This is a genomic window from Thermococcus gammatolerans EJ3 (genome assembly GCF_000022365.1).
Lineage (GTDB): Archaea > Methanobacteriota_B > Thermococci > Thermococcales > Thermococcaceae > Thermococcus > Thermococcus gammatolerans.
The window spans coordinates 1,984,711-2,040,444 of sequence record NC_012804.1 but is presented as its reverse complement, the minus strand read 5'-3'; the positions used below and the strand labels follow the sequence as shown (position 1 = coordinate 2,040,444).

The window sequence follows — 55,734 nt, the reverse complement described above, 5'->3', positions numbered from 1 at the left end:
AGTTCCTCTCCCTCTTCTTTATGTTGCTCAGGTAGTATTCGAGCTTCTCCCCTTTCTCACCGCTTACGATCCCCCTAAGCTTCTCCAGGTTCTCCGGCCCGAAAATGCGCAGTATATGGACGTTTCCATTCCTCTTGTATGAAGGGACTATGCCAAGGTTCTGGAGCATAAGGAAAAGCTGCTGTGCTAGCTTATTGCTCGCCGTTGCGACCTCAACGCTTGCGCTTATCTTTTCCGTGATGTATTCCCTGCCGTTCTTTTTCGTTCTGTGCTTTCCTTCGTATACTGAAACGCTCCCGTCGCCGTTTATTATCCCCCTGAGAACTGCCCTCTGGAGGGCCTTGCTGTAGAGGATGAACCCCGGAACCTTGGCGTCGTAGGAGTTAACCCCGGTTCCGAGGAACCTGAGGAGCTCGCCAAAAGCCCTTGATGACACCTTGATGTGGTGAACGCTCCCCTGGACGTATTCGGAGTGGCGGATGCCGATATTTTCAAGGATGCCCCTCACTTCTCCTATGTAGTCGGTCTCCCTGATATTGAAGGAGAACCTCGTTCTCAGAGATGAATCTTCTGTTATGCACCCCTCCGAGATGTAGTATCCCAGTAGAGTTGCGAACTCTTCGTTAACATGTATCTCCGGCGGAAATTCCAAATAGCTCGGCCCCCTTCCGGTGGCGATAGCTTGAGGCCTCGGTAGCAGGTTTTTAAATTCAGAGTAGTACTCTAGGGGAATGTAGTTGCCCTTCGTGTAGTCATACGACTTTGGGGCCAGCTTGGCGTGGAGGGCGGCTCTGGATTCGGCTGGTATCCCTTGGAATTTTATTCTGTACCCCTGAGGATCCCTGGAGAGAATTGAAATAACGTCTATGACCTCCGGTGTCTCCTTTGACGGCAATTCTGTTAGAATCGTCATCATGTCGCCCGGGGTGAGATCCTTTGCGAGCTTTTCTACGAAGGCTCCGTCTTTGTAAACCCACACTATATGGTTCTCCGTCAGTTTAACACTCCTTCCGGTTTTCGTTTTTATCTCAAGTACCTTTTCTCTTGGTTTAAGCCTCCTCTTCGTGGCGAGGGTTACCCTACCAAAAACCGGCCTCCTTGAGACGGGATCAAAGGACAGTATGCGGTATTCTTCATTCGGGTGTTTCACTAGCACCCCGTCTATCTCCTCGGTCTTCCCCTCAATGAGCTCGAAGAGCTCCTCAACGCTCAATGGTTCAATACCACCCTCCTCAAGGAACACGAACTCGTCCTTGGCAAAGCAGTGCCCACCAACCCCGGCTCCCGGCATGTGGAGGTGGCAGTAGGGCTGCGTGTTGGCCGCCTGGAAGACCTCTAGAGCGTCCAGCCCGTGCTCCTCGCACCACATCGCCAGCTCGTTGGCGAGGGCGATGTTGACATCGCGGTAAACGCCTTCGAAGACTTTAACTGCTTCAGCCGCCTTTATTGAGCTCATCGGAATAACGCCCTTCCTGTTTATGGTCTCATATATTCCGATAACGGCCTCGAGGGTTTTCTCATCGCTTGCCCCAACTATCTTGGGATACTGTCCCGTGATGTCCCTAATGGCGGTTCCCGTCATCGTTCTCTCCGGAGCATGAGCCAATCCGAACTCGCCGAGCTTTAGGCCTGATTTTTCGAGGATGGGGATCAGGCTCTCGGTGGTGCCGGGCGGCATCGTGGCCTCGGTTATCACGATGTCTCCCCTCTCAAGCCCCTGGGAGATTTTCTCGGCCACATCATAGACGGGGCCGAGCTTTAAATTGCCCCTCTCGTCAGTGAGGGTCGGAACGAGAATGACCATAACGTCTGCCTGTTTTGCGGCCCAGACGCCATCGGTGGTCGCCTTTAGTCTTCCAGCCTCGACGTTCCTCCTCACCAGCTCATCGAGGCCGGGCTCCTCCTTAACGTGGTTCTCGCCCCGGTTTATCATTTCGACGACTTTTTCGTTTATGTCCACTCCGATGACGTTGGCCCCGTGGTCGGCAAAGACCGCCGCGAGGGGAAGGCCCATCTTGCCGAGGCCGTAAACCGCGATGGTAACCTTCCCTTCTTTGAGAACTCTCTTGACCTCCTCCTTATTTAGCCCGATCAGCTTCATTCTCTCACCTCCATGACCTTTCCCGTTCTAGCGCTCTTCTGGGCCAAGAGCGCAACGCGAAGCGCATGAAGGCCCGCTCTCCCATCGACTATCGGCTTCTTACCTGCTTTAACGCATTCAATGAAGTGCTCCAACTCGTTTCTCAGCGGCTCCCGTTTTTGTATCTTAGCCTCTTTGATCCAGTCACTGTTGTAGAGCTTGAGGCTCTGCTCTATGTAGTTGAGATATGCTATTCCCCCCGTTCCGACCACGGTGAGCGTTCTCGTCTTGTGGGGCGTGAGCCAGTTGGTTTCCACGATTCCAGTCCCATCCTCAAAACCGAGGGTTATCAGCGCGTGATCCTCGACTCCAGCGGGATGAACGACGTTCCCGGCCCTCGCGTAGACCGTCTTGATGGGCTCGCCGAAGAGATAGCTGATAACATCAATGTCGTGAACCCCGAGGTCAACTATGATCCCCACGTCCCTTATTCTGGTGGCCATGGGCCCGACTCTCTTGGCGCTGATTGTTACCAGCTTGCCCAGCTCCCCCTCTGATATTAAATCCTTAAGCCTCAGCACGGCGGGATTGAAGCGTTCTATGTGACCCACCATGAGAGTAACACCTGCCTCTTCGGCCGCCTGTATTATCGCCCGAGCGTTTTCAATCGTGTCCGCTATGGGCTTCTCCACCAGAACGCTCGTTCCATGGCTTATGAACTCCAGTGCAACGTCTTTGTGGAGCGAAGTTGGCACGGCTACATCAACGGCGTCGAGGTTCTCCTTTGCCAGTTCCCTGTAATCCCCATAAGGAACGGTCCCGTATTTTTTGGCCAGTTCCTTTGCCCTCTCAAAGTTCGCATCGGCAATTCCAACGAGCTCAACCTTCCCCTCTCTGGCCAGCTCGGAGTAGACCCTGACGTGGTGCTGGCCCATCATTCCGACACCGACGACTCCAACGCGGAGCATTGTCCTCACCTGATAATATTGGAAATTCAAGAAGAAAGCTCTTCAAGAGTTCTCACGATGTACTCGATGTCCTCATCGCTCACGGCGGGGTGAACCGGCAGGCTGAGGACTTTCCTGCTCGCCTCGATAGCGTTCGGACAGCAGTCTTTCTCATAGCCGAGCTTCTGGAAGAGGGGCTGGTGGTGGACCGGCATCGGATAGTGAACGGCGGTGCCTATGCCCCTCTCGCGGAGCTTCGCCATAAGCTCGTCCCTGCCGAGCGGGAAGTCCTCCTCAACCCTGATGACGTACTGGTGGAAGACGTGGTAGACCCTCGGGTCGACGTAGGGCGGGGTAAGTCCAGGGATTTTTTCAATGCCCTCGCTCAGCTTCCTCGCGTTCTCGTTCCGGATCTCGTTCCATCTATCGAGCTTTCTGAGCTGGACCCTACCAAGGGCCCCGCCGATGTTGGTCATCCTCAGGTTGTAGCCGAGCTCTATGTGGAGGTACTTCTCGGCCTGTCCGTGGCTCCTGATAAGCTTTGCCCTCCTCGCGAGCTCGTCGTCGTTGGTAACGACCATTCCACCCTCGCCCGTCGTCATGTTCTTGGTGGGGTAGAAGCTGAACGCGGCGATGTGGCCGAAGGTGCCGACCTTCTGGCCTTCAAACTGGGCACCGTGAGCCTGGGCGCAGTCCTCGATGAGGTAGAGGTTGTGATCCTCTGCTATCTCTTTGAAGGCCTTCATATCCGCAGGCTGGCCGTAGAGGTGGACGACGAGTATTGCTCTGGTCTTGTCCGTTATCTTTTCGAGAACCTCGTTCGGGTCGAGGTTGTAGGTTTTGGGGTCGATGTCGGCGAAAACCGGTTTTGCCCTCTGGAAGAGGATTGAGGTAGCGGAGGCTATGAACGTGAACGGGGTCGTTATGACCTCATCGCCCTCCCCTATTTTGAGGGCCTTGAGGGCGACGTCCAAAGCTGCGGTTCCGTTGGCGACGGCTACGCCGTGTTTGGCGCCGAGGTACTCGGCAAACTCTCTCTCGAAGGCCTCGACCTCCTTTCCGTGGGCGAGCATTCCGCTCTTCAGGACATCAACAACAGCTTTTATTTCCTCATCCCCTATAAGGGGCTTGGCTATTGGTACCTTCCTCATTTTCACCGCCTCACAGGTCTTTTTCCTTAAGGTAGCGTTCGTAGTCTTTCTTCCTGATTTTAACCTCCCTTCCGCAGTGGGAGCACTTGAATATTATGTGTTCATCATCTTCGCCGATTTTTTCCTTCAGCTTCCTCCCGCAGTAGCAGACGAATCCCTTCAGCCGGGCGGGGTTTCCGTAGACGAGCCCGAAGGGTGGGACGTCCTTTGTAACGACGGCTCCGGCCCCAACCATAGCGTATTCCCCGATTGTCACGCCGCAGACTATCGTCGCGTGGGCCCCTATGCTAGCGCCCTTTTTGACGAGGGTTGGAACAACTTCCCAGTCGTCGTTGAAGGCCCTTGGGTAGAGGTCGTTGGTGAAGGTCATGTGCGGGCCGAGAAAAACGTCGTCTTCGACTTTAACCCCGTGATAAACGCTCACACCGTTCTGGATTTTTACGTTGTTGCCTATCTCGACGTCAACGTCGATGTAAACGTCCTTTCCGATGTTGCAGTTCTTTCCTATTTTTGCTCCCTTTCTTACGTGTGCGAAGTGCCATATCCTCGTTCCCTCGCCGATCTCGGCCCCCTCCTCGACAACCGCGAGGGGGTGAACGAAATATTTTTTAGCCTCCTCTGACATTGAGACCAACCTCCACTAAGCCTTGAAGTTGGATTAATATAAGAATTGCTATCCTTTATGCACATCTTCCCCCGAGATTATTTTTCGAATGTATTCTAAAGCGCGGGAATCCAGCGCAAGCTTTAGTAGAGTCTGGTAATTTTCTATGTTGAAGGGTGCCATCCCAATGGAATACATGAGGTATCGAAGTCCCTTCTCGGGCTCGCCACTTAAGAGGAGCAACAGTCCCATTTGGCTCAGGTGAATGCTCAAAATCCTCGGATTTTTCCAGATGTCAAGATGCTTTCGAATGAAGCGTTCCCTTCCGGGGATGTACTTCTTCATGTTGAACGAAATCTGCCTGCCGTGAACGTAGTACTTTGCAACTATTTCATCTACGTAGTCAAATTTGTAGTGCCTTGCTATCCTCAGCCACATGTCCCAGTCCTGAGAACTTGAGAGGTTCGGATCAAAAAGCCCCGCCCTCTTGAAGCACTCCCTCCTTATCAGCAGTGTTGGACTGCCAATGAAATTCTCCCTGAGGAGTTTATCGTACACATTTCCCTTATACGCAGGTAGTCTCTTTCCGAGTATCCTACCATCCTGTTGGGATACGTAGTAGAATCCTCCGTATACGACTCCAATGTTCTGTTCTAAAGTCTCGAACTTCCTGACTTGGGTCTCAAGCCTGTGGGGGAGCCACTCGTCATCGTCGTCCAGGAGGGCTATGAACTTTCCTCTGGCTTTTTTTATTCCTGTGTTCCTGGCAACCGGGCCGCCAGAGTTCTTTTTGAGGCGCACATACCGGATTCTTCCATCGTTTATGCTCTCAACGACTTCCGGTGTGTTGTCTGGAGATGCATCGTCGACCACTATCAGTTCGAAATCCCTGAATGTCTGATTGAGAACGCTGGTTATAGCCCTTCTGAGCAGGTTTGCCCTGTTGTACGTTGGTATGATGACAGAGACCGTTGGCCTACTCATCTGAGACCTCCCTTAGGAGATTTTTGAGGAAGGTTAGCAACTCCTCTCTCAGTTCCCCTCTCTTTAGGCTCAGTTCAATGTTCGCTATGACGAACCCAAGCTTACTTCCAACGTCATATCTCTCGCCTTTTATCTCCTTAGCGAAGATGTTCTGGCTAGATAGAAGTTCCTGGAGGGCGTCCGTGAGCTGTAACTCGCCACCCCTCCCCGGAGGAGTTTCTCTCAGGGCGTCGAATACCTCAGGTGTCAGGACGTACCTCCCGATTATTGCAACGTTGCTCGGGGCCTCTTGGGGGGAGGGCTTCTCCACGAGGTGTTTCACTTGGTAAACTCCATCGCCCAAGGGTTCCCCGTCCACGATTCCGTACCGGCTTACAAGTTCCCAGGGAACGCGCTCCACTCCTATTACTGGAGCTTCTCTCCGCTCGGCTATCTCGATGAGCTGCTTTATCCCGGGCTTTTCGCTTACTATGATGTCGTCTCCAAGGAGGACAGCAAAGGGCTCTCCGTTCACGTGTTTTTCTGCGTGGAGTATCGCATCACCAAGACCTAGGGGCTTCTTCTGGCGGACGTAGTAGATATCAACCATCTCGCCAATTTCCTCTATCTGCTTCAGCTCTTCGAACTTTCCCTTTTCCCGGAGATAGAACTCCAGCTCGAAGCTTCTGTCGAAGTAGTCCTCTATGGCACGCTTTCCCTTTCCGGTTATGATGAGAATGTCGTCGATTCCGGCTTTGATTGCCTCTTCAACAACGTAGTGGATGACAGGTTTGTCAACTATCGGCAGCATTTCCTTGGGCATCGACTTGGTTATGGGTAGCATTCTCGTACCGAGGCCAGCTGCTGGTATTACTGCCTTCCTAACCCTCACCAGCACACCCCCTCGTAGATCTCGGCGGTTTCCTCGGCCTTTCTCACGCGCCTGCCGTCAATCACGATTTTTCCAGAGTAATCCAGCTCCTCAAACTCGGGCCACTCCGTTACGATAAGAACTGCATCGCTTCTTCCGAGAACCTCCTTTCCAGAGCTCGCGTACTCTATCTGCTCTCCAACGTCAGGATAAAATCGTCTGAAGTTCTCCATCGCCTTCGGGTCGTAGGCGAGAACCTTCGCTCCCTCCTCAAGCAGTTTTTTGACTATGATGTACGCCCTCGTCTCCCTGACATCATCCGTATTCGGCTTGAACGCCAGCCCGAGGACCCCAATCCTTTTATCCCTAAGCTCCGGGACGTGCTTTTTAAGGAGCTCGATCAGCTTCAGCGGCTGTTTCTCGTTGACTTCAACAACGGCCTTGAGAATAATCGGGTCTTCTCCGATTTCTTCCGCCTTCCTGATGAGTGCTTTAACGTCCTTCGGGAAGCAGGAGCCGCCCCATCCAATGCCCGTCCTGAAAAAGTGCGGACTAATTCTGTGGTCTAGGCCAACCCCCTCAAATACCTTCCACGAGTCAATGCCGAGCTTCTTGCAAATGTTCCCGATCTCGTTGGCAAAGCTGATTTTTGTCGCGAGAAAGGCATTGGAAGCGTACTTAATCATTTCAGCAGTTTTAATGTCCGTGAAAAGCTTGGGGGCATCGATGGGCTTGTATAGCTCTTCTAGAACCTTCTTTGTTCTCTCATCCCGAACTCCAATTACAATCCTGTCCGGATTCAGAAAGTCATTTAAAGCAACTCCCTCGCGCAGGAACTCCGGGTTCATTGCGAGCCCAAAATCCTTGAATGCCTTTTTACCTGACTCTTCCTCGATTATAGGCTTGACGACGTTCTCGGTTGTCCCGGGGAGAACAGTACTCTTGACGACTACAACATGATAGTCTTTCTTCTCGCGGAGGACTTTTCCAATTTCCCTCGAAGCCTGCTCGACGTAGGTTAAATCAATAGATCCGTCTTCTCTCGATGGCGTTCCAACGGCGATGAACGTAACCTCTGAGTTCAGAATTGCATTGCGGTAATCCTTGGTTGCGCGGTACTTTCCTTTGAATTCCCTCATAAGTTCCTCGAGGCCTTCCTCATAAATTGGTGGTTGGGCATTGTTTATCATCTTGATTTTTCTCTCATCAACGTCCACGAAGATAACTTCATTCCCCAGCTTGACAAAGCCCATCCCAGTTACGAGGCCGACGTAGCCTGAACCGATGACCGAAACCTTCATTATACCCCCTCCATTACGGTAGATGAGGGGCGTTCAATAAAAAGGTGATGGTAATGGATGGGAAAAAAGTGTTCATGTTGCTTACGAACCCTTTTAAGCCTGATCCTCGCGTTTACAAAGAAGCCAAGACTCTAATCGAGCTGGGTTTTGATGTGACAGTTGTAGCGTGGGACAGGGAGAGAAATCATAAACTTTTCGAGATTGTGGAGGGGGTGAGGGTTTGCAGAATCCCGATCGCATCCAAATATGCGTCCTTTTTTGACTTTTTCATTAAGCTTCCCTTGTTTTATCTAAAAGCCGTGTTGTACGTGGTAAAAAATAAGGATGGACTTTATGCTATACATGCGAACGATTTTGATACCGCACCGCTGGCCTTCTTTTTGTCCCGTCTTCTTGGAGTAAAGTTCATTTATGACATCCACGATCTGTATCATTCTAGGATTTCATTGCTTAGGGAAAAGAAAACCTTGAACTTCTTGCAGAGGTTAATCCTTTCGCTTGAGATCATCCACGCTAAGCTGGCCGATTCTGTGATAACGGTAACCAGATCCTTAGGGGGACGTCATAAGGGTGTTAAAGAGTTCCTTGTAAACAGGGGAGTTGTGCCTGACAAAGTTTATGTGGTCTGGAACACTCCTGAGCTTGAATTCTTTCCTCTGATTAAACGGGAACGTGGAGAAAAGTTTACAGTGGGATACATTGGGACAATACGAAGTGTTTCAAGCTTTATTCCGCTCTTTGAGGTTGCTCGGAGGGACAGAAGATTGAAATTGCTCTTTGTTGGCTCGGGGGCTTCCAAGGGTAAGATTGCTAACCTTCTAACTGAGAGGTATCCCAACGTTGATGTTGAGTTCATCGATGAGGTTCCCTATCATAATGTCTTCAAGTATTACACCCTCTGCGATGCTGTCTATTCAATGTACCCTCCTACGGATAACATCAAGCGGGCGCTCGCGGTCAAGATGTTTGAGAGCATTGTGATGGGGATTCCTGTGATAGTGAATCGGGACACCTTGATGGAGGATTTCGTAGTTTTGTACCGGTGTGGGGTTTCATCTAATCTCTCAACGGAAGATATGGCGAATGCTTTGGAGAAAATAATAAAAGTAAAGCCACCATCACGTCTTAGGGATAAGTGGAATTGGGATAGGAACAGAAGCACATTGAGGAGGGTCTATTGTGAGTGATCTTGAGGATACAAATAACAAAAACGATGAGTTCCGAGAAGGCTTCGAGGATAAAAATCTCCTAATCCTGACAAATTCGTATCCCGATGAGGACAACCGGCACTACGGCGGGATTTTTGTTAAGAAGCAGGTCAGATATCTTGCCAGGTATTTTAATGAGATCTATGTAATCTCCCCCCAACCTTATGGCTCTAACAGGAACCTCCGTGATTATGAGCACGACAACGTTAGAGTTTACTACCCGAGGTTCTTCCACCTGCCCGTTGAGTTCTTCAGAAAACGCCTCGGTGACAATTTAACTTGCCTTGCTGTATATCTCTGGCAGTATCAATACGAGAAAAAACTTAAAACGTTTGTATCAAACCTTAAAAGAGACTGTTGCGTTGGGAAGATTGTTACCTACCAAGGGGGGATAAACAGTGGATGATGTTAAAATTTTTTTGAGGTATAATTATGGATTTAGATGGTATAATAAAAATGGTGTTTATGTTAAGGGGTATTTAATTTTTGGAAACGAAGTTTATGAAGGTAAAAATCTAATTGAACTTATTATGGGCATCAATGACTATACTGAACTTGTTGAGTTATTGAAAAATGCGTTTGGGGTATTCTCAATGATTATTACACTTGAAGATGGTGTTCTTCTAGCAGGTGACATTACAAGAACCTTTCCAATTTTTTACCATGTTTCAGATAAAAGTGGGATTGTTGTGTCAGATGATGCATTTTACTTGAGAGATATCTTGCAACTAACTCCGAGATATGATTCGGTTATTGAGTTTTTAAGGGGTTTGTATGTTACGGGGAGAGATACGCTTTTAGATGGTCTGTACCAAGTTCAGGCAGGTGAGATAGTTTATATAACCTTAGATGGACACGTCAAGTCCCAATTTTATCATCTTTATACTGTATCCTCAGGGGACATCTTTCAAGAGGATTACCAGACCTTAAAGAGTAACTTGAGGAAAGTTTTGAATAATATTATTGACAGGCTTTTATTGTTTGTGGGAGACCGATCGGTTGTTGTTCCTCTTAGTGGCGGCTATGATTCTAGGTTCATTGTCACATCGCTTAAACAAAGAGGAGTTGATGTTATATGTTACACATATGGAAGAAGAGATAGTCCCGAAGTTAGTGTTGCTAAAGAAGTTTCTAAGAAATTGGGATGTGAATGGCATTTTGTGGAGTACAACAATGCTATAATTGATGAAAGTGTTCTCAGAAGTCGTGAATTTGAAGAATTTTTTAAATATGCTTTCAATTTTGTGTCCACGATTCATCTTCAGGATTTCTTTGCAATTAAATATCTTAGCGAAAACAAAGCAATACCTAGGGATTCAGTGATAGTACCCGGGCATAGTGGAGATTTCCTTGGAGGAAGCCATTTAAGAAAACTGCCAATTCCCAAAACAGTGAAGGATGTTGTTGATATAATCTTTGTTAAACATTATGAACACAATTCATATCTTGATCAAAATGATGTCATTGTAAAAAAGCTACAGAAGTACACCAACATGTTTAAAGGCAAAAAGATACTACCATATTCTTTAGATGACAATTGGAATATGAAAGAGAGGCAATCAAAGTATATCGTGAATTCAAATCGTGTGTATGAATTTTTCGGATACAAGCATGCAATTCCTTTATGGGACAGAGAATTGGTTGAATTTTTTAGACGAGTTCCTTTAAAATATAAAACTAACAAGATTCTGTATGATGACATATTGTTAAGTGATATATTCAGACCATTGGGTGTTGATTTTATAACACATGGAGAATATAAACCCTACATATCTAAAATTAGGTACTTCGCAAAGAAATACCTTCCATATAAAATACAAGATTTCATAGCAAGAAGGAGATGGAAAGACATAAACAATTACTGTTTGATTGTCGAGCCATTAGCTCAAGAACTCGGGGAGCACTGTAATGTGTCAAATGCCTTGGGTTTACTTGCAAGATGGTGTCTCTACAAGGCAAGAATTAATGAGAGGGATAAACTATGAAATTGCTGGTGTTAGTTCCAACATTCCCAGACGAGACTAATAGATATATTGGGAACATATTTGTAAAGGAGCAAGTTAAAGCCCTCTCAAAGTATCTAGATGAAATTTACGTGATTTCTCCGGTCTCCGTGTGGAGACGATTGAGAAGTAATGTGAACTTTAAAGATTATAGTATTGGGGATAATGTAAAAGTATACTTCCCAACTTATGTTAATTTTCCACCTAAGGGCTTTTTGAGATACTTATGGATAAAGTCTGAGGTAAAGTCGATATTAAGGGTCATTGAGAAAGAGGGTTTGGAGTTTGATGTGATTCATGCTCATTATTCTTGGCCTTCTGGAGCTGTTGCCGTTAAGTTGAAAGAGAAGTTTGGTGTTCCTGTGGTTATTACTGAACATACTTCTCAAACTTTGAGAAAATACCTCGAAAAAAGAGATAGCTTTATATTCAATGTATGGCAGAAAGCTGATGCAATAATCCGAGTTAGAAAGGGAGATATTGGGCTAATTTCTCAGGCTGCCAATGGAAAAACTCCTGTTTTTTACATCCCCAATGGATTTAATGGAGAAAACTTTAGACTTATGTCCAAGAACGCTGCCCGTGAGATCCTTGGCTTACCGAAAGGCAAGAAGATTATCTTAAATGTGGCTCAGATGTACTCTCCTGTCAAGGGGCATGAATTCTTAATAAAAGCCTTTTCAAAGGTCTTGCAAAAGCGGAATGATGTACTTCTTGTGTTAGTTGGTGATGGTAAGCTGAAGCCGAAAATAGAGAGCCTAATTCACGAGTTAAATGTTCAAGATTATGTAGTTCTTGCTGGGACCAGACCCCACAACGAAATACCCCTCTGGATGAATGCCGCTGATTTATTTGTATTGCCAAGCCTTAGTGAGGGTAATCCCACAGTAATGTTTGAAGCCCTTGGGGTTGGTTTGCCATTCATTGGCACTACTGTTGGAGGAGTACCAGAGATAATAATATCGGATGACTATGGCTTGCTCTGCCCACCAAAAGATCCAGAGTGCTTAGCAGAAAAAATTTTAATAACCCTCGATAAGGAGTGGGACAGAGAAAAGATAAGGAAGTATGCGGAGCAGTTTATGTGGGAGAACATATCTAAGAAAATTTTAGGGGTGTACAGAGAATATGTCTTCTAAGGAAGTGTCCGTGGTGATACCCACGTATAAAAGATATGAAGATATAATTAAAACTTTGGAGTCCTTAAATAACCAGACTCTCCCTCCAGATGAAGTCATAATTTTTGATGAATCTCCCACAGATGAACTTCGCAGGATAATAAAAGCTCAGAGATTTTGTTATCCTGTAAAGTATATCCGGAGCCCCTCCAAGTTTCGATCTCTCGCAAGATCAAGAAACAAAGCAAAGAAATTAGTTAAGGGCAGAACAGTTGTCTTCTTGGATGATGATGTTATTCTCAGCCCCGATTATCTGGAGAGGATAGTTAAGTTCTTTAGTGATAATTCCCACGTGAAGGGAGTCACTGGCTTAATAATCAATCAAACTAAACTTTCAAAGATCTATCAGCTAATGAACATGGTATTCCTGCGACCCCATAAAACTGAAGTGCCAGCGGTACAGAGATCGTTTGTTCCGACTTATCCTGAACCTTCTATGTTCAAGAGTGCTCCTGCCCAGTGGCTTTCAGGTTGTAACATGGCCTATCGCCGGGAGGTTCTTGAGAGCATGGATTTTGACTGGAGATTGCTGAAATACAGCTATTCTGAGGATGTTGACTTCTCCTTCCGAGTTTACAAAAAATATGGGGAAGGTTCCCTTTGGCTTTTGCCTGATGCAAAACTCATCCATAATCAGTCTCCTTCGGGGAGGCTTTTAGGGTTTAATCTGGAGGCCCATAGGAGGGTTGTTAACCTCTATATGCTGTACAAACACTTTGGCGATACAAGACTGAATATCTTAGTTTTCCTATGGTGGAACATCGGGGAAATCCTGGAGCAGGTTTTGGGTGGGATACTCCATGGAGAGCTCAGAGATAGGATCAAGAACGTAAAAGTAATATTAAAGGCCATGAAATTCACCTTTGAGAACTTTGGAAGAATCAAGAAGGGTGATATTATCCAATTACAACTCTAAGGGGGCGTTTAAATGAACTTATCAAATTTCTTGTATAAGGTTGCTCTCTCCATCATAGACATGGAAAATATGCCGCTTAGAACTTTTGGAAGTGAGTTTAGGGAATTCCTAAGGGAGTATGAGGGCTCAAAAGCCTTATTGATTCAGCCAGGTGGAAACAATGGAGATAAACTTATATATATGGGTATGAGAAAGCTCCTTGAAGATTTATCTATTCGTTATTTGGAAGTGTCTCCAGCGGATTTTCCTATAAGGATATATTCGAGATCACTAATATTTCCAAGGGGATACAAAAAATATTATCTACCCTTTGAGCCTATCCGTGTTCCAAAAGATATTGAGTTAATAATTATTCATGGAGGTGCGAATTTTAATGATATTTGGTTTAGATCCATTCGAATTGTTAAGCATTTAATTAGAACTCAGAGAGTTCCAATAGTAGTTGCTCCTCAAACCTACTATTTTTACAGAACTTACCCCCCCGACATTTTCTTTAAATCACAGACAAAGGTTTATCTTTTCGCGAGAGAAATGTTTAGTTACAAACATCTCCGTAGATTTAATCTTCCTGAGTTCGTTCACGTGGCACATAGTGATGACACTGCGTTTTACTTAACAGCTCAAGACTTTGGTGGTCCTCTCAATAGAGAACATATATTATTAGCATTCAGAACTGATAAAGAACAATTAACTAATACTCGGGAGGATTTAGCAAGGGAACTTTCTAGAATGTTTAGTGAGATAGGATATCCAACTGTTGTTTCGGATGTCTCAGTTAATGAAACTTTTTCACATTTTGTTGATCTTATTTCAAATGCATCACTTGTAATCACAGATAGGTTACATGTAGGCATACTAGGTTCTATATTAAAGAAACCAGTAATACTTCTTTCTGGTTCTTATTTCAAAAATTTTGCAATATATCAATATAGCCTTAAATATTTCACAGCTACCAAGTTTATCAACAAATAAATAGTGTCAGCATAACGAATAGCTAGTTGGAATAGCCAAGTCTTTCTAATATCAAGCGTATCAACTTTAGATTTACCCCAAACTTCCTCTCAACTGCAAGTATGAGATCGATGTCTTCCTTTTCAATTACCCTGAACACCAACAGCAAGATGGCATAAAGTCCTGCTGAAATCCCCAGAAGGACTACCATACCCCAAACATTGTCCATTTTTAGCATGACCACCAGGACCTTGAGAAGGGCTATCAACCCAGCTCCGAGTATGAGGCTCTTCGTATATGCTCTACTGAACGGGTGAATGCCTGTTTCACTGTAAAGTTTACATGATTTAGCTATATTTGCAACCAGATACGCCGTCGCGGTGGCAACCGCCGCCCCTTCTATTCCCCACCTTGGTATCAAGAGTATGTTGAGGAGAAAATCACTTATCACCGCGAGGACATTTGAAACAGTTAAAAAGCCGGTGTTCCCTATCACTGTGAGCGTTAGACCGTTAGGGCCGAGTGCCGAGTGAAACATGAACCCTATGGCGAGGATCTGGAGAGTTAGGGAGGCGGTTAAATATTTTGAGCCGAACACCAACCATAAACTCGTCTCCGGAAAGACGAAGAGAACTGCAAAAAACGGCAGAGTGCCGAGCAGGATCCACTTCGTGACGACTTGGTAAAGCCTCGTGAGTTCTTCCATGCTACCCCTTGCGAAGAGGGGAGTCGCCATAGGGACGTAGAGGGTTTCTATGGCAGCTAATCCCAAGGATAACAGATTTGCAAGGGGTACCGCTGCATTATATAGGCCGACTTCACTCGAGGGAAGGTAATGCCCGACCATCAGGGTGTCCATCTTCGTCATGAACGTCCACAGGATCCCCGAAAGCATGAGGGGAATTGAGAAGAGGATGAGTTCCTTGGCAACCTCCGGATTAATGGAGGGCTGTATTTTGATTATCCCCAGTCTCCTAACGTCGATAAACAGGATAAAAAACGTGATCACGCTTGAAACAACCCACAGGTACAGCAGGGAAGTTAGTGTAAACCCGACGAGGTACAGAATGCTGACTCCAACGAGCCATAAGCCCGGTCTGAGGATCTGCTGGTAGTAGAATCTCTCCCTCACTCTTCCAAGCCCTAGAGTGGAGCTGATGAGGTAAGACGTGAGGAGCGTGAATGGGGCAGATGCGGCGATTATCTTTAAAGTCCACGAGACCCCAGGGTCAGTAAATACTTTTGAAATAACCCCAGAAAAGATGAACAGGATTCCTGCAGTTAGAAGACCGCTCATCAGGACGATAGACATAGCCGTGGAGATAAGATCGTGGAATTTCTCCCTCTTTTTGGTGAGGTAATAAGGGATCTGTCTTGGCATTGCGTTCGGGATCCCCAATGCGGCAACGGTGAGGGTAAGTGTGAGGATTGTGATCGTTAGATTGAAGAGCCCGTAGTCTGAAAGACTAACTCCTCTCGCTATCAATGCCCTGGAAACAAATCCCATAACCAGCGAGAGTGCAGTACCGGTGATTGTTATCCCCGCCCCCCGAGCAATTTTTTGAAGCGCGGTATTGACTTCACCCATGAAAGCCCCTCCGTCTCCGCCCCAAACAGCCAGCCCGCGTTTTTTATCAGTCTCGTCTTCAGGGTTTCAGTCATGGCTCCCGGGTTTATTTCCTGATCCCTATTAAAAACTTAAGGTTTTGAGGTGACTTGCTTGAGGTATTACTATTAAAAATCAAAAGCTTTATAAACCAATCCTCGTATCGGCCCATGAGAACTACATTAGGTGGTTTCAATGAAACGCTACATAATAGTTGGAGTTGCGGCCCTGTTGGTGTTCCTGGCCGGGATGCACCTGGGCGTTTCCTACTTCAGCGACGTTGCGAAGTCCAGCGGAAACGAGATCTCCACAGGCGACTTCGACATTGGCATAAGCAAGGACGGCAAAAGGTTCTACGATGACTATAAACTGTTCTCCTTCGGCAACCTCGCGCCCGGTGAGAGCAGGACGGTCACCTTTGCCATTAAAAACCGCGGTGATTACCCCCTCTCAAGGATCGTACTGACATTCAACGTCACCGACAGAGAAGACGGAAAGCTATCAAAGGCCGAAAGCCTCGTGGACAGCACTCCGGACGTTGGGGAGCTCAGCAAACACCTGATCGTTAAAAGCTTCGTCGTCTCTGATGGGAGCAAGGAATGGAGCGTTGATTCCGCCGCTGGCAAAACCCTCGCGGAGATCAACGGCACGCCGATAGAGATCTTCACCGGAAAACTGCCTCAGAACGGAGTCTTGACCGTTAACATGACCCTAGAGCTCTCGCCTTCTGCCGGAAATGACTGCCTGGCGGATTCGGTTGATGTCGACATGAGCCTGCTCGCAGAGCAGCAGGCTTAACTTTTTAATTCTTTTTATCAAATCCAGAACCGCGATGATGAGTGATGGGCGAACCGAACGGTGAGGAAGGAAAGGTGATCGCTGAGCAAGCCTTTTAAGGCCCATCTTCAACCTTTTCTGGGATGATGAGTTCAGCCTTGTCCGAGCCGTGACGAGGGAGTGACGGACTGACCGCCTCATTTCTTCCAGTGAGTTTAATCTCAAATGTGTCAACAAAAGGTCAAGAAGCACATAGCGGAAATTCCGAAGTCGAGGGGGTAGCCAGCATGGACATCAAGGGTTACGGACTGATTTCACCCTTTTAATATTCACGATAAATACTGCGTTATTAACCTCGCACAATCTCCTCCAAATCCCTCAAGAACTCCTCGAGGTGCTCCCTCCTCACGTGGGGCATCATGACGATCCTGATGTAGCCCCTGTGCGCGCTGATTCCCCAGCCCCTTCTCTTCAGCTCCTCCTCGACCCGCTCAAGGTTCTCAGTGCCGAAGGAGACAATATTCAAGACCGGCTCTCGGATGAGGTAAACGCCCGGTATCTTCTTCAGCTCCCCCGCGAACCACTGGCTCAGCTCCATAGCTTTTCTCACAATTTCCTTGTAGCCTTCGAAGCCGAGGTGCTTGATCATCGCCCATACCGCGAGAGCGTTTGCCCCGGGCCTCGTTCCTGTTATGGTGGCCTGCCATATTCTTCCTCCGGCTAAGTAAGGGGCCAGAATGCTTATCGCGTCGATGTACTTCCTCTCGCGGAAGATTATCCCGCCGGCTGGAATCGGCACCATGCCCATCTTGTGGGGGTCTATGGTTATGCTCTTCACTCCCTTCAAGCGAAAATCGAAGTCTGGGATGTCGTAGCCGAGGGCCTTCGCAAAGGGAATCACGAAGCCTCCAAATGCCGCATCCACGTGGAGCGGGAGCCCGTAATCGAGGGCTAAATCGCTCAGAGCGGGAATATCGTCCACAACTCCCAGACCCGTTGTTCCGGCTATTCCAACGATTCCAATCGTGTTGTCCGTAATCTTCTCCTCAACGTCCCTAACGTTGACGGTATAATCTTCATTCAGCTCCGCCCAGATGAGCTTGACTCCAAGCATTTCGCCGGCCTTGATGAAGGAGAAGTGGGCGCTCTTCGGAAGGATAAGCTCGGGCTTTTCAACCCCCGCCAGGTTGCGGAAGGCCCTTACCGCTAAAATGTTTGCCTCGGTTCCGCCCGAGACTATGTGGCCGTAGCCCTTTTTAAGACCGAGGAGGTTTGAGAGCATCTCAACGGCCTCTTCCTCAACCTTCCTGCTCCCGATGTGTAAACCCGGGTCTCCGAGGTTCCTGTCTATAAACTCCGTAATGATTTTAACGGCGAACGGATGTGGGTACGTGCACATGGAGCCGAGAATCTTCCCGGAGTCGAAGGTTAAATCCTCCCTCGTCTTCCGCCGTAGCTCCTCAAGCACTTCCTCCTCGTCTGTGCCCCTCTCTGGAAACATACTCCCACCGATGGCCGATCTCAGGATGATGATTTAAGCTTTTGCCTTTTGAGATAGGCCTTGAAGAAAACCGGCGTCGTTAGAGCTGTTAGCATCGAGACTATTATGACGCTTGCAAAGAGCCCCTGGTCTATTAGCCCGGCCTCGAGGCCGAAGGTCAGTATCGCCAGCTCAAGGCTTCCCCTGCCGCCCATTCCAATTCCGATCAGCAGGGAATCACTCCAGCTCAGGCCGAGCGATCTGGCCCCCAATCCGCAGCCGAGGAGCTTCCCCAGAACGGCGGAGAGGTAAAGGCCGCCTATCAGTGAGAGACTGACCTGGTTCAGAGGGGGGTTGAACATTAGTCCGACGTAAATGAAGAAGAGGGGCATGAAGAACTCGATCAGGACAACTTCAAGATCCTCGATGAGTTCGTTGAGCTTTATGCGGGTTATTATCAGCGGATCCTTCCTCTCACGGAGCCTGCTTATCATGAGTCCCGCCAAATAGGCCCCGATTATCTGGTTGAGTCCGACCCACTCTGCCAGTATGGCCAGGGTGAACGTGAGGATGAGGGTGAACGTGAAGAACACGTTGAGGTTCTTTACAACGTTCTTGAACCATTCGGCATTCTTGAAGACGACCTCCGAAATGAGCAGGGCGAGCACTATGAAGGAGAATATCTTAACCGTCAGCACCCCGAAGGCCTGGGCGTCGAGGCTGCCCTCGGCCATGGCCGTGACTATGCCTATGAGATAAACGGCGAGGATATCGTCGGCAAAGGCAGCGCCCATGAGGATCGATGAGACAATGCGCTTTACCCTCTCCTTTACGAGAACGCCGCTCGTGACCTCAATCGCGGTGTTTCCGAGGGTCACTCCCACGAAGATCGCCGCGGAGAGGGGTTTGCCGAAGAGCCTCACCGTCATGAAGCCCAGGAGGAAAGAGGCGAAAACACCGAGCACCGCCACGATGACGGCCCTTTTCGTGTTCTGGGCTATGGCCGAGAAGTTGCTTGTAAGCCCCATGTAGAGCATCATCATTATCAGCCCGAACTCCGCGAGAACCTTGAGATCTGGGGTTGGTCTAACCACCCCGAGGATGAAAGGGCCGAGCACTATTCCCGTGAGGACGTGCGCTATTATCGGGTGTATCTCCACCTTCTCGAAGGCCCATTCAATGGTTTTGGCCGTAACTAGCAGAACTGCGATTGCGGCCAGGAAGTCCACTTCATCCCCTCCTCGCCAGCAGGGTCCCTATTATCCAGAGTACCATTAGCAGGAGAGCCAGAATTGAGGCAATGGTCACCGCCCCTCTGCTCGTGCCGAAGACTATTGGGATCGGGCCTATCATTATGACCCCGCCTCCCTCAACGTCACCCTCGCCGCCGAGGGCCGAGATCAGTGTTCCAAGGAATACCAGCAGGAACCCCACGAATATCAGCACAATGCCACCCAGCACGAGCGTTTCTCCCCTCATCATCAGCCCCTCACAGTTATCCCCTTTTAAACCTGCCGCTAGGCTTTTAACCCCTACCCTCCCGATTGGAGTGGAGGGGTTTGATGCTGGTTATAGTGGACCTCGATGACACACTCTGCACCACGTGGGATGCAGGAAAGAGGGTTCTCATGAGGCTCTTCCTTCATCTTCTCGTGAAAAGGCGGTTCAGGATGATCAAATACCTGCTCTTCAGGGGCTACCGCGAGCTGGAGGGGATTGAGGCCCTCCACAGGATGGACATTGAAGGTATTATGGAGGAGGTTTTCAGAAGGGTTTATGGAGAAAAAAGAGTCGAAGGGTTCTCAGAGATACTGGAACTGGTTGATAAGACGTTTTTCTCCAGTCTTAAACTTTACCCCGACGCGCTTCCCTTTCTAAGAAACCTCAAGGAGATGGGTGCGAGGATCGTCCTGGTTACCGACTCCTCCTCCCGGTGGCAGAGAAGGAAGGTGAAGCACCTCGGAATAGGGGACTATTTCGACGACATAATAATCAGCGGCGAGACCGGTTACTCCAAGCTGACCCCGCACAACTTCAAGCTAGCCCTATCGAGGTTCCCGGACGATGAAGTCTACGTGGTTGGGGACAGGGACGAGACGGACATGGCCGGTGCAAGGGCCATCGGTGCAACCGGCATACTCGTGAGGAGGGGCTACTTCCGGCGAAAGCATATTAGAAACGCCGATTACATTGTCAGGAACCTGAACGAGGCGCTGGAGGTGATAAAGCGTGAACACGAGCTTAAAAAGCGAGCTGAAGCGTAAGGCCCTTCACCTCACCGGTCTGGTCGTACCGGCCCTCTACATCCTCACGGATAGGGAGTTCACCCTCACTTTCGTAGCCACCGCCTTTGCGGTATTCGTTGTCCTAGAGCCCTTCAGGATAATTGAGGAGCTCAGGGACAGAATAAAACTGAAGCTCAGGCTGATCAATCCTGATGTCGTGACTGGAATTGAGGTTCTTGAGCGGCACGTGATGGACATAGAAAGAGAGCACGAGCGCTTGGGCGTTGCGGCCCACATATACTTTGCCCTCGCCTCCCTCATAGTGGTATACTTCTTCACCGAGAACGTGGCGATAGCAGCCGTTACCGTCGCAACCCTCGGCGATGCAATGGCGGCGATAATCGGGAAGAACTTCGGTAGGCACAGGTTTTCCAACGGTAAGAGCCTTGAGGGCAGCCTGGCATACTTTCTCTCCGCTCTGCTTGTTATATACCCCCTCCTCGGTCTCAAGCTCGCGATAGCCGGTGCTCTCATAGGCACTCTCGTTGAGTTCTACGGCCTACCTCCGGACGACAACTTTTCAAACCAGGTCTGTGTGGCTTTCGCGCTCTACCTCTTCTCCCTGATCTGAGGGAGCAAAGTATTTATAGCCAAACCACTGTATCACCTTTAGTGATAAGTACGGGTGGTTGCCATGGTCAAGTTTATCTTCGGGATACACAATCACCAGCCCCTCGGAAACTTCGGCTGGGTTTTTGAGAGTGCCTACGAGAGGTCATACAGGCCGTTCATGGAGGCACTTGAGGATTACCCCTCCATGAAGGTAGCCGTCCACTATTCGGGTCCCCTGCTTGAGTGGCTCGTCGAGAACAGGCCAGAGCACATTGACCTTCTCAAAAGCCTCGTCAGGAAAGGGCAGCTTGAGATAGTCGTCGCAGGCTTTTACGAGCCCGTTTTGGCGGCGATACCCAAGGAGGACAGGATAGAGCAGGTTAGACTTCTCAAGGACTTCGCGAAAAAGCTCGGCTACGAGGCAAGGGGCGTGTGGCTGACCGAAAGGGTCTGGCAGCCCGAACTCGTCAAGAGCCTCCGCCAGGCGGGCATAGAGTACGTCATAGTTGATGACTACCACTTCATGAGTGCTGGCCTTCCCAAGGAGAGCCTTTACTGGCCGTACTACACCGAGGACGGCGGCGAGGTCATAACGGTTTTCCCGATCGACGAGAGACTGCGATATCTAATCCCCTTCCGTCCTGTGGGGAAGACTCTCGACTACCTCCACTCTCTCGACGACGGTGATGAGAGCAAGGTGGCAGTTTTCCACGACGACGGTGAGAAGTTCGGGGTCTGGCCGGGAACCTACGAATGGGTTCACGAGAAGGGCTGGCTGAGGGAGTTCTTTGACGCCGTTTCGAGCGATGACCGGATAGACCTCACCCTTTACTCTGAGTACCTAAAGCACTTCAAACCGCGGGGCCTCGTTTACCTTCCGATAGCGTCCTACTTCGAGATGAGCGAATGGAGCCTCCCAGCAAAGCAGGCGAAGCTCTTCGTCGAGTTCGTCGAGGAGCTCAAGAGGGAGAACAAGTTCGACCGCTACCGCGTCTTCGTCAGGGGAGGAATCTGGAAGAACTTCTTCTTTAAGTATCCCGAGAGCAACTACATGCACAAGAGGATGCTCATGGTGAGCAAGCTGGTAAGGGACAACCCCGAGGCGAGGCGGTTCCTCCTCAGAGCTCAATGCAACGACGCCTACTGGCATGGAGTTTTCGGCGGAATATACCTCCCCCACCTGAGGAGGGCGGTCTGGGAGAACATCATAAGGGCCAACAGCTTCGTTTCCACTGGAAGCTTCGTCCGCGACATAGACTTCGACGGTAGAGATGAAGTTTTTCTCGAGAACGAAAACTTCTATGCCGTCTTCAAGCCAGCCTACGGGGGAGCACTCTTTGAGTTCAGCTCCAAGAGAAAGGCCGTAAACTACAACGACGTGCTCGCCAGGAGATGGGAGCACTACCATGAGGTTCCAGAGTCGGCAACCCCCGAGGACGAAAGCGGGGAGGGAGTTGCCAGCATCCACGAGCTCGGCAAAAGGATCCCGGAGGATATAAAGCGTGAGCTTGCCTACGATGATCACATGAGGGCAATATTGCAGGATCACTTCTTCGGTAGGGATGTGGGGCTAAACGATTACTACCTGAGTAATTACACCGAACTCGGGGACTTCCTCACCGGAGCCTACGACTTCTCGATCTTTGAGGGGGGCATCACCCTTGAGCGTGATGGTATAGTCTCTGGAAGCCCGGCGAGGGTTGCGAAGTCCTTCCGTCTCACAGATAACGGCTTCATTGTTGACTACACCGTGAGGAGTGAAGCCAAGGCGCTCTTCGGTGTCGAGTTGAACTTAGCGGTGCACAGCGTCATGGAAAGCCCCGGAGAATTCGAGGCGGATAGCTTTGAGGTAAAAGACCCCTACGGGATTGGAGGGCTCAAAATCGAGCTCGATAGGAAGGCAAGGGTGTGGAAGTACCCGATAAAGACCCTCAGCCAGAGCGAGAGCGGCTGGGACTTCATCCAGCAGGGTGTCAGCTACACTCTCCTCTTCCCGCTTGAGGGGGAGCTGAGGTTTAGGTTGGTGTTTGAGGAACTTTAATTCTTCCTTTTGTGTTCTAGGCCCCCTAAAATTGAGGATAAATCAGAACCTGAGAACCATATCCTCAAGGTCGGGCGTTACGGACTTGATGACGTGGAATTCCGTTGTCTTCCCCTTCTTTGATACCCTTATCACAGTGGTCGCTATGTCTTCGAGAAGGGCAGTTAAGGACTGTCTCTCGGGTCCTATGATGCCAGTTTTTACAAGGTACACGGTCAGCCGTCTTTCGTCCCCGACGTATTGGGACATCAGTTTTACCAGTGCATGAACGTTTGCTGATGAGAACTCTGAAGCCATAAGGAGCTTCTCTAGGCCGAGGACTATGGTGAGCACCGGGAATCTGGACTCAAGAACCTGCTCGTAGACATCCTTGAATTTCTTCGTCAGTATTACGGGCTCCGAGATCTCCTCGATGGTCTTTATCACGTTGCCAGTTTGCGTTCTGCCTCCGATCTTTATTACCTCAGCTTTGGTTAGCACATCAGTTTCTATACCGGCCAGTCTGGCCTTGGCTGTCAAAAGGTGCAGGGAGTCAAGGATGTCCACAATGACGATATTATATTCATCTTCCAATCCCCAAGTCACTATGTTATGCAGGTCGAGATACTGATCACCAGCATCGGTCCTCTCTACGAGGACTAGCTCACCCCTCCTGAGAGAACCCCACAGGTCCTGCATAATTGTTGGGACGTTCATGAATATCCCCCGTTCAATGCTCTATGTTTATCTTTATAAATGTAACTTAAAGTCTATCGGCTCTTTAAGTCCCCAGAACCTGCAGAACGAGCAAATCTCGCCACTTGAAGGCATGCCGCAGACTTTACACTCCCTCAGCTCGGTCTCGTGGAGCTCGGCCTCGAACAGGTGTTTCTTTCTCAGGAAACCCTTGACGAAGTTGATTTTCGTCCCCGGTCTCTTTTCCTCCATCTCGTTGAGTATCGCCTTGTACTCGAGCGTTGTAGCGCCCCTCGCATAGGGGCACTCCTCCATCATGTACTCGATGCCATTTGCCAAGGCGTAGGCAACGACTTCCCTCTCCGTGACCTCGTAGAGGGGCTTGACCTTCTTGACAAGCTTCCCGTTGAACTGGGCCGGTGTTACCGGCCCCTGCTTCGCTAAGTACTGCGTGTTCCAGTGCATCATGTTCGAGAAGATGAAGCTCGCCTCGTCGTCGAGGTTGTGGCCGGTGGCAACTGCATCAAAGCCGTTATCGTAGGCGAACTTGTTGAAGATGTAGCGCTTCGTTAAGCCGCAGTAGGAGCAGGTCGGCCTCCTCGTCCTAACTTCCCCGATTCCCTTCCCGAAGAGCTCTTTAACTCGGACGATGTGGAGGGGAACTTCCAAAGCTTCGCACTGCTTCTTTGCGTACTCCTCGCTCTTCTCGCTGTACTCGCCGATGCCGAGGTTTATGTGGAGGCACTCGATATTGTAGCCGAGTTTCTTGAGGATGTAAGCGGTGACGGCCGAGTCCTTTCCACCGCTCACCACTACAAGAACTTTCTCGTCCGGTTTGAGCATTTTATAGCGCTCTATCGTCCGCTTTACCTTCCTTTCGAAGTATTCTTTAAAGTGCTCTTCGCAGAGGTACATTTTTGGGTAGTGAAGCTTTATGAAGGCAGGCTTTTCGCAGAACTTGCATCTCATCGGCATTTCTCTCACCGACCCTTAGCTCTCCCGCTATATTAAAAGGCTTTGCACCGGAAGACTTTTTAACGGCCCGCTCAACTCCCACCGGTGAAATCAATGGGGGCACTCTCATCGATGTTCTGGGCCCTGTGGTACATCCTCCCGGCGTACTTCGCCAACGCTTCCCCCGTTCTGCTCGGGGGAGGCAGGCCAATAGACGGTGGAAGGAAGTGGCGTGACGGGAACAGAATTCTGGGAGATGGAAAGACGTGGAGGGGTTTCCTCGGCGGGGTTTCCGTCGGTACTCTTGTTGGAGTCCTTCAGTATTACCTAACCCCCGCCTTCTACGGTTCCCTGAAAACTGCCGTCCTTCTGGCGTTTCTGCTGTCCTTTGGTGCGCTCATGGGTGACCTAGTGGGGAGCTTCATAAAGAGACGTCTGAACCTCCCGAGAGGCTACCCGGCTGTTGGCCTCGACCAGCTGGGATTCCTGATAAGCGCGCTCGCCTTCGCTTATCCGGTGAAGACTATCTCATCCGGCCAGATGCTGTTCCTCCTGATATTCACACCGCTCGTCCACTGGGGTGCCAATTACTTCGCTTACAAAATGGGCTGGAAGAGCGTTCCATGGTAGTGAGGTTTTTAAACCGACCGGGGAGAGCCGCTCCGATGGTGAGAGTTTACGTTGAGAGCTACGGCTGCTCAAGGAACAGGGCAGACGGCGAGATTATGGAAGCGATACTCCTGAGAGCCGGCTATGAGTTAGCCGAGGGCCCGGATAAGGCCGATTACGTCGTCGTCAACACCTGTGCAGTCAAAGACCCCACGGAGCTCAAGATGGTGAGGAGGATTAGGGAGCTCCTCGATTCTGGAAAGAAGGTAATCGCCACTGGATGTCTCGTTCACGTTAATCCCGAGGCAATAGACCCCCGCGTTTCAGGAATTTTGGGTGTCAAAAGCATAGACAGAATCGCCGAGGCGATAAGCGTGGCGGAACGTGGGGAGAAGTTGATAAGCGTTGAAGGCTGGCGCGAGAGAAATCCAGATAAGCTCGAACTCCCGAGGCTCTGGAAGCCCGGCGTTTCCTTCGTCGTCCCGATAAGTGAGGGCTGTCTGAACGCCTGCACCTACTGCGCGACACGCTTCGCGAGGGGTGTTTTGAAGAGCTACAAACCCGAACTCGTAATCAAATGGGTGAGGGAGGCCGTATCGAGGGGGTACAGGGAGATTATTCTATCGAGCGAGGACACCGGCTGCTACGGCTTTGATATCGGGACTAATCTGGCAGAGCTCCTCGACGAGATAACGGCCATTGAAGGCGACTTCCGCGTCAGGGTCGGCATGATGAACCCCAACCACGTTCTGAAGTTCCTCGACGAGCTGATCGAGGCCTATCAAGACGAGAAAATCTACAAGTTCCTGCATTTGCCAGTTCAGAGTGGAGATAACGAAATCCTTAGAAGAATGGGGAGAACATACACCGTCGAGGAGTTTGAGGAGATAGTTAATGCCTTCAGGAAGAAGATCCCGGACTTGAACCTCAACACTGATATCATAGTTGGCTTCCCCGGGGAGAGCGACGAAGCCTTCAGGAACACGGTTGAGCTTGTAAAGCGTGTTAAGCCGGACAAGATTAACGTCTCCCGCTACTCGGCAAGGCCGGGGACGATAGCGGCAAGGTGGAAGCAGTTGCCCGGCTGGCTCGTCAAGGAGCGTTCCCGCGAGCTTCACAGGCTCCGCCTCGCGATAGCATACGAGATAAACAGGGCCTACGTCGGCAGAACCGTTGAGGTTCTCGTTCACGGTCCGGGCAAGAAGGGTGGAATCGAGGGCAGGACGTTCAACTACAAGGATATAATCCTCGACTCGGGCGAGGCGGGGGGCTTCGTCAGGGTAAAGGTCGAGCGCGCCACCGCGACCTATCTGCTCGGCAAGACCGAATGAATTTTTTACATTCGCTCTTTGGTCATTTGAAAATTATCCCAATACTACCCGGATTTTTTTGAGTTTGTCTAATGCGGTCTGGAGATTGTCCGGGTTTAATTATGCTACTTGGAAATTTTACAACCAGTTTGAGAAAAAACGTTAAATATCAAAAACGCGTAAAATTTCGAGAGGATCCAATCGAGGTGATGAAAGGTGAACAGGAGGCTAAAAAAGGCCCTGCCCCTTCTGGGGGCTCTGGTCTTCCTGATGGTTGGTGCGGCGCTGGCAGTACCAACGTTTAACCTCCACATCCAGAACATAGGTGAAGGAGGTCCTCAGCAGATTACAGTTCCTGGTGGAGTCGCCAATGCAAACGTCAACTGGATTCTTGACAGTAATCCAGATTATGTGGCGGGAGTAACGGTCTCCTTCGACCAGAATCTTGACTCCGGAACAACGATATACGTTAAGGTTTATGACTCAAGTGAAAATTTGATTGCCCAAGGTAGTCAAACCTTGAACTCCGCCCTTAATTCAGGCACAGCTGTTGAAATACACTTCAGTAGCAGTGTCGAAATTAAAAACATGGATAAGGTCGCCGTCGTCCTCGTTGGGCCACAGCAGTGATGGAGGCCCCTGAATGACCCTCCGCTCCAAAGTACTTTCTCTCTTTTCAGCCTTTTTTCTTGTCGTGACCCTTCTCGTCGCGGTTCTGCACTTCTCCTTCGGCTTCCAGTACGTTGTTGTTCTCACCGATTCCATGAAGCCGAATATAAACCCCGGTGACCTCGTTGTTATCTATCCATCCAGAGATGTCCACCCCGGGGACGTTGTCCTCTACCGCATCGAGCTCGGCGGAACAGAGTACCGTATAATTCACAGGGTCGTCGCAATCAGGACGGATCAGGAGGGGAGGATCTACTACGTGACCAAGGGCGACAACAGGAAGTACACCGATCCCTGGAGGGTTTATCCGGATCAGGTTGTTGGAAAGTTGCTCTTCGTGATCCCCTACGTTGGGAGACTTTACTACTACCTGCCCTTGATAATAACGGCCCTGATACTGAGTCTCATGGCCATCATCGGGTATGAGCTCGTTAAAATCCTGCTGGAAGAAGAGGAAAAACCGTCAAAGGGGCCTGCAATAGTCCTCAGGCGCTCCCGGGATATGTACATGCTCAGACGGTCGAGGCGGCCCGGGAGGGGACGGTTCTGATCACCACTTGTCCTCGGGTATTGCTTCCTTCTTTGCTGGGATCAGGCAGAGGAACTCGAAGGTCTCGCTCAAAGCCTTGTAGCCGTGGGGCTCGTTGGGCGGGACGTAGAGGAAATTTCCGGCCTTGACGTGGTGCTCCTCCTCTCCGTTGGTGATTATCCCTTCTCCCTTCAGGATGAATATCTCATGCTCCCAGTCGTGCTGGTGTATCGGGATCTCCGAGTCCTTTTTGAGGACAAAGTAGCGCATGGCGAAGTTCTTTGCCCCAAGCTTGGGATAAACGAGCCACCTTATCGTTACGCCCTCAAAACCCGTCTCCTCCTCGGGGACCTCAAGGTAGTGTCCGACGAACATGGTATCACCGTTTTAACTTTCTCGGGCTGGTATTTAGACTTTGTGCATACCAAAGCCTTTTAATCCCGGTTCGTTTATCCAATTGGGTGAACTTTCGTGGAAAGAAAGGTGCTGGCGGTGCTCCTTTTGGGAGTTTTCCTTCTGGGAACGATCGCGGCCGGCTGCCTCGGCGGGGGCGGTGAAAAGAGCCAACCAACAACGAGCCAGCAGATTGGTTCTTCCACCACAACAACCACGCACGGAACCACAACTCCCACAACTTCTCCAACAACGACCTCGGCATCTTCAGCTACCACTACGACCACCTCCAGTTCTGAAAGGACAACGACCACCACAACAATATCGAGCACAACGACGACCACAGCCACCATTCCCACAACTACAACGACAACCACGACAACGCCAACACCGGCGGCCGTTAAGATAGACTTCTCCAAGTTCAGAAAGACCGGGCAGGTTATCGGTGAGTGGAGGACTATCTTCAAAGGCCAGCCGATCTACACCGTTCCAGGGTACTTCGATCTCGTCAAGGCGTACTTCCCGGACGCCGAGGTCAGGGACCTCTCCGACTACAGGTGGGGGATAGCGGTTCTCCCGCCGGAGCTGGCAGTTAAGGAGCTCGATGGAAAGAGGGTTAGGGTTGAGAAGGTTGACTACTTCGGCTACGTTGCTTACAGGAACGGCTACCACTTCGTTGGCCCTGACAAGGGAATTATAGCGGTCTTCAACTCCGAAGAGGGGGCGAAGCTCATCCTTACCGGAACGAGCAGGGCCGGCGTTGGTCTCGCCCTCAGAGAGCTCTCGCGGATTCATTCTTACTCAGACGTCCCAAGCCTCTACGTCCTCCGTTCCGGCCAGTTCGAGGGCCTCTTCCTCAAGGAGATCGGCGACGTGAACTGGAACGGTATCGTCGAGAGAACCGAGTTCGTTGAGGACTATCCTCTCTACTATGAGGAGCCCTTCCATTACTACTGGCGCGTCGTCAAAGGTGAAAACGTGACGGTCAGTGGGGGCTTCATAAGGCTTGTGAACGGATCCACCGTTTACATACGGGCACTCGGCTTCAACGTCAGCGTCTCGGTTAAGCCTTCCGGGGCCGAGCTTACCTACGTCATTGAGAACATCAACCCGGCCTACGTGGACTATCCTAAGTGCGCCGAGGTCGGAGAGACGTGGATAAAGCTCAACTCGACATCGGGCTTCACTCTGCGCCCGAGGGAGGTTTCTAACTACACCGTCTTCGCGCTGGGCGATCACAGACCGGCCCACAGGAACGACCCGGTTCCGAGTGTTTTCCTCAAGATAATGGATCAGGTTAACAACGGAAGCGGGGCCTTTGTGATCGACGGCGGTGATCTGGTCTATTCCGGCAGGCTTAGCGAGTGGGTCGACCTCATGAAGGTCTGGAAGTGGAACAAGCCCGTATTCCTGACCCCCGGCAACCACGAATACCAGGGCGAGGGCAAGAACATATTCCACTACCTCTTCGGTCCGGACGAGGACTACAGCTTCGTTCTCGGAGATTACGTCTACGTTTTCATGAATGACGTCGAGAACGGCTACACCCTCAGCTCACACCAGTGGGAGGCCCTCAAGGCCGCCCTTGAGATGGCCAACGAAACCGGAAGAAGGGCCGTTATCGTCATGCACGCTCCGCCCTACGATCCGAGGCCTAACGGGGATCACAGCATGAACCACAACTCCGCCGAGAAGCTCTTAGCTCTTATGAGGGAGTACAACGCGTTCGGAATTTTCAGCCACATCCACCTCAACTGGTATGGGGAGCATGAGGGTGTGCAGATGATCATAACAGGCGGTGCAGGGGCCCCTCTATACGTTACCGATCCGAACGAGGGGGGCTTTTACGGCTATGCGATGCTCTCGATGGGCCCCGGTGGGGAGATCGAGGTCAAACTCGTCAGGGTCGAGTGACGGCCAAAAAGTTTTTATTTACTTTTTTCCTTGTCCCTCCAGAACGGGCTGTTCTAAAAATGAGGAGAGGGGTAAGAGCGATGCCAACGGTCAAAGTGGATCCAGAAGAGATAAAGAGAATCAAGAAGGAAATCGAGGCCCTTGAGAAGGAGAGGAACGAGATAAGGGCCAAGCTCGAGGAGCTTGAAAAAGAGCTCCAGAGCTGGATTCAAAAGAGGGACGAGAAAAACAGGGAGGTGCAGCAGCTCCGTCAGAAGGGCAGGGAGTACAAAGCTAAGAGGGATGAAATCAACGCCCAGATAAAACAGCTTAAGAAGAACCGTGAGGAGATCAACGCCAAGCTCGACCTCCTCTACCAGGAGATACTTGAGTACAGAACCAAGAGGGACGAGTACAACCAGCTCAGAAGGCTCAACATGCCTGCCGAGAAGATCAAGGAGAGAATCGAAAAGCTCGAATGGGAGCTCCAGACCAACCCCAAGATCACTCCAGAGAGGGAGAAGCAGATCGTCGATCAGATACAGGTTCTCGCGACCGAGCTCGAGATAATCCAGCAGGCGGATCGCTTCCACAAGAAGCTCGTTGAGACGAGGAAGAAGGTCGATCAGCTCAAGAAGGCCAGGAGGGCTATAAGCCTTGAGATACAGAAGCTGGCAAACCAGAGCCAGCAGTTCCACGAGATGATGATAAAGGCCTTTACCCAGGCGGACGAGGTCAAGAAAGAAGCCGACGAGTACCACGCCAAGGTCGTCGAGCTCCGTGAGAAGGTCAGGGAAGTAAGGCGGGAACTCCGGGCCATCGAGAGAAAGATCCGCGAGTACGACGAGAAACACAAGGAACTCATCGCCTACCGCCTCGTCGCCAAGATGCGTGCGAGGAAGGACAGCAGCTTTGAGAAGGCAGTCGAGGCCCTTGAGAAGTTCAAGCGCGGTGAGAAGCTCACCCTCGACGAGCTCCTCCTGCTCCAGCGCTACAACCTCGTGTGATGCCAATGGAAGTCATCAAACACGAAGGTCCTGGAAGGCTGGGGTTAGTCCGCTTAGGAGACTACTCCTTCAGAACCCCTGCCTTGGTCGGGGTAGACTTTACGCTCTCGCCCTTCAACTCCTTCTTCCATCCGGACAAACCTGGGGACTACGACTTCAACCTGGCCCCTTCAATCCCCCTCGGCTTTTACACTCCCGCTGAAGTCATCGAGAAGGCCCTCGGAAGGCTCTGGAGCGTTAACTATGACGGCTTCAACGCCTTCTACCTTCCAGCCCTGAGGAGAATCGAGTACCTCGAGGAGTTCTTCAAGATAATCGAGCGGTACAACTTCGAGGTGGTTTACCTCGGCAACTCCAAAATCCTCGTCAAGGAGTACCGCTACTTCGTTAAAATCCTCCGCGCGCTCCGCGAGAGGTTCCCCAACCTGATTATTATAGCAGACTTGGAGCCGTTCTTCTATCCGTTAGCAGTTTACCTCGGCGTTGACGCCTTCGACACGCGCTCGCTCAAGCTCTACGACTTCGAGGGCAAGGGATTCACCCAGTACAGCCCGTTCCTCTGGGGGAAGGAGCCGAACTCCCTTGACTTTGCAAGGGAGACGATACTCCTCGTGAGGAAGGCCCTTGAGAGCGGTAAGCTCCGCTACCTCGTGGAGAACCTGTTTTACACCCAGTACCACGAGGGAATACTCCGCATAGCGGATTTGGAGCACCCGGATTATCTTGAGAAGTACACGCCGATTCAGAAGGAGACGGTCTATTTCATCAGCGACGCCTCCATAAGGAGGCCCGAGGTCAAGCGCTGGCACTCCCGCGTCCTCGAGCGCTTCACCCCTCCAAGGAACACCGAGCTGGTCCTTCTCTTCCCATGCTCGGCCAAGAAGCCCTACTCCTTCTCAAGGAGCCACACGCTCTACCGCAGGGCTGTAAAAGAAGCTTTAGGCTCTGGAATCAGCAAAGTCCACGAGCTGATTCTCACTTCGCCCTTTGGCGTGGTTCCGAGGGAGTGGGAGTGGCTGGCAAAGTACGACATAGTTGTCACCGGCCACTGGAGCGAGGAGGAGATAAAGCCGGCGGCCGAGCTTTTGGCAAAGACCCTCGATAAGTACCCGAAGGACGTTCCGATAATAGCGCACCTCGATGAAGCCTACGTCGAGATAGCGAAGCTCGCAGGCGAGCTCTCGGGCAGGGAGATAATCTTCACCCGCGTTGAGAACGGAACGACGAGCAAGGAAAGCTTGAAATCCCTCACCGAGACCCTGAGGGAGTTCCACCTTGAGGGGACGAAGGAGGACAGGACGTACCGCTACTTCGAGAACATTAGGAAGGTCTTCGACTTCTACTTTGGCGCCGGCGCTGGCGAGGTGGTTCTTCCCGATAACGGCCACGTCAAGGGCTCAAAGATGCTCCGCATCTTCGTTGAAAACCAGCAGACGGGAACCTTCAGAGATGGCGTCATAAGCGTCACGCCCTTCGGAATGCAGAGGATTTACGACTCGCTCAAAGCCTACTGGGTGAAGATTGACTTCGACCTGCGCGGCGACGTCTTCGCGGTCGGAGTTAACGAGGCCGACGAGAAAATAAGGCCAGACGACATAGTCGGCGTCGTCCGCGACGATAGAGTTGTGGGCGTCGGAAAGGCCGTTCTCTCTGGGGAGGAAATGGTTAGGGCGAAGAAGGGCGTCGCCGTCAAGGTGAGAAAGCGGGCATAACTTCTTCAAGTCTTTTCACGGGAGAGTAGAAGCCCTTTTCAATCATTTTCTCCAGCAACCCGTTGCCTTCTTCCAACGTTAGAACTCCTCTCTTGACCCCAAGCACGAGAAGGCCTATCGTCCCCGACACTTTGATCCCGAGCAGTCTCGCTTTCTTTCGTGCGTCGTAATCATCGCTGAGCAAAATTAACCCCCCTGTGTTTTGCGACGGCTATGCAGGACGCCTCTCCCTTTCCCAGCTTCGCGCGGAGGAGTCTGTACAATCTTTCTTCCTCGGAAGTGAGCTCTGTGATGGGTAGAGGGATTTCAACTGGAGGATACCTGCCTCGCTAACTCCCACCATAAATTCCTCAACAACGTAGGGAGTTGTTAGCGCTGTTTCACCGAGAATTTTCCCGAGAACGCCCATCGAATTCGTTTTTGCAAAGTTGGACAACACCGTTGTGTCCACTACAAACACGTTATGACATCCACTTCTGAGAGAACGTCTTCCCTGTCAGGGGCTCTAATGGGGATTCCCCGTTTTTTAAACTCCTCTATAAGCTCCTCTCTCGTTACCCCGAGGACCTCTGCGGCTTTTCCGAGACTTATGATTCCATCAAGATACGCTGAGATTACTATCTCCTTTAAAAGGTCGGGGTCCTTCTTTATCAGGTTTAGAGCCCTCTCAGGCATCACTTCTGCAACTTTTTCAAACTCTTTGACAATCCATAGTTCCTCCATTCTCTCACCGATTTAGTTTGACGCCGAGGATAACTTAGGCCTTGCGCAAGAACTAAAAGTCTCGGTTTGAATTTACTCCCATGCCCAAGCACTTCCGCAAAGGCGTCAAGAGGGAGCACCACTTCCTCAAGGGACTTGAGAAACCGCTCGAAGAAATAGCCTCGATTCCCGGCGTCAAGAAGGTAATCCCTGGGAGGATTTACGCGAGCGATTCCAGGGGCTTTGAGATCAAGGTGACGCGGGAGACTCAGACAGGCCTGAAGCTCGTCGCCAAGAGCGATGGCTCGGTTCAGGAGGTTTTTCTCGTCGTTGACAAGGCCGATAGGGAGAGTGTCTGGAGGAATATAGAGACGATTTTCAGAGAGAAAGGATTAAATCATCTCCGAGCAAATAACTTCGATGGCCATGAGAAATGAGGCACGTCTCCTATGGGAGCAGGCGCTGGAAGACCTCAAAACAGCCGAAGCACTCATTGATGTGAAGAGATACTACGCGAGCGTGTTCTTTTCCCAACAGGCCGCTGAGAAGGCCCTGAAGGCCCTCTACATTGAGGTCAAGAGGGAGTTTCCCCCAAAACTCACAGTCTGCTGAGGCTTTCTAAGGAGCTCGGCGTTGAAGATGAGGACATCATCGACGCGGTTCTTGACCTGAACTCGGAATACATAGTCACGAGGTATCCAGACGCTGCGAACGAGGTTCTGACAAGGATATACAACAGGAGAATGGCGGTCGAACATCTTGAAAAAGCTAAGAAGGTGATCGAGTTTTGCAGGGAAAAGCTTGGGCTCTGAGAATTGCCGGGGTTATAAAGCGGCGCTACCCCGATGCGAGGGTTGTTTTCTTCGGCTCCCGGATAAGGGGGGACTACCTCAAGGACAGTGACTACGACATCATCGTGGTCTCCAAAGCCTTCAGGGGAAAGCACTTCACCAGAAGGTCGAGCGAGGTTCTGAGGGCCCTCTGGGATGTCGGGATCGTCGGGGATTTTGAGATCCTCTGCTATACTCCGGAGGAGTTTGAGAGGAAAAGGAAAAGTCTCGGGATCGTTAGAGAAGCACTGAGAGAGGGATTGATGGTTTAAAAAGTGGGCTTTTCTCACCCTCTCCAGGTATTACATCCTTATAAAGGGAGAACATTGGAAATCAGCTATGATTCTCTAAAGGTCGTGATTAAGTAATTGAATTTGATATGGATAGTTACCTTGTTTTTAGAGAGCAAATCTAGGTGTGAGATGAGGAGACTCAAGATATGTAGCACACTCGGGCTGAAAGTGTAACTTCCTTAGAGGACACAAACGAGAAAGTATTGTCTAGTATTAGCTCATAAGTTCCTCCTTCAGGGAGTCTAATCGTGGTGCTTGTCGCTGATATCTGTCCACTATTGTAAATCACATGACCCGTGGAATCGATGATTTTAACCTTAATGTCATTTCCTGAACCCCCCTTGACTCTGAAGTTTAACTTAACCCGAATATTACTAGCCCCATATGGAACACTAAAACTGAATTTTTCTGCATTGCCAGCACTTATGTAATAAGTTCCTGATGCTATGAGTATCGTTCTTTCGTGAGGAACAGATTCTTTGACGGTTTCTGGGGACAGAAATATAAGGAACGCTCCTACGGCAGTTATGATAACAACAATAATGATCCCAATTAAGAGCTTGGTGCTTCTAGTCACATTTATCCCTCATTGTGTTATTGTTGTTAGCACTGATAAAGATTGTGGTCAATTAAGCAAGCTCCCTCTTCCCCTCAAAGAACTCGATTAGCTCCTCGTCGCTTATTTCTTCGTCCGCCTCGGTGTAGCCGAGTTCCCTCTTCTGCAACTCAATGAGGCCCGGCGTGAGCAAAAGCTTCCCGTCCAGCTTCGGAACCGCGTAGTGGAGCGTTATCTCGCTGAACTCGTCCAGCTTAATCGTCGGGTTCTCCTCGTACTCAATCTCCTCCAGCCTTCTGCCGTCCGCTATTAGCTTGGCCACTATGCTTGCACCGTCGATCGAGAACTGGGGTTTCCCGATGTGTCTGACCTTAACGCCCTTCATCTTCGACGTTATGAACTCCTTCGTTCTTCCCCTCGGAACGGCGTCGCCGAGGATTCCGCCGACGACTATTATCGTGTCATCATCGATGTCTTCCGGCTTCAGCTCTTCCTCCGCCTGAAGGTCGAGGACTATGATTTTTGAGCGGTCAAAAGGGAACCGCGTAACGCTCTCGCCTATGACGCTCCCGAGCTTTGCGAGTTTTTCCCTCTCCTCGGGCAGGACGTTGGTGAAAATCAGCTTATTCTTCCACCACTCGCTGGCGTGCCTGTACTCAAGCCAGACCCAGTTGCTTATCTCCTCAAGGTGCTCGATTACGAGGTACGGCATGCTCTCACCGCCCGGCTTTGGGTTCAACTTTTTAAAAGCTCTTCCCAATTTGGGCCATGTCGTTCAGGGAGAAGTACTCGCGCATTGCCCGGCACTACGAGATCCTTGAGAGACCGCTCGACAGGTTCTTCTGTCCGCTGAGGAAGAAGGCGGTTTCCTTTGTGGAGGGGAAAACTCTGGAAGTCGGCGTTGGCGTTGGGAAAACGTTGCGCTATTACCCGAAGGACGTTGAGCTCTGCGCCGTTGATGCCGTTCCTGAGGTCATTGAAATCGCCCTGGAAAAAGCCAGAAGGCTTAACCTGAACGCCTGTTTTGAGGTTGCCGACGTTGAGAAGCTTCCCTTTCCCGACGGCAGTTTTGACACCGTTCTGAGCTCCTTCGTTTTCTGCACAGTTCCAAATCCCGAGAGGGGAATGAGGGAAATCCTCCGTGTCCTGAAGCCCGGTGGAAGGGCTATTTTCCTTGAGCACACGAAGAGCGATTCAGCTTTACTGAATTACCTCTTCCTCCTCCCCCTGAAGTTGCCGTTGAAGTTGCTCCTCGATGACGATCCTCTCAGGGAGACTCATAAACTGGTCTCGAAGCACTTTGAAATCGAGCGTGAGGAGCGCTATTACCGCGGAATCGTCCGTTTAATCGTCGCGCGGAAGCCTCAGTGAAGCCGGTTTCATTATGGCTCAGGTTAGGGAGTTCTCCTCATCGGCTGGAAGACTTTTTAAGTTGCGCCCTTTTAACTACTACCATGTTCACACTCATAGCCCGAGCCAGAAAGGATGCGAAGGCCCTGCAGTACATAAACGAGAGGAACTACGGCGGTTTTTTGAAGGTTGAGAGCCTCGGTGGGGGAAGGACCAAGGAAGAAGTCCTTGAGAACCTTGAGAGAGCCCTCGAAGGGCCTTACATCCCCCTTCTCCTCCTCGGTGAGAAGGAGAGGGATCTTATGGAGGAGCTCCTTCCTGTTTTGAGGGAATCGGGAAAGCCCTTTTACGCGAGATCCCTCCGAACGAAGCGCGTCAGGAACATGCGCGTTGATGAGCTTTACTCTCATATCGAGGAGATCAAGGCCCGCTTTAGGTTGGGTTTCAGGTGGGAAGAGGGCTACGCGCTCGACCCGCAGAACCCATTGGGAATAGAGCTCCACCCCGATTACGATGTATACCTGGCTGTTGGTGAGGGCTTTAGAACTGCCATGAGAGAACTCCTCGGCCTTGAACTCGGTGAGAACTCCCTCGTTCTCAGGAAGCTTATGAACAGGGAGACCTACTACTCCGGCCCCTATGCTGTTGCGGAAGTCAGCAAGAAGCTCGGTTTTCCGACGGAAATTCTCTGGAGGATCCCCCACTCGGAGAACGTTTCCCTTCGGCGCCTCATTGAACTCAACCGGGATTATATTGAGGCTTTTGCAGGAGCCTCTAAGGAGTTCCTGCGCCAGTTTGAGGGCGGTGACGTTCTCGTGCCTTGGAGCGGGGGCAAGGACTCAACTGCCGCGTTGATCTTGGCCAGGGAGGTCTTCGGGGATGTGACTGCAGTCTACGTCAGGATGGAGTACGAGATGCCCCTGACCGATGAATACGTTGAGAGAACCGCCAGGAAAATCGGCGTGGATCTGATCCGCGTCGACGTTCCCATGCCAATCGAGAAGTACGGCATGCCCACCCACTCAAACAGGTGGTGCACGCGGAAGAAAGTTGAGGCACTCTACTCCGTCGCCTCTCAATTTGAGGATCCAGTTCTCGTACTCGGGGACAGGGATGGGGAGAGCGCAAGGAGAAGGCTCAAACCGCCGGTAGTTGAGAGAAAGACCGAGTTCGGGACGTTTCTCGAGGTTATGCCGATAAAATTCTGGAGTGGGTTCATGGTTCAGCTCTTCGTTCTGGAGAGGGGTCTTGAGCTTCATCCCCTCTATTACGAGGGATTCTACCGCCTTGGATGCACGATCTGCCCAAGCCTTGCCGACTGGGAGATACAACTGCTCAAAAGGAGGGAGTGGAGGAGCTCCCCTTAATCCCTCCTCCGGAGCAGGGGTAGGAGCGCGAAGAGCGCTATTATTCCCGGCCCGCAGACTGAGGTTATTCCAACGCCGGTGCTCGATGTTGTGCTCGGGGTTTTTGTGCCGGTTGCTTTCGTGCTCGACGTGGTCGAGGGCACCGTTTCACTTCCCATAGGGTTGGTCCACGTTACCTCACTTGAGTTTATCTTCAGCAGGAAGACACCTGCGCTTTCTCTCGCGTACTGATAGAATATCATTGCGTTCTGGATGTCGTCTATACCGTTACCCTTCTCGTAGCTCTCAGCGAACTCGTAGTACGCCATCGCCAGGAGTGGGGTTATCCCCTTCATCTGGGCGAGTCCTATGGCCGTTTTGGCTGCCTCTTTCATCTGCTCCAGCTTGTCCCTGAGCACGGTAACGTTGTCTATGCCTAGGGTGTCGAGGAACACTTCGCCCCTAACCCTGGCCTCCATAGCCGTGAATATCGCCGCCGAGTATTTTCCGTCGTCGTAGTACTCCTCAGCCTTCTGGATCGTGTCGCTGAGAGAGCTGCCGACGACGTCTCCGTACATGGACTCTATGTAGGTCGCTATCAGGCTGGACTCGTCGATGTAGTTTCTGGCGGTGTCCTTCAGCTCATCCCTCTCGATAGCGTCCCCCTTTGCGAAGCGCTCTCCAAGGGACGCCCAGAAGCGAGCAGTGTCGGCTCTCTCGTAGGCATAGGCGGCATTTCCAACGGCGTCCCAGTAATCACCGTTGTAGAAGTTCTTCCACGCGTCCTGGAGTATGTCCTTGGCCTGCTCGACCCTCTCCTCGGCCGCTGCTATCGCTTGGAGCATCGTCATGCCCCTTATCTCCATTCCCGAGACGTATCTTTCCGTCCCGTTGATGTACGCGTTAACGCGGTTTAGCAGTTCGGCAACGTCCTGGACGCTCTGGACGTTCATGTACCAATCGACGTGCCTGATGATGATCCTCGCCTGGAAGTCTTTACTCAGGGCGGTGTAGTACATTCCCTCGTCTAGGGCCTCTTTCGAGGAGTTCAGTATGCCCTTCGCCTGGTCAAGGGCCTCCTTCAGGGTTACGTAGGTTTCGTAGTCTACGGTGCTCTTCTTGAGTTTCTCAAGAACGAGATCGTAGTAAGCTGTGGTGTTGGCATAGTCCTTTTTGGCATCATCCATGAGGAAAGCAGTGTCTATCCTGATGTTGGGGGGTACCTGTGGCTTTGATAGTCTGTGTCCCGTGAAGTAGTAGACGGCGTCGTAGATGTCGCTTACCTCCTTGACCTCAAGACCCCAGCGTTCCTTGGCGTACTGGGCCACATCGACCTTCCTCGTTCTCGTCGTGATCTGGATTATGCCCCCTATGTTCTTCTCCTCGCTTTCCTGCACCATCTGTATCCTCTGGCCCTCTGGGATGAGGAACAGCTTTGCCCCAACGGACGCGGCCGCCGCGGCCTTCTCGAGGATCCCACCGACGGGCCCTATCGTGCCGTCCGGGTTTATCATTCCCGTCATCATGACGTCGTCCCTGACCTTCCAGCCTTCAAGTGCCGCTATTATTCCAACGGTCATAGTTCCTCCGGCGGAGGGGCCGCCTATGATCGGTGAGTCCGCCCTGACCTGTATGAAAACATCATACTTGCTCATGTCCTTCCCAGTGACCTCTCCGGCTATCTGCGTTGCCAGCCTTGCGCTCGCCTGCATGTCAACCTCCGCCAGGGGCCACGTCTCAAGGTACACGTGCCCGCTTCCCGGGGCTACCGTTATTACGAAGTTGGTGGCCACTCCAACGAGCCTTCCATCGGGGGTTCTTGAGACAGCTGGTGCCTTGAGAACAATCGTGTGCCCCTCACAGGGACATTGGGCCCCCACCGCTGGCAGTATCGAGAAGATGAGTAGCAGTACCGCTGCCAGGGCGTACGTTTTTCTCATTACTCCTCACCGGGTTTAAGTGAAGTGGTTTTGTTAAATGGATTTCGGTTCGCTGAATTTAGAAAGCCTTAAATTGACCTCGCACTTCTGGAATCTGGATGATGATCATGGAGGTGCTCAATCGCATAATCTCCCGGAAGTTCAGGGACATTGCCGGGGATCGCTATGAGCAGATAGCCAAGCGCTACCGTGAGTTCCTTCTCCTCCCGGAGGAACTGGTTCTTCCGGAGGTCAAATCGATACTGTTTCCTGTGGACAGGTTCTCACTTGACATACCAGAAGAACTTTTTGAGACCCTGAGGGCTTATGCCGGGGCCTCGTTAAAGCTCATTTACATCTCCGAGAAGAGAACCCTTCACATCATAGAGCAGACCCTCGGGAAGGAGGAGGCCGAGAAACTGAAGGCGGAGAAGATGCGCTTTGCCAGCGAAACACTCCGCAACCTTGCGCCCAGACTTGAGAACCTAGGCCTCTCGGTCGAAACCGACTACTTCATCGGGAGCAAGAGCGACGACGTTATAGAGCTCATGTCCACCGGAAAGTTTGATCTGCTGGTGATCTCCCGTTGCTTTGGCTCCGAGCCGAGCAGAACTTCCCCAATAAGCCCGGTGGTGTTTAAAATCGTCCAGCACATCGATGAGCCCGTCATCGTCTACTGAGTGGAGGTGTCGTAATGGATCCAGCGCTTATAATAGCGGTTTCAGTGTTCCTCTTTACCTATGCCCTCATAATAAGTGAGAAGGTTCACAGAACCGTTGCAGCCCTCTTTGGAGCCTCTATAGTCCTGTTTTTGCATGTTGTACCGTGGGACAAGCTCCCCGCCTACCTAGATCTGGACACCCTTTTCCTCCTCATAGGGATGATGATCATAGTGAACACAGCGAGGGAAAGTGGTCTCTTTGAATACATAGCGATAAAAACCGCGAAACTTGCCAGGGGCAGTCCTATGCGGGTTCTTTTGCTCTTCTCGATTGTTACCGCTGTTGTCAGCTCAATCCTCGACAACGTTACCACAGTTCTCCTGCTCACTCCAATGCTCATCTACATAACCCGCCTCATGAAGGTTGATCCGGTCCCCTTCCTCCTGTCGGAGGTCTTTGCCTCCAACATCGGTGGGACGGCAACACTGATTGGTGATCCTCCGAACATCATGATAGGCTCGGCCGCAAACCTGAGCTTCAACGAGTTCCTCCTTAACATGGGGCCGATAGCCTTCCTCGACCTGCTGATCACGATCGGCATAATTTACCTCGCTTACCGCGGTGAGATCCACGTCAGTTCCTCCCGCAGGCAGAGACTCCTCTCGGTAATAGAGGGACTCAGTGAGGACGAGGCCATCAAAGATCCGGTTCTCTTCAAGAAATCCGTAGTTGTTATTCTGTCCGTGGTCGCCCTATTTTTTGTTCACGACAGGCTTGGCATTGAGCCGGCGGTCGTTGCCTTAAGCGGCGCTTCGTTTCTCCTCCTGTGGAGCAGGCAGGATCCGGAGGGGATACTGGAGAAGGTTGAGTGGACGGCGATCTTCTTCTTTGTGGGTCTCTTCATCATAGTCGGTTCACTTGTTGAGACAGGCGTTATAAACGATGTTGCCAGCTGGATGATGGGTTACATTCATAGCACTGGGGAGGCAATTTTCGTTATCGCTTGGTTCTCGGCTATCTCCTCAGCCATCGTTGACAACATACCCCTGACCGCGACGATGATACCCCTGATCAAGGCTATGGGCTCGTCCCTCAATACTTATCCCCTCTGGTGGGCCCTCTCCCTCGGTGCCTGTCTGGGTGGAAACGGCACCGCAATCGGAGCGAGCGCCAACGTCGTGGTCATCGGTATCGCCGGGAAAGAGGGGATAAGGATAACTTTTGCAGACTTTCTCAAGGTCGGCCTGGTCGTGATGTTTGCCACCGTTGGGTTTGGCTCTCTGTTGCTCTGGCTCCGGTACGCGGGGGTGTGAACATGAGCTTGAAGATACTCGTGCTTATAGACGGCTCCAAGTGGAGTCAAAAGGCGGCGCTCCACGCCATAGCGATAGCCAAAAAGCGGGGGGGTAAGGTCATACTACTCTCCGTTCTTGACAGGAGGGAAGCGAGGTCTATGGCCTTCAACCTCAGCATGTTTACCGACAGGCTTGAGAAGGTTGAGAGCTTTGAGAATGAGATATGGAAGGAGATGAAGAAGGGAATACGTACGATAATGACAGGTCTCATGGAGCTCTGCCAGGAGGAGGGGGTGAACTGCTCCTTCAGGATAATCGAAGGTCTGGCCAAGGAGACAATACTCCGCGAGGCGAACTCGGGCAACTACTCCCTCGTCGTCATGGGTGCCTATGGGAGGAGCGGAAAGACGAGGATAGGGTCCCTGCTTGAGGAAGTCGTTGGGTTGATAAACGTTCCGACCATGATTGTCCGCTAGACCAGCCTTACCTCTGTCACGATCCTTGGCGAGTAGAAGCTTCCCCTCCTTTCCAGTTCTTTACCGACGCGTGAAACACTTCCAAGGGCCTCGAACACGTTGCCCGATACCATGTTCCCGCTGAAGGGTGTGGCCTCGCCGTTCTCCACCACGTAGCCGAGCTCGACCGTGAGCGAGAAATCGCCGGTTACCGGGTTGGCGGTGTGCTCTCCGAAGACCTTTGAAACGACGACGCCGCTCCAGTCCCCTAGGTTCTCGCTTCCTCTCCCGACCAGAACGTTACCCGTCCCTATCCTCGGGATCGACCTGAAGTCCCTCAGTGCATTCCCAGTGCTATCGAGGCCCAGCAACTTTCCATAGGTGTGGTCGAGGAGGAAAGATCTCAGCTCTCCCCTTGAGATCAGTACCTTTCTCCTTCCCGGAACACCCTCTCCGTCGAAGGAATAGCTTCCCGGAGAGAATCCTAGTGTGGGGTCGTCGATTATTGAGACGTTCCCCGAGAGCACACTCTTTCCCAGGTCCCCCACCGAGAAGCGGGAGCGGGAGTAGTAAACGCTGTCTCCGTAGAGGTTCTCGAGGAAGAGGTAAACCAGGGCCTCAACGACTTGAGGCTCCAGCAGAACCTCCCCGCTAAAACCTTCGATTTTCTCCGCCCTCTGGCTCGACTCGGCCTCGTTCATAGCCCTCCTTATGAGTTCCTCACCCTCGTGCACTCCCTCCAGCGTCGTGTAGCTCTGCGAGGCGTAGCCGCTCCCACTCCTGCTGTTCTTTTTTACCGCATAGGCCCATATCGCCAGGCCGGTTCTTGGCTCTTCGCCTTCAATGCCGTTGGAGTTTACTATTCCGGCTCTTACCGTGCCGAAGCTCATCGCGCCGGCGAGGGTGTACTCTCCCCTCTCTCCCCTCATCTCCCTCATCCTCTCCACAAACTCTCCAGCCAAGGAGTGTGCCTCATCAAAGTCCAGATCGTCTATAGATTTGTCGTAGAGCCCCCTAACCCGGGGAAATTTCTCCCTAGTTGGGAACCCCCTGAAAGGCCTCGACCCTATCCGGGCGAGCTTTTCGGCTCTTTTGACGAGCTCAAAGAGACTTTTCTCGTCGTGGTCAAGGCCGGTTACGTAGGAGAAACCAACCCTCCCATTCAGACCCACCCTCAGCCCAATCCCTGAGTAGAACTTCCACTGAGCCCTCTCTATCCTTTCCCTTTCAATTCTGAAGGAGGCACTCTTTCCCTCCTCCCAGTATATCTCCCACTCCACGTTTCTTTTATCGAGGATCCCCGCGAGCCTTTCAACCGCCTCCATTCCGATCACCTTCCCCCCACGAGGGCCTCTGTGAGCACGTGAGGACCGCCATCGTCAACTGGGACCCACTGGCCCTTCCCGCAGTAGCCGGGGAAGTGTATCTTAACGTCCCTGCCGATGGCCTTTATGCTCCTCAGAACCTCCACGAGATTTCCGGAGAGCGACACGTCGCGCAGATGAACCTTCAGTTCCCCGTTTTCAACGATGTAACCTTCTTTCGCCCCAAAGGTAAATGTTCCGGTGGCAACGTCAACCTCGCCACCCTTGTCCCCTATCATGTAGAGGCCGTACTTTACCTCCTCGAAGATCTCCTCCGGCTCCCATGTTCCGGCCTCGATGAATGTGTTGGACATCCTGACGAGGGGCTGATGGGCGTAGCTCTGGGCCCTGCCGTGTCCGTTGGGGATGAGGTTCAGAAGGGCGGATGTTTCCCTGTCGTTCAGGTACTCGTTCAGAACCCCGTTTTTGATTATCTCGACCCTTTTTCCTGGGAGGCCCTCATCGTCGTAGGCGTACGATCCGAACTTGCCGGGCAAAGTTGGGTCGTCCACAACGTTCAGCTCTTCTGCACCAATCTTTTCCCCCAACCGGCCCGCGAAGATGCTCTCCCCGTTCTTCACGGCATCCGCCTCGGCGGCGTGACCAACCGCCTCGTGGATGAAGACCCCTGTTAGTTCGGGATCCATTATGACCTCGAACTTTCCGGAGGGAGGGGCCTTCGCCCTCAGCAGCTCTCGCGCCTTTCTTGACACGAAGTCAGCCCACCTCTCAAGCTCGATTCTTTCGATCAGCTCCCACCCTCCTGTTCCCCCAAAGCTCTTCCAGTACTCACCAGTTTTTCCACCCTCGAAAGCTGTCGAGGCAATCCTCAAACGAACCCTCGACGTCACGGTTCTTATCTCGCTCCCCAGGGAGTTAAGGTAGAGGGTTTCGATGATGGATTCCCCGTAGCCCGCGATCCTGTTCTTCACGTTCTCCCCCCTCAGGAGTTCCGCCGCTTTGCCCGTGACCTCGAGCTTCTCGGAGATGTCCACATCATCGAGCCTCTTTTCCCCGAGGTTCGAGACGCTGTCCCTGATAGGATCTCCGAGGTATATTTTTTCCGGCCCCCTTGAGAGCCCGGCCATCTTCATTGCGGTTTTGATTACCTCCTCTGCCTTTGAGAGGTCATTGGCCGATGAGAAGCCCCACCCCTTCTTAAAGGCCCTGACCCCGATCCCCATCTCAACGTTGTTCGAGAGCTCGTCCAGCTGGTCGTTCTGGATGAGAACCGACGTCGTCTTTACCTTTGAGATCCTTATCTCGAAGTACCCCACGCCCAGTTTATCGGCGGTTCGCTCGGCGATTTTGAACAGGTTATCCTCCATATTCCCACCTCAACCCGATCGGCTGTATCGCTTATAAACGCAACCTTAATAAGTTTGAAGTTCGTCTTTTCTATGGGTGATTCCGGGTGGGGAAGATTGAGTCTTTCTTCTCGGGGCTTAAATTCGGCGAGACCGTGCTCGTGGAGTACCCCTCGAACTCGTATCCCGAGCTGTTCCTCAAGCTCCTCCACGACTATGCATCCTCGAGAGGCCTTCACGTTCTCGTTGATGACATCCTAGACGCTTATCCCGTTCTCGTGAAGGGCCTTAAGTCCATGGGTCTTCCCCCTGGTGAGACCGTCGTCATAAAGATAGGGGGAGGCAGGCTTGAGGCGGGTACGATAATAAGCAGGATGGAGGTCGACAAGTACTCCATACCCTTTGGCCATTACATGAATTCCATCAACAAGTTCCGCGAGGCCAACGGCCGCTATTTCAATCCCGTTGTTGGGATCCACAGGATGGTGACGCTCTTCTCCGAAAGGGAGATGCTGTCCCTGCTCACGACGATCTCGTACTTCGTTGGGGATGACAGGCGGGTTTCTTTCTACCTAATAAACGAGGACGTGATCGAGAGCAGCAAACCCGTTTTCCTGCCCCTGTTTGAGGAGATCGCCACAACGGTTACGGAGTGGTACCTGGACGGTGATGAGCTCGTCCTCGTCGTTCACAAGGCCGCCAATCCAGAACTTCTTGGAAAGGAGTACAGGGTCAAGGTTTCTGAATTCTTTGGGTGAATCGCACGGTTTTCATTGTTCCTTTGTGTTCACTTGAGGTCTTCTTGCTGAGCAAACTTTCCAAGTTTTGCACACTATTAAAAGTGATAAGTAAAATTTGAATAGAAAAAAGTTTTAAATACTTTTTTCAGCTTGTATATGACGGATAACTCTATTTAGTGCTCATTTAGATACTGCCTCAAGCTGACTACTATGTCCATGGTGGCGCCGTTATGATCGACCGGGTCAAGTTCAACGACGGCAGCGAGAGTAAGGTTCTCAGCATGGACGCTATCGTCTACACCGGCCCGGGAAGCGTTGAGAGCCCGGAGTTCATCGCTCCCGTTGGAAACGCCCTTCAGGCTTCAGTTTCCGGAATAGTCAAGATCCGCTACCGCTCGGTGACCAGTCCAGGTGGGGACACCCCCAACTCCAAGCCCGGCGATCCTGTTGAGACCACCTCGGTTCAGGCCTACACTCCCGCGGATTACTCCACTCCTACCGCGCCGGTTCTTGTGATGGAGAGCTACCACGGAACCCTTGATCTGATCTCTGACATAGACCTATCAAAGATTACGGTGAAGACTATCGCGAACACGACAAAGGTAACCGAAGGCCAGAGCGTTGGCTTTGCCGTCCGGCTGAGGAACGATAATGTGAAGGCGGTAAATGGAGTTCTCTCGCTCTTTGTGACAGTTCCCGAGGAGAACTCCGAGCGGTTGGTCCTTCTCGGCAGGAAGACGGTGATCCTAAACCCCGATGAGAACGTCGTTATTCAGGTCGGGAACGTCACATATCCCCAGGCCGGTACCTACGAATACTTCGCCACCTTCTCCTTCAAGGGGATGGAGGTGAAGGACAGTGGTTCGGTTGAGGTGAGGAGGCTGGTTCTCCAGAAGAATCTGGCCATTAAGAGCCTTCAGATCTTGCCAAGGAATCCTGAGGAACATGATGACGTGGACATCATAGTATATCCCTATTATGTTTTCAGGCTCGTGCCGGAATCCAACGTCGAAAGCAGCGTGTTCAAGAACAACTTTGGTCCGGATGCCCTTGTACCGGTTTCTTTGAACTCGGAGCAGGGGAACATTGAGCTCTCGGTTGTTGTAAGCGATGTCAAGACATCTGACATAGTCTTTGGTGATTCCATCAAAATAAGCCCTGAGAACATTAGACCTTTCTACGTGTCCCACTGGAGGAACGCCAAGGCGGGGGATCTTGAAGTTACCGTTGGGCTGATCAGTGGTACTGAGGTAATCGACAGTAAGACAGTACGCCTCCACATCAACGAAGGTGATGGCTACACCGGTCGCTTTCTCACCGGAGAATCCCAGGCCCACAACCTGACGGTTACGCAGGGAACCTTCATGAACATCACGCTTGCGGCGGACTACTATGGGGAACTTAAGAACGAATACGTTCCGGTGAAGGTTTGGTATCTTTATGACTCTCCAAGTGAGGGGATTCATTGGACGAGTCCGATAAGGGTCTTTGAAAAAGACATCAAGTTTGACAACGTTCCCCCCACTTACGTTGAGGGTCAATATGCCCAGGAGTTCAGGGGCTGGTTTGGATTCCACTTCGACAATCCGGGTGTCTACCACTTCTACCTATACGTGAACGGGGAATTCGAGGACTTTCTCACCGTGAACGTTACCTTTGATGGACCGGTACTGGCATGGATGGAATGCGAGGATGCTGTCCCGTTATATGACGAAATCGATTGTTATGTCCACATACTAAACAATGCATTGGAAGACATCCCTGTTCAAGTCACTAAGGTTACATTCAGTGGATATGAAGTATGGGACGGTGAAAACTGGGAGGCCGTTAAAGTGAACTACGTTACAGGAACTAGTGTTAAAGGCAACTCCGAAGGTATTGTTGGGATAGACATAGACGTTGACGGGTGGCTGGCTGAGAGGGTCTATGGAGATGACTACTATATTTACCTTTTCTTGGATGGTGGACAACCCATGGCCCACATGATTACCGTGGATCTACAAGTTGCTAATAAACACCATACACTGGGATACGTTACTATGATATATCCGGGAGATGATAAAGAAGGGGCGAAAAAAGAGCTTCCGGATTACATAATAACAGGTGCAGAACTCGGCGGTGCATTCTTGACAGTAGCGGGATTTGTGATAGGGTCGGGCGAAATTATCTCAACTGGTGGAGTATTGCTTTTATTGGTGCCAATAGTAGTCAACGGATACAGAGGAGCCACAGCCCCAACACCAATTTGCTCCGTGGAAGACGACAACAATCTAATTTGCGGAGGTTGATCCGGATGGCGTTGGGATGTGATTGGAGTCTTTTCCTGTTTTTTGTTTTATTAATATTCGTGGACGGCTACTTATTCATCAAGTACACGGAACTGCGGCCGATTCGAGAAGAAGTGAATAAAAGGGCAGCGGAGTTCGTGGGGGACACCAGTGTAATACCTTGGCACGTAGCAGTAATTTATTCAATTGTCATACTCGCACATGATGGGAAATTGGACTTTCTGCCCCCCGAAGCCGGGATAATCGTGATGATTGCCTGGGCTTTGGTTGTACTTCTGATGAGTCTTGTAGTTGTTAGGAATGCAGAAACCATCCTAAGGCGGGTTGAGTGGGCAATAAGGCTGAATGCTCTTGGTATTGCACTACTGATAATTGCAACGTTCCGGGCAGTGTGTAAAAGCATGGAGGTACTTCACGGCGTCATGCTAATGGTTCCAGTACTCCTGTACTTCACAATAGCCATGAAGTCCGCCAAGATAATTACAGCAACGCTGAAGGAAAGCTCCGAGAGTAAAGAAGAGAGTTGAACGCCATGTGCGGGTTGTGCTCGTTTATCCTTTCCTTTTCGTTTATCTTTTTAGACCTCTACCTCTTCCTCAAGTACGAGGGCATAAGGCCTGTGAGGAGCGAAATGCAGAAAAAGACTATAGAGCTTGGAGTTGATATCGTTGTCTTTCCGGGCTTCATACTGACCGCGGGCATTGCCAGAATACTTTCGGAGCTGTATAACAGCGTCTTGCCCTTTGCTTTTGGAATGTTCGTTTTAACTTTCGTCGCGACGGTTATTTCTCTCAGACTCAAAAATCAGCCAGAAAGGTTTATGAGACTCACAGGGAAAATCACTAAGAACTCTGGAAAAATCGTAGCGTTTTACTACGGGGTCGTTACACTGCACACGGTGTACACCCTTAAATCTCGGAGGGGAGTTAAGGGATTCAACGGTAATCCAAAATTCACAACCTCTGATTAGGAGGGCGAATTCAATGGCATGTGGAGCAACGTTGCTTTTCCTATTTGCGTCTTTTTTAGTGCTAGTGGATGGTTATCTAGTTGCTAAATATGAAGGACTGCGATCGATTCGAAAAGAATTGGAAAGAAAACAGTTGAGTTTCTAGGTGACACAATTATAATTCCTTGGAGCGTCACAGGGCTCGCCTCGATAATAGTTCTCGCAGATAAAGGGAAACTAGACTTTGTTCCCCCTGAAATGGGAGTGATAATGGTGCTTGTGTGGTTCTTAGTAATAATCCTGATGATTGTCAAAATCCAAAACGCAGCACACAAACTCCTTGGGAGACTTAGAACTATTGTTAAGCTAAACGCTCTTGGGAACGCAATAATGCTCTTGGCCACGTTCAAAATAGTATGCGAGAATGAAACAGTAGTGTCTGTCGTCTCACTAACAATTCCTGTGGTCTTGTACTTGCTGATGTCACTCAAATTCGTCGAGACAATCAACAAAGGCTTGAAGGAAGCATCTCCCTATAATCCCGACTAGTAAATGCACTTATAAAGTCCAGCATGGTCTGTGGTTTGTCTGATATGTTTATTTGTACTTTCATTCTTTATGACTTGCTGAAAGCTAGCTTCAGTAAATGCCGAGATTAAATGATAAAAAGATTTCAACAGTGACATGAATCAATATCCCTAAAGTGATTTAAATTGGGATATGAATTGATCTAGGTGTAATATTCGCAGTAGGTGAAATGATGTGTTTAATAGTTGAAAAAGCAATTGAGGCGTACAGAGGAAGTTCAGCTCCTCCAAAGATTTGCTCGGTGTACGAAGGTGATAACAACCTGATCTGTGGGGGGTGATTAGGATGAATTACTTGGTGTTGTCCTCTTGGCTTATTTTTGTTTTTGATATTTACTGGATTGGGAAGGCGTTGGAACTTCGGCCAATCAGGGCAAAGGTAGATTATATGCTCGTTGGAACCTTTACTAGTCTTAGTGTTCTCCTACCTTGGATGCTTGTGCTTTTTAGCTGGATTTCTTTCCCGACTATATATGGGGTTGGGCCGTTAGCCACGCATTTTGGAGTCTTTGTATTTTTGTATCTACTCATGATATTGGTTTTTGGTCTGTTGAATTTTAAGTTGTCGTGTAGTGCTCATTTGGTGTTTTGGAGGCTTGAGGGGATGATTAAGTTTACGGTTGCTGGAACCGCGTTGGGGTTTCTTACTCTTTACGTAATCCTGTATGGGTGGTCCATGATGTCATTAGTTGTTCTACTGCTCCCCCTTGTGATTCACCTCTGGGCTTCTCTCCGCATAGTTCGCACGCTGAAGCTTTCGTTCAAGGCGAGCGGAATTAACAGTCCTGAGGATTTGAAGAATTACATCGTGAAAGATCCTCTATGTAGGTGGTGGTTACGGCCAAAGGGATGAACTCGCGATGAAAAATTAGGAAGTGGTTTGGGGAAATAGGGGGTCATCATCTTTTTATTACGAGGCTTGGTTTCAAATCTGCTCCAGCAGCTTCTTCCTCTTCTCTTCGTACTCCTCCTGACTTATAACCCCCATATCGTAGAGCTCTTTCAGCTTTTTGAGCTTCTCCAGCGGATCCTCCTTCTCAATGACCTGTGGTTGAGTCCGGGCCGGCATGCTCCTCGTCACGAGCTCCTTGGGCTTCCTCAGTGTCCACGTCTCGCTCGTTAACCTCTTTTTGACGTCAATCGACACGGGCTCAACCGCTATCGCGTTTAGGGCATCTTTTATCGCGTTGATGGCCTTCCTTGCCTCTTCTTTGTTCATCCAGCCGAGCTTGAGGCTTATGCTCTCCTCCCCCTCGATCACGAACTCGGAGCTCATGACGCCGAGCTTAACCGTCACTTGCTCCAGCTTCTGGTAGGGGATCGCCTTGAGGTCGTACCTCCCGAGAACCTTCTCGTCCAGGTAGATTATCCTCCTGTCCGTCACGAGGAGCCACTTCGGCTTCTCAAGGCTTATCTTCTTCTTTATGGCAAACAGGACCCTCTCCTCCGGCTCCAGATGCCTCCTCACAGATTTTGGAAGTTCGGGGTTCTCCACGACACCCATTTCGTTCACCTACCAGCTTCATTGGGTTATCATCCTATATCACTCTTTCCTTTCCACAGTGCTTATTAACGTCCAGTGCGAACCTTTAACGGGTGATTCAATGGACTTCGAGAGGAAACCGCTCATCGGGATGGTCCACCTCAAGCCCCTTCCCGGCTCGTACCTCTACGACGGCAACCTTGAGGGGATCATTGAGCTCGCGGTGAAGGACGCCAAGACTCTCGAAGGGGCGGGCTTTGACGCGATAATGATTGAGAACTTCGGCGACGTCCCGTTTCCAAAGTACGTGGGCAAAACAACCGTTGCAGCCTTCACAGCGGTCGCCAAGGCCGTCAGGGACGAGGTGAGCGTTCCGGTCGGGATTAACGTCCTCAGGAACGACGGGATAGCCGCGTATTCAATAGCCTACGCGATTAAAGCGGACTTCATAAGGGTTAACGTGCTGAGCGGAGTTGCTTACACCGACCAGGGAATTATAGAGGGCATCGCCCACGAGCTGGCGAAGCTCAGAAAGCTCCTCCCGAGCAAGATTCAGATCTTTGCCGACGTCCACGTCAAGCATGCGGTTCACTTCTTCGACTTCGAGGATGCGATAAGGGACACCGTCGAGCGCGGTCTGGCCGATGCAGTGGTGGTGAGCGGAAGGTCAACCGGAAAGCCCGTGGATTTAGAGAATCTCGCCCTCGCGAAGAGAATCTCGCCCGTGCCAGTAATAGTCGGCTCTGGAACAACCTACGACAACCTGCCCGAGCTGTGGAGGTATGCGGATGCCTTCATCGTCGGCACGTGGCTCAAGCGCGACGGAAAGGTCGAGAACGAGGTTTCCCCTGAGAGGGCCAGAAAGCTCGTTGAGCTGGCGGAGAAGCTGAGGAAAAGTTCTTAGCTTTCCTTCAGAATTCTTCGAATTTTCTTTTCCGAAAGCCTTATTACCCCTGAGCGAGTAAGTTGTAGAAACGGCCCTGTCCCGCTTTTCTCTTCCGCGAGATGGGTTGTTTGGGAGGTGTTGAGTTTGGGAATCCTGAAGAAACTGATGGTTGGCTTCTTCCTGCTCCTCTTCATCGGGGTTGCGGCAATCTTTGGAATGCAGTACTACTACGAAACAGCTTACAACAAGGTTCCGGTCGAGGTCAAGACTGAAACCGTGAGCGGCGACGTCTTCTACCTCAGCCACGTGCTCGAGCCTGGAAAGTACAAGATAACGGCCGATAGCGAGGGGACAGTCGAGAAGATAACGATACTCGACGAGAACGGTAACGTCTTGACCGAATCCGAGACGGACAGCTTGATATACGGCTCCAGCGTGCCGTTTCAGGTGAGAGTTGACTACAAAGCTCCGGTTAACGTTGAGAGCTACACGGTCTCGGTCGGCATATACAGGCTCGTGAAGAAGTGAAAGAAATGACGACTCCTCTTGAAGAGCGAATAGGTACATTGACATTGCGAAAATCTTAGGGGAAGGCTCATTTGAGTTTGTCCATTTTGAATTTTTCTTTGCGAAAGGTTTATTACCTAAAAATGCGTAACAAGTAAGAAAAGTAAACCCTGTCCCGCTTTTCTCTTCCGCGAGATGGGTTTATCAGGACGTGAGTGTATGCCCTCCGAACCCTCCACGGGCTTCAACGTTCTCGGCCCGCTCCTCGGGCTTCTCCTTCTCATTGGGGCAGTTGTGATTTTCCTCTCCCTCGCAAGGTGGTTTCTGGGACTCCTTCGGAGGTTGGTGTGATGCTGAAGAAAATGGCCATTTTCTTGGGGGTCACCCCCTTACCCACCCTACCGGTTTCCGTCCACCAGTTTCTGGGTCAGTTGCCCTCGATAACAACGAAGGAAGAGGCTGAATCCCGCGGTCTGATACTAACCTTCAGCAACGGTGGAGGCGGATGGGAAGGCTCGAACTATGTAAACTATTACCAAGCCTTCATTTGTCCCCACAGAAACGAAAGTCTGAACAACTGCCCCGGGAAACTCTGGGGGCTCTCACCTGAGGGGTTCGGGAAGGGAATAAGAGTTGTTGAAATAGGAAAACCCTGAGGAGATGAGAAAAATGAGAAAATTCGTTATTTTTGTCGCATTTTTCATTATCGTGGGCCTCTTTTTGCCCCTTGCTAGCTCTTCCAGCGCCTGGGAGGTCGTCTACGGCGTCCAGCGTGATAAAACGATGTTCGACAGCGTTTACAACCCCGTGGCATTCATTCCGGGGACCTCTGGGGATTACTACCTCCTTGGAAGCCACGGGACGGGGTTGGCCGTTCTGGTGCACCTCTCGCCGATGGGTGAAGTGCTCTGGATGAAGAACTTCAGCCTCAGCCAGAAACTCCCCCTAAACCTTCCCTCCGGGCAGTTCCAGGCCATACAGGACATCGGAGTGGGGAGGGACGGTATCTACGTCGTTTTGATGACGAACGGTGTCATCAACGTTTCAGCACCAAGCGACTGGATTCGTGGAGACCCGCTGTTCACGCTGGTCAAGTTCGACTTCTCGGGGAACCCGGTCTGGGTCAGGGCCTTCAAGAACTCCAACGGTGGCTATGGGGGCATCAGGGTTCAACCTACCGACGACGGGGCCATCGTGCTGGCTCCGGTTTACGCGCACATGCACCACAAGGACCCGGACGACCCCTACGACACCGACCACATAGTCCCCCGCCTCGACGTTGGGGCGATAAAGTTCGACTCCTCCGGGAACCTCGAGTGGGTCCACATCTACGGAAGGGAAAGCATCCACGAATACGTTTGGGCCGTGGGTTCCGACGGAAGTGAAGTCGTGATAGCCTTCTCATCCGCCGGAGGCCCGGACCTCGGGTTCATAGGCATAGACCCCGGGACGGGAAACCTGAGATGGGTCAGGGAGTACAGGCAGGCCATCGATGGCGGTGAGCTCTGGGAGATGGGCGGATTCAACAGCCTCTCCGGTGGAAGGCCCATGCTCTACAGTGTTCCCGACGGGTGGATCTATACCAACGGTTTAAGCGGGAAGTATGACGGAGGGGCCTCGATCTGGATGAAGCTCGATAAAAGGGGGAACATCCTCTGGGGTGGCTTCTGGAACACTACCCTCTACAAGGGACAATCTCCTGCGGGATTTGCCCTCGCAGACGATGGTAACTACGTTCTCTTCGACCCGCTCGTCAAGATGTCCCCCTCCGGTGAGATCCTCAGGGTCTACTACGACGTTCAGCCCCACAGCCGCTACATAGCCCGCGCTGGGGACGGCTTCGTCATCTTCCTCGTCCCGGACCGGCTCCTGAAACTCGGCCCGAACATGGAGTTCGCCGGCTGCGATGTCCATCACGTTGAGGAGGGAGAAGAGCTAACCGCTTGGGTTCCCAACTTCGTGGAGCTGGGAAAGGATGATGTAAAGTTCGTGAAGGTGCCCTTTTACTCGGAGGGTAAGTTTGAGGAGGCTTTCGAGTTCGACGACTTCCCGACCGGAGAGTGGTACAGGATTGGAAAGCCCAGCGTCTGGGTTCACGACCATCCGAGCGAGTATTTCCACGTTACGGACGTCTGCAACCAGACTGGCTCGTCCGAGGCTACCGGGACCTCGACAGGCCCCGCCACGTCCTCCAACTCACCAACTGCCACGTCCGAAAGCCCCGGCTTTACGAGCTCAGGATCATCCGGCGGCTCCAGCGACGGGGAAACGGGCACAGAGGATGGGTTTTCGGTTGACGTGATCTGTGGGCCCGGGATAATTGCCCTGCTCGCGCTGCTGGTGGCTACAATAACTCGGAGGAGATGAGGAATTTCCCTGAATATGAAGTGGCGTGAGAAAACGTTATATTTCTCCATCCCCAGTGAGTATCATCACTCTCACGGGTGGTTGCCATGGGCAGATACTTCGGCACGAGCGGAATCAGGGGACTCTTCAACGAGTGCGTTACCCCCGAGCTGGCACTGAAGGTCGGAAAGGCTGTCGGGACTTATCTTGGGGGAGGAAGGGTCGTCGTTGGAATGGACACGAGAACGAGCAGTGAGACCCTCAAGTCGGCTTTAATCAGCGGACTTCTCAGCACGGGCGTTGAGGTGATAGACATAGGCCTCGCCCCCACACCGCTCACGGGCTTTGCAATAAAGCTCTACGAAGCCGATGCGGGCGTTACGATAACCGCAAGCCATAACCCGCCGGAATACAACGGGATAAAGGTGTGGCAGTCCAACGGAATGGCCTACACCCCCGACATGGAGGCCGAGCTTGAGAGAATTCTCGAATCCGGAAACTTTAGAAAAGTTCCCTGGAACGAGATTGGGACGCTCAGAAGGGCCGACCCCAGGGAGGAGTACATAAGGAAGGCCCTCGAGATGGTGAAGCTCAACGATTCCTACACAGTTGTCGTTGATTCCGGCAACGGTGCTGGGAGCATTTTAAGTCCCTACCTCCAGCGCGAGCTGGGCAATAAAGTTATTTCGCTCAACTCCCACCCGAGCGGTTTCTTTGTGAGGGAGCTCGAGCCGAACGCGAAGAGCCTCTCAGGGCTGGCGAAAACCGTTAGGGTCATGAAAGCGGACGTTGGGATAGCGCACGACGGGGACGCCGACAGGATTGGGGTCGTTGACGACGAGGGAAACTTCGTCGAGTACGAGGTCATGCTCTCCCTCATAGCCGGCTACATGCTCAGAAAGTTCGGGAAGGGCAAAATAGTCACCACCGTCGATGCCGGCTTCGCTCTGGACGACTACGTCCGGCCTTTAGGCGGGGAAGTTATAAGGACGCGCGTTGGAGACGTGGCAGTAGCCGATGAACTGGCTAAACACGGGGGAATCTTCGGTGGCGAGCCGAGCGGGACGTGGATAATCCCCCAGTGGAACTTAACCCCCGATGGAATCTTCGCGGGGGCACTCGTCCTCGAGATGATAGACAGGCTCGGGCCTATAAGCGAGCTCGCCCGGGAAGTTCCACGCTACGTAACTCTAAGGGCGAAGGT

At 51.1% G+C, this 55,734-nt stretch carries 59 protein-coding genes (2 of these 59 cut by a window edge); 37 read left to right on the top strand and 22 right to left on the bottom strand.

Annotation, left to right across the window (positions count from 1 at the left end):
* The 7 genes in view from TGAM_RS11090 to TGAM_RS10885 are tightly spaced (at most 48 nt apart) and all read right to left on the bottom strand, a layout consistent with a single transcriptional unit that may run on beyond the window.
* A protein-coding gene (locus TGAM_RS11090) for a nucleotide sugar dehydrogenase (RefSeq protein WP_015859757.1) crosses the window boundary here: on the bottom strand, positions 1–2,101 show its 5' portion. It extends 659 nt beyond the left edge of the window; the window shows 2,101 of its 2,760 coding nt (coding positions 1–2,101); its start codon is at positions 2,099–2,101; its stop codon lies beyond the left edge, outside the window.
* Positions 2,098–3,048: a UDP-N-acetylglucosamine 3-dehydrogenase gene (locus tag TGAM_RS10910; protein WP_015859756.1), complete on the bottom strand. Its 951-nt coding sequence runs from the start codon at positions 3,046–3,048 to the stop codon at positions 2,098–2,100. Before TGAM_RS10910 ends, TGAM_RS11090 begins: the two co-directional genes overlap by 4 nt.
* A gap of 26 nt (positions 3,049–3,074) precedes the next feature.
* Complete coding sequence (locus TGAM_RS10905) at positions 3,075–4,178, bottom strand: DegT/DnrJ/EryC1/StrS family aminotransferase (protein ID WP_015859755.1); 1,104 nt, start codon at positions 4,176–4,178, stop codon at positions 3,075–3,077.
* Positions 4,179–4,188: 10 nt separating this feature from the next.
* Positions 4,189–4,803, bottom strand: a complete 615-nt coding sequence (locus TGAM_RS10900) for an acyltransferase (protein ID WP_015859754.1) — start codon at positions 4,801–4,803, stop codon at positions 4,189–4,191.
* A gap of 48 nt (positions 4,804–4,851) precedes the next feature.
* Positions 4,852–5,766, bottom strand: coding sequence for a glycosyltransferase family 2 protein (locus TGAM_RS10895; RefSeq protein ID WP_015859753.1), 915 nt, complete (start codon positions 5,764–5,766; stop codon positions 4,852–4,854).
* The gene (gene galU, locus TGAM_RS10890) at positions 5,759–6,637 is read right to left on the bottom strand and encodes a UTP--glucose-1-phosphate uridylyltransferase GalU (RefSeq protein ID WP_015859752.1); all 879 of its coding nucleotides are present in this window, start codon (positions 6,635–6,637) and stop codon (positions 5,759–5,761) included. Before galU ends, TGAM_RS10895 begins: the two co-directional genes overlap by 8 nt.
* Complete coding sequence (locus TGAM_RS10885; protein WP_015859751.1) at positions 6,634–7,917, bottom strand: UDP-glucose dehydrogenase family protein; 1,284 nt, start codon at positions 7,915–7,917, stop codon at positions 6,634–6,636. The genes galU and TGAM_RS10885 overlap by 4 nt, the downstream gene beginning before the upstream one ends.
* A 47-nt stretch (positions 7,918–7,964) precedes the next feature.
* Here TGAM_RS10885 and TGAM_RS10880 point away from each other — a divergent pair, with 47 nt between their 5' ends.
* The 6 genes from TGAM_RS10880 to TGAM_RS10855 are packed head-to-tail and all read left to right on the top strand — an operon-like array spanning position 7,965 to position 14,194.
* Positions 7,965–9,104, top strand: coding sequence for a glycosyltransferase family 4 protein (locus tag TGAM_RS10880; RefSeq protein ID WP_148206307.1), 1,140 nt, complete (start codon positions 7,965–7,967; stop codon positions 9,102–9,104).
* The gene (locus TGAM_RS10875) at positions 9,097–9,531 is read left to right on the top strand and encodes a hypothetical protein (RefSeq protein ID WP_015859749.1); all 435 of its coding nucleotides are present in this window, start codon (positions 9,097–9,099) and stop codon (positions 9,529–9,531) included. Before TGAM_RS10880 ends, TGAM_RS10875 begins: the two co-directional genes overlap by 8 nt.
* Positions 9,524–11,110, top strand: a complete 1,587-nt coding sequence (locus tag TGAM_RS10870) for an asparagine synthase C-terminal domain-containing protein (protein WP_015859748.1) — start codon at positions 9,524–9,526, stop codon at positions 11,108–11,110. Before TGAM_RS10875 ends, TGAM_RS10870 begins: the two co-directional genes overlap by 8 nt.
* Entirely contained in the window at positions 11,107–12,267 is a 1,161-nt protein-coding gene (locus TGAM_RS10865) for a glycosyltransferase family 4 protein (RefSeq protein WP_015859747.1), read from the top strand. The genes TGAM_RS10870 and TGAM_RS10865 overlap by 4 nt, the downstream gene beginning before the upstream one ends.
* 13 nt (positions 12,268–12,280) lie before the next feature.
* Positions 12,281–13,222 carry a glycosyltransferase family 2 protein gene (locus TGAM_RS10860; protein WP_169302033.1) on the top strand — a complete coding sequence of 314 codons (942 nt, stop codon included), beginning with the start codon at positions 12,281–12,283 and terminating at the stop codon, positions 13,220–13,222.
* Positions 13,223–13,234: 12 nt separating this feature from the next.
* Complete coding sequence (locus tag TGAM_RS10855; protein ID WP_015859745.1) at positions 13,235–14,194, top strand: polysaccharide pyruvyl transferase family protein; 960 nt, start codon at positions 13,235–13,237, stop codon at positions 14,192–14,194.
* Positions 14,195–14,216: 22 nt separating this feature from the next.
* On the opposite strand, the gene TGAM_RS10850 is transcribed toward TGAM_RS10855, so the two are convergent.
* Entirely contained in the window at positions 14,217–15,761 is a 1,545-nt protein-coding gene (locus TGAM_RS10850; protein ID WP_015859744.1) for a flippase, read from the bottom strand.
* Between the two features lie 213 nt (positions 15,762–15,974).
* On the opposite strand from TGAM_RS10850, the gene TGAM_RS10845 reads away from it, so the two are divergent.
* Positions 15,975–16,577, top strand: coding sequence for a TasA family protein (locus TGAM_RS10845; protein WP_048811376.1), 603 nt, complete (start codon positions 15,975–15,977; stop codon positions 16,575–16,577).
* Positions 16,578–16,905: 328 nt separating this feature from the next.
* On the opposite strand, the gene mfnA is transcribed toward TGAM_RS10845, so the two are convergent.
* The 3 genes from mfnA to TGAM_RS10830 are packed head-to-tail and all read right to left on the bottom strand — an operon-like array spanning position 16,906 to position 19,515.
* Entirely contained in the window at positions 16,906–18,057 is a 1,152-nt protein-coding gene (mfnA, locus tag TGAM_RS10840; RefSeq protein WP_015859742.1) for a tyrosine decarboxylase MfnA, read from the bottom strand.
* Between the two features lie 20 nt (positions 18,058–18,077).
* On the bottom strand, positions 18,078–19,265 hold the full coding sequence (locus tag TGAM_RS10835) for a cation:proton antiporter (protein WP_015859741.1): 1,188 nt from the start codon (positions 19,263–19,265) through the stop codon (positions 18,078–18,080).
* 1 nt (position 19,266) lies between these two features.
* A complete protein-coding gene (locus TGAM_RS10830) occupies positions 19,267–19,515 on the bottom strand; it encodes a TIGR00304 family membrane protein (RefSeq protein WP_048811375.1) in 249 nt (82 codons plus the stop codon).
* Between the two features lie 83 nt (positions 19,516–19,598).
* Between TGAM_RS10830 and TGAM_RS10825 the strand changes: the two genes are divergently transcribed.
* From TGAM_RS10825 to TGAM_RS10815, 3 genes are all read left to right on the top strand, one after another.
* Positions 19,599–20,300 carry an HAD family hydrolase gene (locus TGAM_RS10825; RefSeq protein ID WP_048811374.1) on the top strand — a complete coding sequence of 234 codons (702 nt, stop codon included), beginning with the start codon at positions 19,599–19,601 and terminating at the stop codon, positions 20,298–20,300.
* Entirely contained in the window at positions 20,266–20,892 is a 627-nt protein-coding gene (locus TGAM_RS10820) for a diacylglycerol/polyprenol kinase family protein (protein WP_015859738.1), read from the top strand. The genes TGAM_RS10825 and TGAM_RS10820 overlap by 35 nt, the downstream gene beginning before the upstream one ends.
* A 63-nt stretch (positions 20,893–20,955) precedes the next feature.
* On the top strand, positions 20,956–22,914 hold the full coding sequence (locus TGAM_RS10815; protein ID WP_048811373.1) for an alpha-amylase/4-alpha-glucanotransferase domain-containing protein: 1,959 nt from the start codon (positions 20,956–20,958) through the stop codon (positions 22,912–22,914).
* Between the two features lie 42 nt (positions 22,915–22,956).
* Here TGAM_RS10815 and TGAM_RS10810 read toward each other — a convergent pair whose 3' ends face one another.
* Positions 22,957–23,610, bottom strand: a complete 654-nt coding sequence (locus TGAM_RS10810) for a DUF257 family protein (RefSeq protein ID WP_015859736.1) — start codon at positions 23,608–23,610, stop codon at positions 22,957–22,959.
* 33 nt (positions 23,611–23,643) lie between these two features.
* Positions 23,644–24,558, bottom strand: a complete 915-nt coding sequence (ttuA, locus tag TGAM_RS10805) for a tRNA-5-methyluridine(54) 2-sulfurtransferase (RefSeq protein WP_015859735.1) — start codon at positions 24,556–24,558, stop codon at positions 23,644–23,646.
* A 99-nt stretch (positions 24,559–24,657) separates the two neighbouring features.
* Between ttuA and TGAM_RS10800 the strand changes: the two genes are divergently transcribed.
* From TGAM_RS10800 to TGAM_RS10785, 4 genes are all read left to right on the top strand, one after another.
* Complete coding sequence (locus TGAM_RS10800; protein ID WP_015859734.1) at positions 24,658–25,173, top strand: CDP-2,3-bis-(O-geranylgeranyl)-sn-glycerol synthase; 516 nt, start codon at positions 24,658–24,660, stop codon at positions 25,171–25,173.
* 35 nt (positions 25,174–25,208) lie between these two features.
* Complete coding sequence (locus tag TGAM_RS10795) at positions 25,209–26,483, top strand: tRNA (N(6)-L-threonylcarbamoyladenosine(37)-C(2))-methylthiotransferase (protein ID WP_015859733.1); 1,275 nt, start codon at positions 25,209–25,211, stop codon at positions 26,481–26,483.
* Positions 26,484–26,678: 195 nt separating this feature from the next.
* The gene (locus TGAM_RS10790; RefSeq protein WP_015859732.1) at positions 26,679–27,092 is read left to right on the top strand and encodes a hypothetical protein; all 414 of its coding nucleotides are present in this window, start codon (positions 26,679–26,681) and stop codon (positions 27,090–27,092) included.
* A gap of 64 nt (positions 27,093–27,156) precedes the next feature.
* Entirely contained in the window at positions 27,157–27,681 is a 525-nt protein-coding gene (locus TGAM_RS10785) for a signal peptidase I (RefSeq protein WP_238516214.1), read from the top strand.
* Here the strand turns inward: TGAM_RS10785 and TGAM_RS10780 are convergent, their stop codons facing one another.
* The gene (locus tag TGAM_RS10780; RefSeq protein WP_015859730.1) at positions 27,682–28,035 is read right to left on the bottom strand and encodes a cupin domain-containing protein; all 354 of its coding nucleotides are present in this window, start codon (positions 28,033–28,035) and stop codon (positions 27,682–27,684) included.
* A gap of 96 nt (positions 28,036–28,131) precedes the next feature.
* Between TGAM_RS10780 and TGAM_RS10775 the strand changes: the two genes are divergently transcribed.
* From TGAM_RS10775 to arcS, 3 genes are all read left to right on the top strand, one after another.
* Positions 28,132–29,967, top strand: a complete 1,836-nt coding sequence (locus TGAM_RS10775; protein WP_015859729.1) for a metallophosphoesterase family protein — start codon at positions 28,132–28,134, stop codon at positions 29,965–29,967.
* Positions 29,968–30,047: 80 nt separating this feature from the next.
* Entirely contained in the window at positions 30,048–30,953 is a 906-nt protein-coding gene (locus tag TGAM_RS10770; RefSeq protein WP_015859728.1) for a coiled-coil protein, read from the top strand.
* A 5-nt stretch (positions 30,954–30,958) separates the two neighbouring features.
* A complete protein-coding gene (gene arcS, locus TGAM_RS10765) occupies positions 30,959–32,665 on the top strand; it encodes an archaeosine synthase subunit alpha (RefSeq protein ID WP_015859727.1) in 1,707 nt (568 codons plus the stop codon).
* On the opposite strand, the gene TGAM_RS11395 is transcribed toward arcS, so the two are convergent.
* Entirely contained in the window at positions 32,643–32,849 is a 207-nt protein-coding gene (locus tag TGAM_RS11395; RefSeq protein ID WP_015859726.1) for a DUF3368 domain-containing protein, read from the bottom strand. The genes arcS and TGAM_RS11395 overlap by 23 nt on opposite strands.
* Positions 32,850–33,115: 266 nt before the next feature.
* On the bottom strand, positions 33,116–33,388 hold the full coding sequence (locus tag TGAM_RS10755) for a UPF0175 family protein (RefSeq protein WP_015859724.1): 273 nt from the start codon (positions 33,386–33,388) through the stop codon (positions 33,116–33,118).
* An 80-nt stretch (positions 33,389–33,468) separates the two neighbouring features.
* Here TGAM_RS10755 and TGAM_RS10750 point away from each other — a divergent pair, with 80 nt between their 5' ends.
* From TGAM_RS10750 to TGAM_RS10740, 4 genes are read left to right on the top strand one after another with little or no spacing between them, the layout of a single operon-like run.
* A complete protein-coding gene (locus TGAM_RS10750) occupies positions 33,469–33,804 on the top strand; it encodes a DUF2103 domain-containing protein (protein WP_015859723.1) in 336 nt (111 codons plus the stop codon).
* On the top strand, positions 33,788–33,979 hold the full coding sequence (locus TGAM_RS11390; protein WP_238516213.1) for a HEPN domain-containing protein: 192 nt from the start codon (positions 33,788–33,790) through the stop codon (positions 33,977–33,979). Before TGAM_RS10750 ends, TGAM_RS11390 begins: the two co-directional genes overlap by 17 nt.
* The gene (locus TGAM_RS11385) at positions 33,973–34,179 is read left to right on the top strand and encodes a HEPN domain-containing protein (RefSeq protein WP_337998402.1); all 207 of its coding nucleotides are present in this window, start codon (positions 33,973–33,975) and stop codon (positions 34,177–34,179) included. The genes TGAM_RS11390 and TGAM_RS11385 overlap by 7 nt, the downstream gene beginning before the upstream one ends.
* A complete protein-coding gene (locus tag TGAM_RS10740) occupies positions 34,155–34,469 on the top strand; it encodes a nucleotidyltransferase domain-containing protein (RefSeq protein WP_015859721.1) in 315 nt (104 codons plus the stop codon). The genes TGAM_RS11385 and TGAM_RS10740 overlap by 25 nt, the downstream gene beginning before the upstream one ends.
* A gap of 160 nt (positions 34,470–34,629) precedes the next feature.
* Here TGAM_RS10740 and TGAM_RS11085 read toward each other — a convergent pair whose 3' ends face one another.
* Both TGAM_RS11085 and TGAM_RS10735 read right to left on the bottom strand, forming a co-directional pair.
* Complete coding sequence (locus tag TGAM_RS11085) at positions 34,630–35,067, bottom strand: emp24/gp25L/p24 family protein (RefSeq protein WP_015859720.1); 438 nt, start codon at positions 35,065–35,067, stop codon at positions 34,630–34,632.
* Positions 35,068–35,119: 52 nt separating this feature from the next.
* A complete protein-coding gene (locus TGAM_RS10735) occupies positions 35,120–35,758 on the bottom strand; it encodes a hypothetical protein (protein ID WP_015859719.1) in 639 nt (212 codons plus the stop codon).
* 56 nt (positions 35,759–35,814) lie between these two features.
* On the opposite strand from TGAM_RS10735, the gene TGAM_RS10730 reads away from it, so the two are divergent.
* The gene (locus TGAM_RS10730; protein WP_015859718.1) at positions 35,815–36,417 is read left to right on the top strand and encodes a class I SAM-dependent methyltransferase; all 603 of its coding nucleotides are present in this window, start codon (positions 35,815–35,817) and stop codon (positions 36,415–36,417) included.
* 83 nt (positions 36,418–36,500) lie between these two features.
* Positions 36,501–37,763 carry a phosphoadenosine phosphosulfate reductase domain-containing protein gene (locus TGAM_RS10725; RefSeq protein WP_015859717.1) on the top strand — a complete coding sequence of 421 codons (1,263 nt, stop codon included), beginning with the start codon at positions 36,501–36,503 and terminating at the stop codon, positions 37,761–37,763.
* On the opposite strand, the gene TGAM_RS10720 is transcribed toward TGAM_RS10725, so the two are convergent.
* Positions 37,760–39,682, bottom strand: a complete 1,923-nt coding sequence (locus TGAM_RS10720) for a S16 family serine protease (protein ID WP_015859716.1) — start codon at positions 39,680–39,682, stop codon at positions 37,760–37,762. The two genes, TGAM_RS10725 and TGAM_RS10720, sit on opposite strands and share 4 nt — an antisense overlap.
* A 98-nt stretch (positions 39,683–39,780) precedes the next feature.
* Between TGAM_RS10720 and TGAM_RS10715 the strand changes: the two genes are divergently transcribed.
* From TGAM_RS10715 to TGAM_RS10705, 3 genes are read left to right on the top strand one after another with little or no spacing between them, the layout of a single operon-like run.
* A complete protein-coding gene (locus TGAM_RS10715; protein ID WP_015859715.1) occupies positions 39,781–40,341 on the top strand; it encodes a universal stress protein in 561 nt (186 codons plus the stop codon).
* Between the two features lie 14 nt (positions 40,342–40,355).
* On the top strand, positions 40,356–41,636 hold the full coding sequence (locus TGAM_RS10710) for an ArsB/NhaD family transporter (RefSeq protein WP_015859714.1): 1,281 nt from the start codon (positions 40,356–40,358) through the stop codon (positions 41,634–41,636).
* Between the two features lie 8 nt (positions 41,637–41,644).
* A complete protein-coding gene (locus TGAM_RS10705; RefSeq protein ID WP_048811450.1) occupies positions 41,645–42,094 on the top strand; it encodes a universal stress protein in 450 nt (149 codons plus the stop codon).
* Here the strand turns inward: TGAM_RS10705 and TGAM_RS10700 are convergent.
* Entirely contained in the window at positions 42,091–43,398 is a 1,308-nt protein-coding gene (locus tag TGAM_RS10700) for a TldD/PmbA family protein (protein WP_048811371.1), read from the bottom strand. The genes TGAM_RS10705 and TGAM_RS10700 overlap by 4 nt on opposite strands.
* Positions 43,399–43,403: 5 nt before the next feature.
* Positions 43,404–44,765 (bottom strand): TldD/PmbA family protein, encoded by a 1,362-nt coding sequence (locus TGAM_RS10695; protein ID WP_015859711.1) that lies wholly within the window; start codon positions 44,763–44,765, stop codon positions 43,404–43,406.
* Positions 44,766–44,851: 86 nt separating this feature from the next.
* Between TGAM_RS10695 and TGAM_RS10690 the strand changes: the two genes are divergently transcribed.
* From TGAM_RS10690 to TGAM_RS10665, 5 genes are all read left to right on the top strand, one after another.
* The gene (locus TGAM_RS10690) at positions 44,852–45,502 is read left to right on the top strand and encodes a DUF257 family protein (RefSeq protein WP_015859710.1); all 651 of its coding nucleotides are present in this window, start codon (positions 44,852–44,854) and stop codon (positions 45,500–45,502) included.
* A 212-nt stretch (positions 45,503–45,714) separates the two neighbouring features.
* Positions 45,715–47,772: a hypothetical protein gene (locus TGAM_RS10685; RefSeq protein WP_015859709.1), complete on the top strand. Its 2,058-nt coding sequence runs from the start codon at positions 45,715–45,717 to the stop codon at positions 47,770–47,772.
* Positions 47,773–47,777: 5 nt separating this feature from the next.
* The gene (locus TGAM_RS10680) at positions 47,778–48,299 is read left to right on the top strand and encodes a hypothetical protein (RefSeq protein WP_048811370.1); all 522 of its coding nucleotides are present in this window, start codon (positions 47,778–47,780) and stop codon (positions 48,297–48,299) included.
* Positions 48,300–48,304: 5 nt separating this feature from the next.
* On the top strand, positions 48,305–48,742 hold the full coding sequence (locus TGAM_RS10675) for a hypothetical protein (protein WP_238516273.1): 438 nt from the start codon (positions 48,305–48,307) through the stop codon (positions 48,740–48,742).
* An 852-nt stretch (positions 48,743–49,594) separates the two neighbouring features.
* Positions 49,595–50,161 carry a hypothetical protein gene (locus TGAM_RS10665; protein ID WP_048811368.1) on the top strand — a complete coding sequence of 189 codons (567 nt, stop codon included), beginning with the start codon at positions 49,595–49,597 and terminating at the stop codon, positions 50,159–50,161.
* Positions 50,162–50,233: 72 nt separating this feature from the next.
* Here TGAM_RS10665 and TGAM_RS10660 read toward each other — a convergent pair whose 3' ends face one another.
* On the bottom strand, positions 50,234–50,812 hold the full coding sequence (locus tag TGAM_RS10660; protein WP_015859705.1) for a PH domain-containing protein: 579 nt from the start codon (positions 50,810–50,812) through the stop codon (positions 50,234–50,236).
* Between the two features lie 100 nt (positions 50,813–50,912).
* Between TGAM_RS10660 and TGAM_RS10655 the strand changes: the two genes are divergently transcribed.
* The 6 genes from TGAM_RS10655 to glmM all read left to right on the top strand — a co-directional run.
* On the top strand, positions 50,913–51,695 hold the full coding sequence (locus tag TGAM_RS10655; RefSeq protein WP_048811367.1) for a BtpA/SgcQ family protein: 783 nt from the start codon (positions 50,913–50,915) through the stop codon (positions 51,693–51,695).
* Between the two features lie 126 nt (positions 51,696–51,821).
* Positions 51,822–52,205 carry a hypothetical protein gene (locus TGAM_RS10650; RefSeq protein WP_048811366.1) on the top strand — a complete coding sequence of 128 codons (384 nt, stop codon included), beginning with the start codon at positions 51,822–51,824 and terminating at the stop codon, positions 52,203–52,205.
* A 198-nt stretch (positions 52,206–52,403) separates the two neighbouring features.
* Positions 52,404–52,535: a hypothetical protein gene (locus tag TGAM_RS11410; RefSeq protein WP_274378319.1), complete on the top strand. Its 132-nt coding sequence runs from the start codon at positions 52,404–52,406 to the stop codon at positions 52,533–52,535.
* The gene (locus TGAM_RS10645) at positions 52,535–52,840 is read left to right on the top strand and encodes a hypothetical protein (protein ID WP_048811365.1); all 306 of its coding nucleotides are present in this window, start codon (positions 52,535–52,537) and stop codon (positions 52,838–52,840) included. Before TGAM_RS11410 ends, TGAM_RS10645 begins: the two co-directional genes overlap by 1 nt.
* Before the next feature lie 4 nt (positions 52,841–52,844).
* Complete coding sequence (locus tag TGAM_RS10640; RefSeq protein ID WP_015859701.1) at positions 52,845–54,551, top strand: CGP-CTERM sorting domain-containing protein; 1,707 nt, start codon at positions 52,845–52,847, stop codon at positions 54,549–54,551.
* A gap of 86 nt (positions 54,552–54,637) precedes the next feature.
* Positions 54,638–55,734: the 5' portion of a phosphoglucosamine mutase gene (glmM, locus tag TGAM_RS10635; RefSeq protein ID WP_015859700.1), read on the top strand. The gene runs 253 nt beyond the window's last position; 1,097 of the gene's 1,350 nt are visible here — the first part of the coding sequence; its start codon is at positions 54,638–54,640; its stop codon lies beyond the right edge, outside the window.

Excerpts from the sequence above, each read along its gene's own strand:
- TGAM_RS10910 (WP_015859756.1), bottom strand. The coding sequence starts at position 3,048 with ATGCTCCGCGTTGGAGTCGTCGGTGTCGGAATGATGGGCCAGCACCAC.
- TGAM_RS10905 (WP_015859755.1), bottom strand. The coding sequence starts at position 4,178 with ATGAGGAAGGTACCAATAGCCAAGCCCCTTATAGGGGATGAGGAAATA.
- TGAM_RS10900 (WP_015859754.1), bottom strand. The coding sequence starts at position 4,803 with ATGTCAGAGGAGGCTAAAAAATATTTCGTTCACCCCCTCGCGGTTGTC.
- TGAM_RS10895 (WP_015859753.1), bottom strand. The coding sequence starts at position 5,766 with ATGAGTAGGCCAACGGTCTCTGTCATCATACCAACGTACAACAGGGCA.
- TGAM_RS10885 (WP_015859751.1), bottom strand. The coding sequence starts at position 7,917 with ATGAAGGTTTCGGTCATCGGTTCAGGCTACGTCGGCCTCGTAACTGGG.
- TGAM_RS10880 (WP_148206307.1), top strand. The coding sequence starts at position 7,965 with ATGGTAATGGATGGGAAAAAAGTGTTCATGTTGCTTACGAACCCTTTT.
- TGAM_RS10865 (WP_015859747.1), top strand. The coding sequence starts at position 11,107 with ATGAAATTGCTGGTGTTAGTTCCAACATTCCCAGACGAGACTAATAGA.
- TGAM_RS10855 (WP_015859745.1), top strand. The coding sequence starts at position 13,235 with ATGAACTTATCAAATTTCTTGTATAAGGTTGCTCTCTCCATCATAGAC.
- TGAM_RS10850 (WP_015859744.1), bottom strand. The coding sequence starts at position 15,761 with ATGGGTGAAGTCAATACCGCGCTTCAAAAAATTGCTCGGGGGGCGGGG.
- TGAM_RS10845 (WP_048811376.1), top strand. The coding sequence starts at position 15,975 with ATGAAACGCTACATAATAGTTGGAGTTGCGGCCCTGTTGGTGTTCCTG.
- mfnA (WP_015859742.1), bottom strand. The coding sequence starts at position 18,057 with ATGTTTCCAGAGAGGGGCACAGACGAGGAGGAAGTGCTTGAGGAGCTA.
- TGAM_RS10830 (WP_048811375.1), bottom strand. The coding sequence starts at position 19,515 with ATGAGGGGAGAAACGCTCGTGCTGGGTGGCATTGTGCTGATATTCGTG.
- TGAM_RS10825 (WP_048811374.1), top strand. The coding sequence starts at position 19,599 with ATGCTGGTTATAGTGGACCTCGATGACACACTCTGCACCACGTGGGAT.
- TGAM_RS10815 (WP_048811373.1), top strand. The coding sequence starts at position 20,956 with ATGGTCAAGTTTATCTTCGGGATACACAATCACCAGCCCCTCGGAAAC.
- TGAM_RS10810 (WP_015859736.1), bottom strand. The coding sequence starts at position 23,610 with ATGAACGTCCCAACAATTATGCAGGACCTGTGGGGTTCTCTCAGGAGG.
- ttuA (WP_015859735.1), bottom strand. The coding sequence starts at position 24,558 with ATGAGATGCAAGTTCTGCGAAAAGCCTGCCTTCATAAAGCTTCACTAC.
- TGAM_RS10800 (WP_015859734.1), top strand. The coding sequence starts at position 24,658 with ATGGGGGCACTCTCATCGATGTTCTGGGCCCTGTGGTACATCCTCCCG.
- TGAM_RS10795 (WP_015859733.1), top strand. The coding sequence starts at position 25,209 with ATGGTGAGAGTTTACGTTGAGAGCTACGGCTGCTCAAGGAACAGGGCA.
- TGAM_RS10780 (WP_015859730.1), bottom strand. The coding sequence starts at position 28,035 with ATGTTCGTCGGACACTACCTTGAGGTCCCCGAGGAGGAGACGGGTTTT.
- TGAM_RS10770 (WP_015859728.1), top strand. The coding sequence starts at position 30,048 with ATGCCAACGGTCAAAGTGGATCCAGAAGAGATAAAGAGAATCAAGAAG.
- arcS (WP_015859727.1), top strand. The coding sequence starts at position 30,959 with ATGGAAGTCATCAAACACGAAGGTCCTGGAAGGCTGGGGTTAGTCCGC.
- TGAM_RS10755 (WP_015859724.1), bottom strand. The coding sequence starts at position 33,388 with ATGGAGGAACTATGGATTGTCAAAGAGTTTGAAAAAGTTGCAGAAGTG.
- TGAM_RS10750 (WP_015859723.1), top strand. The coding sequence starts at position 33,469 with ATGCCCAAGCACTTCCGCAAAGGCGTCAAGAGGGAGCACCACTTCCTC.
- TGAM_RS11390 (WP_238516213.1), top strand. The coding sequence starts at position 33,788 with ATGGCCATGAGAAATGAGGCACGTCTCCTATGGGAGCAGGCGCTGGAA.
- TGAM_RS10735 (WP_015859719.1), bottom strand. The coding sequence starts at position 35,758 with ATGCCGTACCTCGTAATCGAGCACCTTGAGGAGATAAGCAACTGGGTC.
- TGAM_RS10730 (WP_015859718.1), top strand. The coding sequence starts at position 35,815 with ATGTCGTTCAGGGAGAAGTACTCGCGCATTGCCCGGCACTACGAGATC.
- TGAM_RS10725 (WP_015859717.1), top strand. The coding sequence starts at position 36,501 with ATGTTCACACTCATAGCCCGAGCCAGAAAGGATGCGAAGGCCCTGCAG.
- TGAM_RS10720 (WP_015859716.1), bottom strand. The coding sequence starts at position 39,682 with ATGAGAAAAACGTACGCCCTGGCAGCGGTACTGCTACTCATCTTCTCG.
- TGAM_RS10715 (WP_015859715.1), top strand. The coding sequence starts at position 39,781 with ATGATGATCATGGAGGTGCTCAATCGCATAATCTCCCGGAAGTTCAGG.
- TGAM_RS10710 (WP_015859714.1), top strand. The coding sequence starts at position 40,356 with ATGGATCCAGCGCTTATAATAGCGGTTTCAGTGTTCCTCTTTACCTAT.
- TGAM_RS10700 (WP_048811371.1), bottom strand. The coding sequence starts at position 43,398 with ATGGAGGCGGTTGAAAGGCTCGCGGGGATCCTCGATAAAAGAAACGTG.
- TGAM_RS10695 (WP_015859711.1), bottom strand. The coding sequence starts at position 44,765 with ATGGAGGATAACCTGTTCAAAATCGCCGAGCGAACCGCCGATAAACTG.
- TGAM_RS10685 (WP_015859709.1), top strand. The coding sequence starts at position 45,715 with ATGATCGACCGGGTCAAGTTCAACGACGGCAGCGAGAGTAAGGTTCTC.
- TGAM_RS10680 (WP_048811370.1), top strand. The coding sequence starts at position 47,778 with ATGGCGTTGGGATGTGATTGGAGTCTTTTCCTGTTTTTTGTTTTATTA.
- TGAM_RS10675 (WP_238516273.1), top strand. The coding sequence starts at position 48,305 with ATGTGCGGGTTGTGCTCGTTTATCCTTTCCTTTTCGTTTATCTTTTTA.
- TGAM_RS10665 (WP_048811368.1), top strand. The coding sequence starts at position 49,595 with ATGAATTACTTGGTGTTGTCCTCTTGGCTTATTTTTGTTTTTGATATT.
- TGAM_RS10660 (WP_015859705.1), bottom strand. The coding sequence starts at position 50,812 with ATGGGTGTCGTGGAGAACCCCGAACTTCCAAAATCTGTGAGGAGGCAT.
- TGAM_RS10655 (WP_048811367.1), top strand. The coding sequence starts at position 50,913 with ATGGACTTCGAGAGGAAACCGCTCATCGGGATGGTCCACCTCAAGCCC.
- TGAM_RS11410 (WP_274378319.1), top strand. The coding sequence starts at position 52,404 with ATGCCCTCCGAACCCTCCACGGGCTTCAACGTTCTCGGCCCGCTCCTC.
- TGAM_RS10645 (WP_048811365.1), top strand. The coding sequence starts at position 52,535 with ATGCTGAAGAAAATGGCCATTTTCTTGGGGGTCACCCCCTTACCCACC.
- TGAM_RS10640 (WP_015859701.1), top strand. The coding sequence starts at position 52,845 with ATGAGAAAAATGAGAAAATTCGTTATTTTTGTCGCATTTTTCATTATC.